The organism is Pseudomonas syringae group sp. 243L2, assembly GCF_032587875.1.
Lineage (GTDB): Bacteria > Pseudomonadota > Gammaproteobacteria > Pseudomonadales > Pseudomonadaceae > Aquipseudomonas > Aquipseudomonas amygdali.
Genome location: NZ_JAWHPL010000002.1, coordinates 172,629 through 226,633, shown reverse-complemented (window position 1 = coordinate 226,633; position 54,005 = coordinate 172,629). Strand labels below are relative to the sequence as shown.

The following is a 54,005-nucleotide window of genomic DNA, read 5'->3' as shown; positions in this document are numbered from 1 at the left end:
TTGCAGGGCGACTGGTTGCAGCGGTTCCAGGGCCCGTCTCGGGCTGCGTTCGCCGGCCTGCCATGCGGCTTCCAGCGTTGCGGCGTGAGCGATGGGGATCATACATAAAAGCGGCTGCCAGTGCTGGCCTTCACGCACCATTATTGGTCGCTCCGGGCATTCAACAGCCTTTTCGCGTAACGCTTGCAGCAACGGTTCATCGACCAAAGGTACGTCGCAGGGCAGAACCAGCAACCACTGATGCCGGGCGAGTGGCAGGGCGGCGCGAATTCCGGCCAGAGGACCGTTGAAATCGGCATCGTCGTCCTGCACCAGTTGATCGGCGTACTGCGCATAGCGCTCGATGTTGCGGTTGCAGGAAATGATCAGGTCGTCGGTCAGCGGCCGGGTCAGCCGGTGCAGGTGCTCGATCAGCGCCTTGCCCTGCCACTCGATCAGGCCCTTGTCACGCCCGCCCATGCGCTGCCCGCGACCTCCGGCCAGCAGCAGAATAGAGCAGGGAGGCAGTGCGGCAGGGACATTCATCAAACACTCGGCGGGCAGTCAAAAGGAGTGCTGTGATATAACACCGGCCTGTTTCCTTAACAACTGGATGAGGCCATGAAAGCCAAGGCTGACACACCTTTCGTACCCCTGAATATCGCCGTGCTGACCGTCAGCGATACCCGCACCCGTGAAACCGATACCTCGGGCCAAATGTTCGTCGACCGCCTGACCGATGCCGGTCATGGCCTGATCGAGCGCGTGCTGCTCAAGGATGACCTGTACAAAATCCGCGCTCAGGTAGCGACCTGGATTGCCGACGATCAGGTGCAGGTCGTGCTGATCACCGGCGGCACCGGCTTTACCGGTCGCGACAGCACGCCTGAAGCCGTGGCGTGTTTGCTCGACAAGCAGGTCGATGGTTTCGGTGAACTGTTCCGGCAGATTTCGGTGCCGGATATCGGCACCTCGACCATTCAGTCCCGTGCGTTGGCGGGCCTGTCCAATGGCACCCTGGTGTGCTGCCTGCCGGGCTCCACCAATGCGGTACGCACGGCGTGGGACGGGATTCTCGCCCAGCAACTGGATTCGCGCTTCCGGCCCTGCAACTTCGTGCCGCACCTCAAGCAGGCCGAGCCCTGTGCGACTCGTGGTTGAGTGCTGATGAACAACGAGCCGAAAACCTTGCTGCCTGTCGAAGAGGCTATCGCACGGCTGCTGGCGATGGCCGAGGCCACGCCGATCACTGATCGCCAGCGTGTTCCGCTGGCCGATGCCGAAGGCCGTGTGCTGGCGGTAGATCTGATCTCCACTCTGGATCTGCCGCCCTGGCCGAACAGCGCCATGGACGGTTATGCCCTGCGCGTAGCGGACTGGAGCGGCGAGCCGTTGACGGTCAGCCAGCGCATCTTTGCCGGTCAGGCACCCGAGCCGCTGGCACCTGGCACCTGTGCACGAATCTTCACCGGTGCGCCGATGCCTGAAGGTGCCGATTGCGTCGAGATGCAGGAAAACGCCGAGGTGCTGGCGGATCAGCGCGTGTGCTTCAGCGAGCCGCTGAGCGTTGGGCAGAACATTCGCCCACAGGGGCAGGAAACCCGCGTCGGCGACACCGTACTGGCGGCCGGGACGCGGCTTGGTCCTATTGAATTGGGCCTGGCCGCTTCGTTGGGCCTCGCCGAGCTTGAGGTGATCCGACGGGTGCGTGTCGCGGTGCTGTCCACCGGCGACGAGTTGATTGAACCAGGTCAGCCATTGGGGCCGGGGCAGATCTACAACAGCAACCGGGTGTTGCTGTGCAGTTGGCTGAAGCGACTCGAATGCGAGGTCGTGGATGCAGGCATCCTGCCGGACGATCTGGCGAAGACTCGTGCTGCGCTGGCGAATCTGCACGATGTCGACCTGATCCTCTCCACGGGCGGCGTCTCGGTAGGCGAAGCGGATTTCCTTGGTCACGCATTGCGTGAGGAAGGCGAACTGACGCTCTGGAAGCTGGCCATCAAGCCCGGAAAACCGCTGACTTTCGGGCATTTTCGTGGCGTACCGGTGATTGGCCTGCCCGGCAATCCCGCCTCCACGCTCGTCACCTTCGCTTTGCTGGCGCGTGCTTACCTGCTGCGTCGCCAAGGTGTGATTGACGTAGCGCCGTTGCAGTTTCCGGTGCCTGCAGGGTTCGTCTGGACGCGCCCGGGCAATCGTCGCGAATACCTGCGCGGGCGTCTGGAACAGGGCAGGGCCGTGGCCTATCGCAACCAGAGCTCGGGTGTATTGCGCAGCGCTGCCTGGGCTGACGGCCTGATTGAAGTGCGTGAAGGCTCAACCGTGGCCGAAGGGGACTGGGTCAACTTCATCCCGTTGAGTGAAGTGCTGGGCTGAGTGGATTAATGGTTGGGCGGGCACGCATGAGCTACTCTCAACATCGCTGACAAGTTGGGCAACCGGACTTCGCCCTGGAGTATTGTTATGGCGCCATTGAGAGTGGCTTGTGTGATCCCGACCTACAACGGACGCAAGGATCTGGAACGTCTACTGGACTCGCTGGCTACGCAGACTGCGAGCTTCGATACACTGATCGTCGACTCCAGTTCTTCAGATGGCACGCTGGAGCTGGCGCAAGCCCGTTGTGCCAACGTATTGCGCATCGACAGCAAGGACTTCAACCACGGTGGCACCCGGCAGATGATGGTCGATTTGCATCCCGACTACGACGTCTATGTCTATCTGACCCAAGACGCCTACGTTGAAGATATCAATGCCATTGCCAACATTCTGCTGCCTTTCGCCGACCCCAAGGTCGGCGCGGTCTGCGGGCGTCAATTGCCGCACAAGAACGCCAACCTGCTGGCCCAGCATGCACGGTTGTTCAATTACCCTCCGACGTCGCAGATCAAGACTCTGGCCGATGCACGCACGCTGGGCATCAAGACGCCATTCATGTCCAACTCGTTCGCGGCCTATCGCGGTGAAGCGTTGCGGGCGATTGGCGGCTTTCCCCGGCATGTGATTCTTTCCGAAGACATGTACGTCACCGCCAAAATGCTGATCGATGGCTGGAAAGCAGCCTATGAAGGTTCGGCTGTATGCCGTCATTCGCATAACTACAGCCTGCGTGAGGAGTTTTGCCGTTACTTTGATATCGGTGTGTTCCAGTCCCGTGAAGCGTGGATCTACGAAACCTTTGGTGGCATCGGCGGCGAGGGCATGCGTTACGTCAAGTCCGAGCTTAAATTCCTCGGCCCCCGGCGAATTCTCTGGTGGCCCATGTCGTTCGTACGTAATGCGCTGAAGCTGCTGGCCTACAAGCTGAGCAAGCAGGAGAAGCGCCTGCCCCGTGGCGTAAAGAAAAAACTCGGGATGTACAAGCGCTATTGGGACAGTCCTTACGCCTGACCGAACCCTGCGCCGGACGCTGAGCGCCCGGCGTCTGGCACATCAGCTTTTCGCGGCTTCTTCGTCCAGACGGTCGGCCTCGAACAGTTGCGCGAGGTCGGCCCTGGCTTCACGGGCGGTCTGCAGAACTTTGGCGTCGTCGTCATACACTTCATGTTGTGCGGCCAGCACCTGTTCGTCGTGGCGCTTGAAGCGGCTGATGCGCGCATCGGCCTGTGCCTCGGTCAGGCCCAGCCCCATCAGGGTCTGACGGCTCATCTCCAGGCTTGAATAGAACGTCTCACGCACGGCATGAGCGCCAATGTCCATCAACCGGTGGACGTGCTGGCGGTTACGTGCACGGGCAATGATCTTCATGTGTGGATACAGCTTGCGGATCAACTCGGCGGTCTTGATGTTGGTATCCGGATCATCCGTCGCAATGACGAAGTATTCCGCTTCATCAACCTTGGCTGCACGCAGTATTTCCGGGCGCAGCGGGTCGCCATAAAACACCGGCACATTGCCGAAGCTGCGCGAAAACTCGATCGATTCCACAGCGGTATCCAGAGCGATGAAAGGGATTTTCTGCGCCCGCAGAATCCGCGCTACGATTTGCCCCATACGGCCCATGCCAGCGATGACCACGCGTGGTTTGTCGGTCTGGATATCGCGGTACTCGTCCGGCACCTCGACAGGCTTGATCCTGGGTTTGATCCAGCGCGCCAGGGCAATGAACAGCAACGGCGTGATCGCCATCGACAAGGTGATGGTCAGCACCAGCATGTCGTACAGCCCGGCCTCGAACAGCCCTTGAGCGCTGCCGATCTTGAACACCACGAAGGCAAATTCGCCACCGGCTGCCAACACCAGGCCCAATTGCAGCGCGCTGCGGTTATTGAGACCGCCAGCGGTACGACCGATCAGGAACAGCATCGGCAGCTTGATTCCGATCAACAGCAGCGTCAGGCCCAGCACCGCGAGGGGCGAGCTGAGCAGCAAGCCGACGTTGGCACCCATGCCGACACTGATGAAGAACAGCCCCAGCAACAACCCTTTGAACGGTTCGATCTGTGCTTCCAGTTCGTGACGGTATTCGGAGTCTGCCAATAGCAGACCGGCGAGAAATGCGCCCAGCGCCATGGACACGCCCACCAGTTCCATCAGCCACGCCGTACCAATCACTACCAGCAAGGCAGTGGCGGTCGAGACTTCCTGGATTTTGGTCTTGGCAACGATGCGAAATACCGGACGCAGCAAATAGCGGCCGCCGATCACCACAATGGCAATGCTGCCCAGCACGCGCAGGCCGTGGTTAATGCTTTCGCCGGTGTCCATTGCGTGATCGGCCCCGGCCAGGAATGGCACCATGGCAATCAAGGGAATTGCTGCAATGTCCTGAAACAGCAGGATAGCGAACGCCATCCGGCCATGCGGGCTATTCAACTGCTTGCGCTCGGCCAGACTCTGCAGGCCGAAGGCTGTGGATGACAGCGCCAGGCCAAGACCCAGAATGACCGCAGTGTTCAGCGACTGGCCGAAGGCAAACAACGCGATCCCGCCAATGACCAGGCCCGTCAGCAACACCTGCGCCATGCCTACGCCGAACACCGATTTGCGCATGACCCATAAACGCTTTGGCGACAGCTCAAGACCAATGATGAACAGCAACAAGACCACGCCCAGCTCTGAAATGTGGCTGACGCTCTCCGTGTCGCCTATCAAGGCCAGCACCGAAGGGCCGATGATCACTCCCGCGAACAAATAGCCGATCACCGCGCCCAGCTTCAGGCGCTTGGCCAGCGGTACTGTCAGCACGGCGGCGAGTAGAAACACTACTGCGGCCTGCAACAGGCTGCCTTCATGGGGCATGTAAAACTCCTTGGTAATAATTGAACACACTGTTTGAGCAGGGCGGTATTAAAGCATGGGAGTTTTACACGGCAACGTTCATCGCGGCATGACAATAATCAACGCGGTTGATAGAGGGCGCGTGAAGGATGCGAAGGAGGGGAGCAGGGCAGGCTGACGATGCCATTCGTCGCGCATCGGCGTAAGCTATGCGCGCAAACAGGCAGTGCCAACTGCCCGCTCACGAGCATTCAGGAAACCGTTATGACCAACAAGCAGCGTTTGATTTACTCGATTCTGATCGCCCTCGGCGTTCTGGCGATCATGCTGGGCTTGTCGCACCTGCAAAACAGCGGTGTCATCACCGAAAAAACCTTTCAGTACATCGCAATCAGCGTGGCCGTACTGGTCGTGATTCTTAACGGGATCATGCGCCGCAAGGTCAAGCGGTAAGCGCGGCAAGTGGCAAGGATGACGAGGCCCGTTTTACTGGGCACCATCCTTGCTCGCATCACCCAGCCATTGTCGGGCACGAGGGTGCAGGCTGTAGGTCTTGTCGTCATTGAGGTGAATCACGCCTTCATCGCACAGGCGCTTGAGCACTTCGCGCACACTTAGAAACGACAGCGGTACATCAAGCCTGAGCAGCTGGCTGTGCACGCCCCGTACTCCCAATGGCTGGCCTTCCTCGCTCGATACCAGAAGCGCATCGAGCACCTTGAGCCTGACCAGGCTGGTACGCAGACCAAAGCTTTTCAGGAGCAGTCGGATGTGCTCGTTTCCGGGCCGCTCTGTCTCCAGAGCGGGCGACTGTGCCTGCGCAGCCAGTGCTGTTTGGCGCAGCAGGTTGCGAGTCGTGATTCCTTGGCGATTGAACATCCACAAACTCCTTTTCAGGCTTTTTAAAACAATCTCAGTTACTAAGACGAACGAGCGCAGCAAAACCTCAGTTATCAATGGAAAAAAATAAAAACGCCAACACGCATGGGGTGGCCGCAGCGCTGTGCGTTTCAGGGTAGATGAAGATCGGGCAGTCGCGAGGGGACGGTTGATCCGGCTATCGGCGGATACAAAATCGCTCTGCGTCAGTCAGGTGCGCGAGAGCGCTCAGCCTTTCGGAGCGTCGGGTATCCGGCGGTTGAGCACCGGGTTGCCGTTCTGGTTCTGCGTGACGTAAACCGGCAGCACCTTGGGCAGAGAGGCCAGCAGGCTGGACAGGTCGCGCGTGTTGAAACTGCCGCCAAGGCGCATGGCACCGGTTGCGGTATCGGCCAGCAGAATAGGCGTTTGCAGGTAGCGATTGATCAGTGGCAAGGCCTGGCTGAGAGGCAGATCATTGAAGATCAGCTTGCCATTACGCCACGCCAGGCTCGAATCCTTTGTGTCGGTCTGGCTGATCAGGGGCGCGTCGTCGCCTGCCTTGTAGCTGGCCTGCATGCCAGGGTCAAGATGATGGCTTGACGACGGATGTGCGCGATCACTGCTGACCTGAACCGAGCCCTCGACCAGCGTTACACGTACCTGGTCCTGATACATCCACACATTGAAGCGTGTGCCCGTGACCTTGATGCTGCCCTTGCCGGCATCGACTACAAAAGGGTGTGTGTTGTCGTGGCTGACCTCAAAGAACGCCTCACCCTTTTTCAGCGTGACGCTGCGTCGATCCTTGTAGTTCGCGTAGGTCAGCTCGGTGCCGAGGTTCAGTTCGGCACGGCTGCCATCTGCCAGTACCACAAGACGCGTCGCGGTATCGGCGTTGTAGGACTCATAGGCGTCAGGCAGCCAGCCTTGATTCCAGCCCACATAGCCGGTGACCGGCACAGCCAGAGCAATGACCGCCGCGGCAGCCGCGAGTGGTGCCAGGCGGCGCTTGCGACGAAGTACGGGCTGGTTGTTCTGTGTAGCCTGAATCGGGAGTGCCGGGGCCGGATTGAGCGGTTCGATTTGTCCGGTAATGTCCCAGACTTCCCGCATCGCCTCATACTCCACCGCATGCAAAGGATGGGCTTTCAGCCATTGCTCGAACGCTTTTCGTTCTGCGGCGGTGCAGTCTTCGGCGTGCAGGCGCATGCACCAATGCGCAGCGGCATCGGTGATCGCGTCGTGTTCTGCCTTGCTGAAAAGAGGGTCGCTCATGGGCGCTCCGGCCTATACCGTCGGCGCATTCTACCCTTGGATGTCAGGGAGAGAGAACATTTGCAGGATATTACCCGTCAACGCACAGCGTAATTCCTTGTGAATGCAAGCAGCTCTCATTGAAACCTTTCCGCGACAATCGAGTACGTGCAGTGCGCAGGGAGTTTTTTTGCAGGGCCTGCAGCGCTACTCTCGGTGCTGTTATTTCGTGTGGTTGTTCCCGGTACCTTGCCATGACATGAACAGGAGTCTCAGATGTCCGCCATCCCTAACGATCAGCCGGTCCGGAGCGTTTCATATCAGCAACTGACAGATCTGTTGCGGCGGATCTTCCTTGCACACGGCACCTCCCCGGAGGTTGCCGATGTGCTTGCCGAGAACTGCGCCAGCGCTCAGCGCGACGGCTCGCACAGTCATGGCATCTTTCGCATGCCTGGCTACATCTCATCGCTGAACAGCGGCTGGGTGGATGGCAAGGCAGTGCCGTTGATCGAGGATGTCGGTGCTGCATTTGTCAGGGTCGACGCCGGCAACGGCTTTGCCCAGCCTGCGCTGGCGGCGGCCAGTTCATTGCTGATCGACAAAGTGCGCAGTGCCGGGATTGCGGTTCTGGCGATACGCAATTCTCATCACTTTGCCGCGCTGTGGCCGGATGTCGAACCTTTCGCCGAACAGGGGCTGGTCGCCCTGAGCATGGTCAACAGTATGACCTGCGTTGTGCCACACGGTGCGCGTCAGCCCCTGTTCGGCACCAACCCTATTGCCTTCGCTGCACCGCGTGCGGGGGGCGAGCCTGTTGTTTTCGACCTGGCAACCAGCGCCATTGCCCATGGTGATGTTCAGATCGCAGCGCGGGAAGGGCGATTGCTACCAGCGGGTATGGGCGTGGACCGCGAGGGCCGGCCTACTGAAGATCCTCGCGCCATTCTCGATGGCGGGGCACTACTGCCCTTTGGCGGTCATAAGGGGTCCGCATTGTCGATGATGGTCGAACTGCTGGCGGCAGGGCTGACAGGCGGTAACTTCTCCTTTGAGTTCGACTGGTCGAAGCATCCCGGCGCGCGGACACCCTGGACAGGTCAGTTGCTGATCGTCATCGATCCGGACAAAGGCAGCGGTCAGCATTTTGCACTACGTAGCGAGGAACTGGTAAGGCAGCTCCACGGGGCAGGGCAGGAGCGACTGCCGGGGGACCGACGCTACAGCGAGCGTGCGCGGTCGATGGCGCACGGTATCGACATCGCTGAGGCTGATCTGGAGCGCTTGCAGGGTCTGGCGGGCGGTTGAGCCGTTTACAAATTCGCTGACCATTCGTCGCAGTCAGTCTTGTGTCGGCGCTCGGTTCTAAATACTGTATGCATGAACAGTAAAGAACGAATGAGGTCTGTCATGTCCCTTAAGTCAGTGCAAACGTCAGTACAAAGCCCGGTTGCCCAGCAGCATCGTACCCTCTCTACCGTCAATGAAATGCAGCGTGAGGATTTCCTCCGGCTGGCGGCAGGTCTGCGTCAGTTCAATGGCTACGAGCAGGATGTATCGATAGCCATTGCGGCAGCCCGCGCGAGTGGCGAATTCCGTCAGGCCAGCGCGATGGAATAGTGCTGCTGGTAGCGGCCATGATGCGTCTCGGGTTGATTGTGAGTATATGTAACGTATATGCTTCATATATTCAATTTGAGGTGAATCATGGGTCTGGTAAAGATTTCCGAAAACATGCACGCCAACCTGCGCTCTGCCAGCGTTGCGCTCAGTCGCTCCATCAATGCGCAGGCTGAGCACTGGATGCGCATCGGCATGCTTGCCGAATTGCACCCGGCACTGGATTACAGCGAGATCTGCCAGATGTTGATCCGTATCGAGAACGCAGGCGGCACGGTGCTGACTGCTTCGAACTTCAACGTTGCAGAGCTTTCTGCGTCCAGCCTTTCCAAGGCGGCCTCATGAGCAGCGCCATCGGTATCAAGACCGAACAGGACCTTGTGCAGTTGCGCATAGCCGGCAGGCTGGCTGCCGATGTACTCGCAATGATCACGCCTTACGTCAAGGCTGGCGTGAGCACCGAAGCGCTGGACGATATCTGCAACGAGTACATCGTCAAGGAGTTGAAAGTGATTCCCGCGAATGTGGGCTATCACGGTTTTACCAAGACCACCTGCATCTCTCCCAATGCAGTGGTCTGTCATGGCATACCTTCTGCCACCGATATTCTGAAAGATGGCGATATCGTCAATATCGATGTCGCGGTCATCAAGGATGGCTGGTACGGCGATACCAGCCGTATGTATCTGGTCGGTGAGGTCAGCCCCTTGGCAAAACGTCTTGTCGAGACGACCTACGAAGCAACCCGCGCCGGTATTCATGCAGTGCGTCCGGGGGCGACGCTGGGTGATATCGGTTATGCCATTCAGAGCATCGCTCATCGTGAAGGCTTCAGTGTGGTGCGTGAATATTGCGGGCACGGCATTGGCCGTAAGTACCATGAAGAGCCCCAGGTTCTGCACTACGGCGCTCAGGGCAAGGGCCTCAGGCTAAAACCGGGCATGGTGTTCACCATCGAACCGATGATCAATGCCGGCAGGGCCGGTACTCGTACCTTGCCGGATGGCTGGACGGTTCTGACCAGCGATCTTTCATTGTCTGCGCAATGGGAGCATATGGTTGCAGTCACTTCGACCGGTTTTGAACTGCTGACGCCCTGGCCTGAGGGGACAGGCGATTATCCTGCCATTTAAACGTCAGTGGTCTGGCGATTTATGTACACAAAAAATGGCCTTGTCGAAAGGCCATTTTTTTGATCAGGGGTGATGTTTCAGTACTGCGGCGAAGATCTTTTCCAGCTTACTTCTGTTACGCCAAAACGCTCGGCTTGCAAGGTCGCCATTCCTATCGGCCCAGCAGACATATTGCCACTCACTGTGCCGACGCCGGCGTGTAGCGTTGCGCAGTGCAATGCGTCGCACTGGCACATTTGCCTGGTCTGGTGCAGAAAGCAACGAGGTTCGCCATTGAACTGATAGTGAATTTCAAATTCCGTTTGATGATTCATCTTTCCTGCTCGTAAGCCTGACGGCATGCCATCAAAATAGTGTGATTTTTCCAGTGGGGCATGCGCGAGAAGCCTTCTCCGGTCACGTTGCTGTCTTCAGAGCGTAGAACGAAAATCGCGTTGTTTCGAGATGTCGTTGCCAGTTGTCCGATGAGTGGTTTTGGATTCACTCATACGCATGAATGGATGACCCAATGGTCATCCAAACGAAGATCTTCTGTTTTGAAACAAGCCTCATTTACATGCCTTGAGGTCTACCGGGCCGACAAAATCATTACCCCGACCCATAACGCAGGCGACCTGCTGGTTGCGCTGGCGCTCCCAGGCCTGGGGCGGATAAGTCTTGTCCCAGGCTTGATAAAGCTGTTGGTCCTGACGCGACAGGCGCAAGTTGTATTGCTTGCTCATGTAGAAGTAGGTGCGGGCGATCATGCCGCGAATGGAAGGGCGAGGCATGACCTTTTTCGCCTTGAAATCCACTTGCGTCAGGCAAGAACCGTACTGGCCTTTTTGCTCGGGTACCCAGCCAAAGCTGAAGTTGCTGCGGTCGCCATTCACTTCGCCGATGCTGGGTACCAGGTTATGCAGGTCTGCCTCGGCGCGTTTATAAACGGCATCGGTCTTTGTGCAGTTTTTGCGCCCGCCGTTCTGCCAGCATTGGCGCAGATGGCCGATCTGCCAGGCTGGAACAATGTGCTCCCATTCAATGCGACTGGCGCGCTTGGCGCTCTTGCGCGGGACATAGCCGCAGCCAGCAATATCGACCCGGTTGCCGGTGTATTTGCAGCCGCAGTAAAATTCGGTCGATTGTGGTGCGTATAACCCCCAGGCGACTTTCTTGGCTTCGCTGAAAGTACGCGGAGCTTGGGCCTGAGCGCTGAATGAAGCGGTGATGAGCAGGGTGGTGCAAAGCAGTGTCGAGAATCGAAACATCATGCCGTCAGTCTTCCTTCGGCAACGTCCAGAATATTTGCACACCACCATCGTCGCGCCAGGCGAGGGTGACGTTGTCGTTCTCGGCTATTTCTTCAAGAAGCTGCGCCCAGTCGTCCTCTGACTCATCCGGTTGACGAAAAAGCAGGGCAGCCCTGGATTTCTGCGCGGTAGGCGAGTTGATGATCTTCTGTACCCGCATGCCCATGCGCTCGTAAGGGCCGGGAGTGGAGGCGGTCGCTGCGGTTTGTTTGGCCACGGATAGGGTTCCTGATTTTAGCTGTACGGGCATACAGTATTTCAGTGTCGGATCTTTCGCAACATCTATGTAAGATAAAGCGCTTGAAATGGCACACTATTGTCTTGAAAAACCAACGCTCCCGGAGTCGCGCATGAATATCAAGTCACTGACGTTTCCGTTACTGGCCGCAACTGCTGTACTGCTGGCAGGCTGTTCCACGCCTTCGGTCGTCACGCTTCAGAACGGCACACAATACATCACCAAGGACATGCCCAAGACCAAGAGTCGTGATGGTTTCTACGAGTTTGAAGACATCTCCGGCAAGAGAGTCCGAATCAAGGCCGACGAAGTGGCTACGGTCAGACCGGAGGAGTGAAATCCGACTGAACGCTAATGCTCGTTCCCTGTGCGTTGGGGGCGAGCAGTACAAACAGATTTCATTTCCGACGGATTGACAAACCCTGCGGGTTTTTTCATAGTTCATCCCTCGCAAACGTTTGCGTGTTGATGCATTGCATCGACCCTGCGTCGTTCGCCCGAACAATAATCACAAGATCGGAGATGAACTCATGAAGCTGCCATTTGCTGGACGCCTTCTCGCTGTCGCCATGTTCGCTGCTGTCACGGCAGTCATGCCCCTCTCTGCTGCATACGCTCAGACGCCTGAAAAACCTAAGGTCGCATTGGTGATGAAGTCGCTCGCCAATGAATTTTTCCTGACCATGGAAGACGGTGCCAAGGCTTATCAGAAAGAGCACGCCACCGACTTCGACCTTATTTCCAACGGGATCAAGGACGAGTCAGACACCTCTGCGCAGATTCGTATCGTTGAGCAGATGATTGTCTCCAAAGTCGACGCCCTGGTGATCGCGCCTGCCGACTCCAAGGCGTTGGTGCCGGTGCTCAAGAAAGCTACAGACGCCGGTATCAAAGTCGTCAATATCGACAACCAGCTTGATCCCGACGTGCTCAAAAGCAAAAGCCTGATGATCCCGTTCGTGGGTCCGGACAACCGCAAAGGTGCCGAGCTGGTAGGCGACTACCTGGCCAAGCAGCTCAAGAGCGGTGACGAAGTCGGCATTATCGAAGGCGTGCCGACCACCACTAACGCTCAGCAACGCACCGCCGGTTTCAAGGATGCCATGGACAAAGCGCAGATGAAGGTTGTGTCTGTACAGTCCGGCAACTGGGAAATCGACAAGGGCAACGCCGTTGCTTCGGCGATGCTCAATGAATACCCGAACCTGAAGGCCCTGCTGGCCGGTAACGACAGCATGGCGCTGGGGGCGGTTTCTGCGGTGCGTGCAGCAGGCAAGGCTGGCAAGGTCATGGTGGTGGGTTACGACAACATCAACGCGATCAAACCGATGCTCAAGGACGGCCGAGTGTTGGCCACTGCTGACCAGTTTGCAGCCAAACAAGCGGTCTTTGGTATTGAAGCTGCGTTGAAGCTGGTCAAAGGCGAGAAGGTCGACACCAACGAAAAAGGCGTCATCGAAACGCCAGTAGAACTCGTTACCAAACCTTGATCCACACCGCGTAAAGGTGCCCGTCCTTGAAGGACGGGTGCTGGGAGAAATGTATGTCAGCGTCTGTTCAGACAGCTGTTCTTTCGGTCAGTGGCATCGGTAAAACCTACGCTCAACCCGTGCTCGGTGACGTCGATCTGACGTTGATGCGTGGCGAAGTGCTGGCCCTGACCGGGGAAAACGGTGCCGGTAAAAGCACCTTGTCGAAAATCATTGGCGGCCTGGTGACGCCCACTACCGGGCGCATGGAGTTTCAAGGGCAGCCTTATGAACCTGCGAGTCGTACCCAGGCCGAAAAGCTCGGGGTTCGCATGGTCATGCAGGAACTGAACCTGCTGCCGACCCTGACCGTTGCCGAAAACCTGTTCCTTGACGACCTGCCGCGTCGTGCTGGCTGGATCGACCGCAAGCGCCTGCGTGAAAATGCGATCAAGGCTATGGCTCAAGTGGGTCTGGACGCTATTGATCCCGATACGCTGGTCGGCGATTTGGGGATCGGTCATCAGCAGATGGTCGAGATCGCTCGCAACCTGGTTGGCGACTGCCATGTGCTGATCCTCGATGAGCCTACTGCCATGCTCACCTCACGCGAGGTGGAAATGCTGTTCGAGCAGATCACGCGGCTGCAGGCTCGTGGCGTCTCGATCATCTACATCTCCCACCGGCTTGAGGAGCTTGCCAGGGTGTCTCAGCGCATAGCCGTACTGCGCGATGGCAAGCTGGTGTGCGTCGAGCCGATTGCCCGCTACAACAGCGAGCAACTGGTCACGTTGATGGTCGGCCGTGAACTTGGCGAACACATGGACATGGGCGCCCGGCAGATTGGCGAAGTAGCGCTGTCAGTCAAGGGGCTCAGTCGTGCAGGCAAGGTTCAGGATGTTTCGTTCGATGTGCGACGAGGTGAAATCTTCGGTATTTCCGGGCTGATCGGTGCCGGGCGCACCGAGTTGCTGCGCCTGATCTACGGTGCAGATGTTGCCGACAGTGGTGCGATTGAAGTTGGGCAGCCACTGCAAGCCGTCACCATCCGTTCACCCTCGGACGCCGTGGAGCACGGTATTGCCCTGATCACGGAAGACCGCAAGAGCGAAGGACTGCTGATGTCGCAGTCAATCAGCGCCAACATTGCGCTGGGTAATATGCATTCGATCTCCAGAGCAGGCCTGGTCAACACCGATGACGAGCTGAAGCTGGCGCAGCGCCAGGTGGCTGCCATGCGTATTCGCAGTTCCAGTCCGGACCAGCTGGTCTCCGAGCTGTCAGGCGGTAATCAGCAGAAGGTCGTGATCGGTCGCTGGCTGGAACGTGATTGCCCGGTGATGCTGTTCGACGAGCCGACGCGAGGCATCGACGTCGGTGCCAAATTCGATATCTACGCGCTGCTGGCCGAATTGACCCGTCAGGGCAGGGCGCTGGTGGTGGTTTCCAGTGATCTGCGCGAGCTGATGTTGATCTGCGATCGTATCGGTGTGCTGTCTGCCGGTCGCCTGATCGACACGTTCGAGCGCGACAGCTGGACCCAGGACCAATTGCTTGCCGCTGCCTTTGCCGGTTATCAGAAACGTGACGCGCTGCTCAATGACGCCGCGCCCAGGAACGACTCATGAAAAATACTCCTTCTCCGACGCTGACCGTGCCGGCCCGTCGCGGCGGCAATTACTTTGGTCTTGGCACCTACATCGGGCTGGCGGGTGCGCTGCTGGTGATGATCGTGCTGTTTTCCCTGCTCAGCGATCACTTTCTGTCCTATCAGACATTCAGCATGCTGGCCAACCAGATCCCTGACCTGATGGTGCTGTCGGTCGGCATGACGCTGATCCTCATCATCGGCGGTATCGACCTGTCCGTTGGGTCGGTGCTGGCGCTGGCTGCTTCGGCTGTGAGTGTGGCCATCCTGGGCTGGGGCTGGAGTGTGTTCCCGGCCGCCTTGCTAGGCATCGCCTGCGCGACCCTGGCCGGTACGATTACCGGCTCCATTACTGTTGCCTGGCGCATCCCTTCGTTCATCGTCTCCCTCGGTGTGCTGGAGATGGCCCGTGGCGCGGCCTACCAGATGACCAATTCGCGCACCGCTTATATCGGTGATTCGTTCGCCTGGCTGTCCGACCCGATCGCGTTCGGTATCGCGCCGTCCTTCATCATCGCACTGCTGGTTATTTTCATTGCTCAGGCGGTGCTGACCCGTACCGTTTTTGGTCGCTACCTGATCGGCATCGGCACCAATGAAGAAGCGGTGCGTCTGGCCGGTATCAATCCCAAACCCTACAAGATTCTGGTGTTCTCGCTGATGGGCCTGTTGGCCGGTGTGGCGGCGCTGTTTCAGATATCGCGACTGGAAGCGGCTGATCCGAATGCCGGTGCCGGGCTTGAGCTGCAAGTGATTGCCGCCGTCGTGATCGGTGGCACCAGCCTGATGGGCGGGCGCGGTTCGATCATCAGTACTTTTTTCGGCGTGCTGATCATTTCGGTACTGGCCGCAGGCCTGGCGCAGATCGGTGCGACCGAGCCGACCAAACGCATCATCACTGGTGCGGTGATTGTGATCGCAGTAGTGCTGGACACCTACCGCAGTCACCGGGCACGGCGCCAGGGCTGATATGGCGACTATCAAGGATGTCGCGGCGCTGGCGGGAATCTCGTACACCACGGTCTCCCATGTGCTAAACAAGACCCGGCCGGTGAGCGAGCCGGTCAGGCTCAAGGTCGAGGCGGCCATCGCGCAGCTCGATTATGTGCCCAGCGCCGTGGCGCGTTCGCTGAAGGCCAGGAGCACATCGACCATCGGCCTGTTGATTCCCAACGGTATGAATCCGTATTTCGCCGAGCTGGCGAGGGGCATCGAGGACTACTGTGAGCGCAACGGTTTTTGCGTGATCCTCTGTAATTCCGACGACAACCCGGAAAAACAGCGCAGTTACCTGCGTGTTTTGCTGGAAAAGCGCGTTGACGGGTTGATTGTCTCGTCTGTGGCGGGTGATGCCAGCGTCGCCTGTGGCCTCACCGAGGTGCGCACGCCGCTGGTAATCGTCGACCGCGAGCTGCAAGGCATCGAAGCTGACATGGTGCGCATCGATCACGAGCAGGGTGCCTGGCTGGCAACCCGACATCTGCTTGATCTGGGGCATCGTCACATTGCCTGCATTGGCGGGCCGCGTGACAGCATGGTTGCCGAGATGCGCCTGGCGGGTTATCGGCGGGCCATGCAGCAGGCATCTGTCGAGGTCGGCCCGGATTGGGCGGTGCACAGCGAATTTACCAGTTCGGCTGGCCATGCGGCTGCGAAGCTGCTGCTGGCCGGTCATGCGCCAACAGCGATCTTTGCCGGCAACGACGTCATCGCTATCGGTGTGCTGCGCGCCGCCGCCGAGCGTTCTATTCGCGTGCCTCAGGATCTGTCGGTCATCGGTTTTGATGACATTCAGATGAGCCGCTACGTCTATCCGGCCCTCACCACCGTGGGGCAATCGATCATGCAACTGGGCGAAACCGCCGCCGAAATGTTGTTAAACCGAATCGCCGCACCGCATACAGTTCCTGTCGAAAAAAGACTCGTGACGCCTTGCGTCGTGGTGCGCGAGTCCACGGCAGCGCCGAACACTTTGTCCAATGAATGACGCGCACGCACAGCAACGGATTAATGAGCCATGCAAGCAAAAATAGTGATAGTGGGCAGTCTGAACATGGATCTGGTCATCCGCGCACAGCGTCTGCCGCGCCCCGGCGAGACGCTGAGCGGGGAAACGTTCGACACCGTGCCTGGCGGTAAAGGCGCCAATCAGGCAGTTGCCGCAGCGCGCCTGGGTGGCAGTGTGGCGATGATCGGCTGTGTGGGTGCCGATGCCTACGGGGAACAACTGCGTGCAGCATTGCTGGCCGAGCATATCGACTGTCAGGCCGTGACGGTCGTTGAAGGCGTATCAACCGGGATCGCTTCGATTGTGGTCGACGCCAGCAGTCAGAATGCAATTGTCATTGTTGCCGGCGGCAATGGTCGGCTCACTCCGGCATTGATCGAGCGTTTCGACGCATTGCTGGCGGGTTCCGGGATCATCATCTGCCAGCTTGAAGTGCCGACTGAAACAGTTTTCCACACTCTGACCCGCGCCCGCGCGCTGGGCAAGACCGTCATTCTCAATCCTGCCCCGGCCAGCGAGCCTTTGCCGGCAAACTGGTATGGCCTGATCGACTATCTGATCCCCAATGAAAGCGAGGCGCAGACCCTGACAGGTGTGACTGTCGACTCCTCGGCGGCGGCTGAAGAGGCGGCAGCGGCCATGCTGGCGGCCGGGGCGCGCAACGTAATCATTACCCTGGGTGAGCGTGGAACCCTGTTCGCCAGTGCTGCGGGCGTGGAACATATCCCTGCGCGTCGTGTACAGGCCGTGGACACCACCGCTGCAGGTGATACCTTTGTTGGTGGTTTTGCCGCAGCACTGGCGGCGGGTCAGAGTGAATCGCAGGCCATTCGCTTCGGTCAGGCCGCGGCAGCCATATCCGTGACCCGCGCGGGTGCCCAGCCGTCCATCCCGACGTTCGAGGAAGTAAAGGAATTCGATTCACTATGAAAAAGACCCCGCTACTCAACATTGCCCTGTCTCGCGTCATTGCGTCGCTGGGGCATGGCGACATCCTGATGATCGTCGACGCTGGAATGCCAGTACCGGCAGGCGTCGAGCTGATCGACCTGGCGCTGACTCGCGGCGTACCTGATTTCGTCAGTGTGCTGGACGTGGTGCTGAGTGAGATGCAGGTCGAAAGCCATGTGCTGGCCAACGAAATGGCCGAGGTCAAGCCGCCCGCATTGCAGGTCATCGAAAGCCTGAACCTCGATGATCAATTGGGTCAGCAGCGCTGGATAAGCCATGAGGACCTGAAAGTATTGAGCCGCAAGGCCAGGGCAATCATCCGTACCGGAGAATGCCAGCCGTACAGTAATGTGGCGCTGGTTTCCGGAGTTGTGTTCTAGCTATCAAGAAAGGGAGTTTCATATGACGTTGATGCAGTTTTCCAGACAGTTCATTCGTGGAGCATTGCTCTTGTCCATACTGAGTAGCGCTGCCGTTCAGGCGGCAGAAAAGCGTGATCTGATCATCGATACCGACCCTGGCGCGGACGACGTCGTTGCGCTGCTGCTGGCGCTGGCGTCACCCGAAGAATTGAACGTGATGGCGATCACCACCGTCGCCGGCAATGTCCGTCTGGACAAGACCTCGCGCAATGCCAGGCTGGCGCGTGAATGGGCCGGGCGTGAAGAAGTGCCGGTGTATGCCGGTGCGCCCAAACCGTTGGTGCGCACACCTATCTACGCAGAAAACGTTCACGGTCAGGAAGGGTTGCCCGGCGTGCCCGTGCATGAGCCAGCCAAGGGGTTGGCCGACGGTAATGCAGTCGATTACCTGATCCGCACCTTGAGCAAGGCCAAGCCGCACAGCATCACTATCGCCATGCTCGGTCCGCAGACCAACCTGGCGCTGGCGCTCGTGCAGGCACCGGAAATCACCCAGGGCATCAAGGAAGTGGTGGTCATGGGGGGCGCGCATTTCAACGGCGGTAACATTACGCCGGTCGCCGAATTCAACCTGTTTGCCGACCCGCATGCTGCGCAGATCGTTCTGGCCAGTGGTGTGAAGCTTACTTACGTACCGTTGGACGTGACCCACAAGATCCTGACCAGCGAACAACGCCTCAAGCAGATTGCCGCATTGGGCAATAACGCCGGCAAGCTGGTCGACGGCATTCTCAATGAATACGTCAAACTGGACATGGAGCATTACGGCTTGCCCGGTGGGCCGGTTCACGACGCCAGTGTCATTGCCTGGTTGCTCAAGCCCGAGTTGTTTTCCGGGCGGCAGATCAACGTTACGGTCGACACCCGCGAGGGCATTGGTTTCGGCCAGACGGTGGCTGACTGGTACGGCACGCTCAAGCAGCCGCAGAATGTATTCTGGGTCGAGAATGGCAACGCTAAGGGTTTCTTCGATCTGCTGACCGAGCGTCTGGCGCGACTGAAGTAACCCATCACGCGGGCTGCAACAGGTGCATCAGACCGGCAGTCCTGCCGTGGCATAACGGCTCAGTACCTGGCTGATGAAGGCGCGGGCGCCCTCGGTGCCCAGTTCCTTGATCAGCAGGTCGACGGCAATGATCATCAGCTCTTCCGGGTTTCCGGGGCTGTGCGAGCAGTGGCCCTGAGGCCATCTGGCCTTGATGTCTGCATCCAGAGTTATGGCTGTCATGTCTGTTGATCTCCAGTAAAGGGTCACGCACTACGCTGTTCGCTTCCCGGCGCTTGCGTCTCTTGCAGTAAACCATCCCGCGCACATTTTGACACTTCTACTTACATCTCATCCCGATAGTCCGAGTCTATGGCAATAGGTTGTAAACGTTTTGTGACGATTTCACCGCGCGCCTTGTGTGATCCCAAGGCAGACTCTCGGCCCAGGCAGATCAACAGGTTACCGATGGCTTCTCAACTGAGGTGTGCAACCAACGCGCCTGAGTGCGGTCGGACAGGTCTGGAATGTTTTATTGGCAGAGGAGGGTGTATGCCCCGGAAGTTCGCAACATTGGGTTTTGTGGTCGTGGCGTCGTTGCTGGCGGGATGCAGCAGCACGTCCTCTGATAAGGGCGCTGAAGCGTCCGTCAAGGCAGACGCTCCCGCATCCGCCAGTAACGCCAACGCCATACCCGGCCGTTGTGACGCAGGGCTTGGCCAGTTCGCAATCGGCAAGCCAGCGTCCATCGACCTTCTGTCACAAGTGCGCGCCCGTACCGGTTCTCAGGATGCCCGCATTCTCGGGCCTGACGATATGGTTACGTTGGAATACCGATCCGAGCGGGTAAACGTTAATACCGACGCTTCGGGAAAGGTGACACGCATCAACTGCGGTTGAGTCGGCACTTTTCTGTGGCGCATAAAAAACCCCGTCAGCGACGGGGTTTTTTTGCGCCGAATGAATCAGTCAACGCGGACTTGTTCTGCCTGCATGCCTTTCTGGCCTTTAGCAGCAACAAAAGAAACGGTCTGGCCTTCTTTCAGGCTTTTGAAACCGTCGCTTTCGATCGCTTTGAAGTGTACGAACAGGTCGTCACCGCCACCCTGTGGAGTGATAAAGCCGAAGCCTTTTTCATCGTTGAACCATTTTACGGTGCCGGTTTGGCGATTAGACATGGTGTATCTCCAGAAACATAATTTTCAATAACGTGCTGCTCAGGCCAACTGGGCACACGAGCCTATCATAGTCGAAATGCGCAAAAAGACAGCTACTAAGGTGATCTCTTTAGTCTGGGTCGCTGCATATGCAAAGCGTCATACACATAAAGTGGCTAAATGATGTCTCTGCCAGCCTTGCATCAAGACTGTTCGGGATATGCTGAAAGCCCCGCTCTGCAAGGCTTTCAGGTTGGCGGCGGGGCGCAGCTCTCGGCATTTCAGGCAGCTGCTTTACTGCGTTAAAAAAAATGATTTATTTTGATTTGGTGCAGTTTTCGGCAACCAGTTTCTGCAGTTTTTGCGTCAATGCAGGGGCAGGAGCGCTATCGGTACTGCTCAATGCTTCGATTTCCTGCTGAGAAAACTCCTTGTTCACTACCCGGGCGCTGCAATCGCAATGAGCCTGCGCGGCCTTGGCATCTTGCTTGTGCTGATTCGCCGCAGCGATGCATTCCTGGGTGAACGTGTCTTGCACGGTTTTTTCCATGGCAGCCTGAGCGCCCCAAGGGGCCATGACGGCGGCGCAGGCGAGGAGTGCGGACAGACGGGAAAGCTTCATGGTGTTCTCCTTTTGCTGACTTTAGTGAACAAGGAAACGTACAGGATCCTGACTGGTTAAGACGCCCATCACGCCTGCCAGTTCAGGTGACGTGTTATTTGGCGTGATTTACGCATATGAACGTCCGGTGTCGGCCGAGCTGTGCTAGGATGCGCGTCCTGTTATTTTCAAGTGTCCCCATGGCTGATGGCTTTGGACGCGACGCAGGCAGGTTTTTCGTACATTCCAGTCATCTGGTCCGGTTCAAGGTTGGCCCCAAGGCTCCTGCCACTGTGAGGCAGGCATACCACCGGATCACGTACTGGCTCATCCCAACCCACGTGACCTTTGGTAGGGGTCACCACTAGGAGAGGAGGCGCCATGCCAACTATTACTCTTCCCGACGGCAGTCAACGTTCATTCGATCATGCGGTTTCCGTAGCCGATGTCGCGCTTTCAATCGGTGCCGGGCTGGCCAAGGCCACCGTGGCCGGCAAGGTTGACGGCAAGCTCGTCGACGCCTGCGACCTGATCGAAAACGATGTCAGCCTGCAGATCATCACCCCCAAGGATCAGGAAGGGCTGGAAATAATCCGTCACTCTTGCGCTCACCTGGTCGGGCATGCGGTCAAGCAGTTGTATCCGACTGCAAAAATGGTCATCGGCCCGGTGATCGACGACGGCTTCTATTACGATATCGCCTACGAGCGCCCCTTCACGCCTGACGACATGGCGGCGATCGAGCAGCGCATGCAGCAGCTGATCGAAAAAGATTACGACGTCATCAAAAAAGTCACCCCGCGCGCTGAAGTGATCGAGGTGTTCACCGCCCGTCATGAAGACTACAAGCTGCGCCTGGTCGAAGACATGCCAAACGAGCAGGCCATGGGCCTGTATTACCACGAAGAATACGTCGACATGTGCCGTGGCCCACACGTGCCGAATACTCGTTTCCTGAAATCGTTCAAGCTGACCAAGCTGTCCGGTGCCTACTGGCGCGGTGACGCCAAGAACGAGCAGTTGCAGCGCGTCTACGGCACTGCGTGGGCTGACAAGAAGCAGTTGGCTGCCTACATTCAGCGCATCGAAGAAGCCGAAAAGCGCGATCATCGCAAGATCGGCAAGCGCCTAGGCCTGTTCCATACCCAGGAAGAAGCGCCGGGTATGGTGTTCTGGCATCCGCAGGGCTGGACCCTGTATCAGGTGCTCGAGCAATACATGCGCAAAGTGCAGCGCGAGAATGGCTACCTTGAGATCAAGACCCCGCAAGTGGTTGATCGCTCGCTCTGGGAGAAATCCGGGCACTGGGCCAACTACGCTGACAACATGTTCACCACCGAGTCCGAGAGCCGCGACTACGCGATCAAGCCGATGAACTGCCCTTGCCACGTGCAGGTGTTCAATCAGGGCCTGAAGAGCTACCGCGAGCTGCCGATGCGTCTGGCCGAGTTCGGTGCCTGCCACCGTAACGAACCGTCGGGGGCCTTGCATGGCATCATGCGTGTGCGTGGCTTCACTCAGGACGATGCTCATATCTTCTGTACCGAAGATCAGATGCAGGCCGAATCTGCCGCATTCATCAAGCTGACGCTGGATGTCTACGCCGATTTCGGTTTCAAGGACATCGAACTCAAATTGTCCACTCGCCCTGAAAAGCGTGTAGGCTCCGACGAGCTTTGGGACCGTGCCGAGACGGCGCTGGCCTCTGCGCTCGACAGTGCTGGTCTGCCCTATGACCTGCAGCCGGGCGAAGGTGCGTTCTACGGTCCGAAAATCGAGTTTTCCCTCAAGGACTGCCTCGGCCGGGTCTGGCAGTGCGGCACCTTGCAGCTGGACTTCAACTTGCCGATCCGTTTGAGCGCCGAGTACGTTTCGGAAGACAACAGTCGCAAGAATCCGGTCATGTTGCACCGTGCGATCCTTGGGTCTTTCGAGCGCTTCATCGGAATTCTGATCGAGCATTACGAGGGCGCGTTTCCAGCCTGGCTGGCGCCTACTCAGGCAGTGATCATGAATATCACTGACAAACAGGCCGATTTTGCCCTTGAAGTGGAAAAAACTCTGGCTGAAAGCGGGTTTCGTGCCAAGTCCGACTTGAGAAATGAAAAGATCGGCTTTAAAATCCGCGAGCATACTTTGCTCAAGGTTCCTTATCTCCTCGTGATTGGAGATCGGGAGGTTGAAATGCAAACTGTCGCTGTGCGTACACGTGAAGGCGCTGACCTTGGCTCGATGCCGGTTGCCCAATTCGCTGAATTCCTCGCACAAGCGGTTTCCCGGCGTGGTCGCCAAGATACGGAGTAATTATTATTAAGCGTGAAATGAGACAAGATAAACGAGCTGCACCCAAGGCCCCGATCAATGAAAATATCTCGGCCCGCGAGGTTCGTTTAATTGGCGCTGACGGCGAGCAGATTGGCATCGTCTCGATTGATGAAGCGCTTCGTATTGCCGAAGAGGCTAAGCTGGATCTGGTAGAGATTTCTGCCGACGCACTTCCTCCGGTCTGCCGTGTGATGGATTACGGCAAATCGATCTTCGAGAAGAAGAAGCAGGTTGCTGCAGCGAAGAAAAACCAGAAGCAGATCCAGGTTAAAGAAATCAAGTTTCGTCCAGGGACGGAGGAAGGGGATTACCAGGTAAAACTACGCAACCTGGTACGTTTCCTGAGTGACGGGGACAGGGCCAAGGTATCGTTGAGATTCCGCGGTCGTGAGATGGCCCACCAGGAGCTGGGTATGGAGCTGTTGAAGCGGGTTGAAGGTGACCTGCTCGAATACGGTTCCGTCGAACAGCATCCTAAGATGGAAGGACGCCAGCTGATCATGGTCATCGCCCCGAAAAAGAAGAAATAACCACCAGGGCACGGCAGGCCTTGCGGTTATATTTATCAACTGAATGCGGAGTATCCGAACATGCCAAAGATGAAGACTAAAAGTGGTGCAGCTAAGCGGTTTTTGAAAACCGCCAACGGCATCAAGCACAAACACGCTTTCAAGAGCCACATCCTGACCAAAATGTCGACAAAGCGTAAGCGTCAACTGCGCGGTAGCAGCTTGCTGCATCCGTCTGACGTGGCAAAAGTCGAGCGCATGCTGCGCCTTCGTTAATTTTGATCAAGATATAGAGGAAGTAACTCATGGCTCGTGTAAAGCGTGGCGTCATTGCCCGTAAGCGTCACAAAAAAATTCTGAAACTTGCAAAAGGCTACTACGGCGCGCGTTCACGCGTATTCCGTGTTGCCAAGCAAGCGGTAATCAAGGCAGGCCAATACGCCTACCGTGACCGTCGTCAGAAAAAACGTCAGTTCCGCGCTCTGTGGATCGCTCGTATCAACGCTGGTGCTCGTGTTAACGGTCTGTCCTACAGCCGTTTCATTGCCGGCCTGAAAAAAGCGTCCATCGAGATCGACCGTAAGGTTCTGGCTGATCTGGCAGTGAACGAAAAAGCGGCGTTTGCTGCGATTGTCGAGAAAGCTAAAGCCACCTTGGCCTAAGTCCCCGACAATCACTGGCCCCGGTTCTCCGGCGTCGGTGTTAAACGTCATAAATAGGGGAAGAGCCTTCAGCTCTTCCCCTATTTTGTATCTGGAGTCTGTACATGGAAAACCTGGACGCGCTGGTCTCTCAAGCTCTTGAGGCTGTGCAAAGCGCCGAAGATATCAATGCCCTGGAGCAAATTCGGGTTCACTACCTTGGCAAGAAAGGCGAGTTGACTCAGGTGATGAAGACCCTGGGGAACCTGCCAGCTGAAGAGCGTCCGCAAGTCGGCGCGCTGATCAACCTTGCCAAGGAGCGTGTCACAGAGGTTCTCAATGCACGCAAGGCATCGTTCGAGCAGGCAGAACTGACTGCCAAACTCGCCGCCGAATGCATCGACGTGACCCTGCCGGGCCGCGGCCAGACCTCAGGTGGTCTGCACCCGATTACCCGTACTCTGGAACGTATCGAACAATTCTTCACGCACATTGGCTACGGCATCGCCGAAGGCCCTGAAGTGGAAGACGATTACCACAACTTCGAGGCGCTCAACATCCCAGGCCATCACCCGGCCCGGTCGATGCATGACACCTTCTATTTCAATGCGAACATGCTGCTGCGCACCCATACCTCACCGGTACAGGTCCGCACCATGGAATCGCAACAGCCGCCGATCCGCATTGTCTGCCCAGGCCGTGTGTACCGTAGCGACTCCGATATTACCCACTCGCCGATGTTCCACCAGATCGAAGGTCTGCTGGTTGATCGCGACATCAATTTTGCCGACCTGAAAGGCACCATCGAAGAATTTCTGCGGGTGTTCTTCGAGAAAGAGCTGGCCGTGCGCTTCCGTCCTTCGTATTTCCCGTTCACCGAGCCGTCGGCAGAAGTGGATATGGAATGCGTGATGTGCAGCGGCAAGGGCTGCCGTGTCTGCAAGCAGACTGGCTGGCTTGAAGTCATGGGCTGCGGCATGGTCCACCCGAACGTGCTGCGCATGTCGGGCATCGACCCTGAAGAGTTTCAGGGCTTCGCGTTCGGCATGGGCGTAGAGCGTCTGGCCATGCTGCGTTACGGCGTCAATGATTTGCGCCTGTTCTTCGACAACGATTTGCGGTTCCTCGCGCAATTTCGCTAAGTCGTAACGAACCTTTCAGGAGAGCAGGATGAAATTCAGTGAACAATGGCTGCGTGGCTGGGTAAGCCCGCAGGTTTCCCGCGACGAGCTGGTTGCTCGTCTGTCGATGGCCGGTCTTGAGGTTGACAGCGTCACGCTGGCCGCCGGTGTTTTCAGTGGGGTGGTCGTAGGCGAGGTGCTGAGCACCGAACAGCACCCCGATGCCGACAAGCTGCGCGTGTGCCAGGTCAGCAATGGCAGCGAAACCTTTCAGGTAGTGTGTGGCGCGCCGAACGTGCGACCCGGTCTGAAAATTCCGTTCGCCATGATCGGTGCCGAGCTGCCGGGCGATTTCAAGATCAAGAAAGCCAAGCTGCGTGGCGTCGAGTCCAACGGCATGCTGTGTTCAGCTGCCGAGTTGCAGGCCGGCGAGGGCAATGATGGCCTGATGGAGCTGGCCGCCGATGCGCCGGTCGGTGAAGACATTCGTGTCTACCTGAACCTGGATGACGCCAGCATTGAGGTCGACCTGACCCCGAACCGTGGCGACTGTTTGTCAGTAGCAGGTCTGGCGCGTGAAGTCGGTGCGCTGTACGCCACTGACGTCACCCGTCCGCAGATCGCTGCTGTCAGCGCTGTGCACGATGAAGTGCGCCCGGTCGAAGTATTGGCTCCGGCTGCATGCCCGCGTTACCTGGGCCGCGTCATCCGCAACGTTGATCTGTCGCGTCCTACTCCGCTGTGGATGGTCGAGCGTCTGCGTCGTTCCGACGTGCGCAGCATCGATGCCGCTGTCGATATCACCAACTACGTGATGCTCGAGCTGGGTCAGCCTCTGCATGCTTTCGATCTAGCCGAAATCAACGGCGGCATTCGTGTGCGCATGGCGGAGGAGGGCGAGAAGCTCGTTCTGCTCGACGGTCAGGAAGTCAGCCTGCGTGCCGACACCCTGGTCATTGCCGACCACCAGCGTGCTCTGGCAATCGCCGGGGTCATGGGTGGCGAGCACAGCGGCGTGACTGCCGGCACTCGCGATATCTTCCTGGAAAGTGCTTTCTTCGACACCATCTCGGTGGCTGGCAAGGCGCGTTCCTACGGTCTGCACACCGATGCCTCGCACCGTTACGAGCGTGGTGTTGACTGGCAACTGGCCCGTGAAGCCATGGAGCGGGCTACTGGCCTGCTGCTGGAAATCACCGGTGGTGAGGCTGGCCCGATAACAGAAGTGGTCAGCGAACAGCATTTGCCATCGATTGCTCCGGTTACGTTGCGCGCCAGCCGCGTCGAGCAGATGCTCGGTCTGGTCATTGAAAACGCCGAAATCGAGCGTCTGCTGACAGGTCTCGGCCTTGCTGTGACTGCCGAAGCCGACGGGCAGTGGCGTGTCGAAGTGCCAAGTCATCGTTTCGACATCAGCCTTGAGGTCGATCTGATCGAAGAACTGGCTCGTCTGTACGGCTACAACCGTCTGCCGGTTCGTTATCCGCAAGCCCGTCTTGCTCCTCAGGCCAAGGCCGAAGCCAAAGGCGATCTGCCCGAGCTGCGTCGCCTGCTGGTTGCCCGCGGTTATCAGGAAGCGATTACCTACAGCTTCATCGACCCGAAATGGTTCGAACTGTTCTCGCCGGGTGCCAAGCCACTGTTGCTGGCCAACCCGATTTCCAATGACATGGCCGCCATGCGCGCCTCGCTATGGCCGGGTCTGGTCAAAGCGCTGCAGCACAACCTTAACCGCCAACAGGACCGCGTACGCATGTTCGAAAGCGGCCTGCGCTTCGTTGGTCAGCTCGATGGCTTGAAGCAAGAGCCGATGCTGGCGGGTGTGGTATGCGGCAGCCGTCTGCCGGAAGGTTGGGCGCAAGGCCGTGATGCGGTCGACTTCTTCGACGTTAAGGCTGACGTCGAAGCGGTTCTGGGTTTTGCCGGTGCGCTGGGTGAGTTCACCTTCACTCCGGGCCAGCATCCCGCCTTGCACCCAGGTCAGACAGCTCGCATCGAGCGTGATGGTCGCGAAGTCGGCTTCCTGGGCGCCATTCACCCGGAACTGTCGAAAACCCTGGGCCTGGATCGTCCGGTATTTGTTTTCGAGCTGGTTCTGGCTGAAGTATCGACAGGCCGTCTGCCGAAATTCCACGAGCTGTCGCGCTTCCCGGAAGTGCGTCGCGACCTGGCATTGCTGGCTGATCGCGACGTTTCGGCCAGTGCGGTTCTGGACGTTATTCGTGAAAATGCAGGCGAGTGGCTCACAGACCTCAGGTTATTTGATGTTTACCAGGGTAAAGGCATTGATCCACATAGAAAAAGCCTTGCAGTCGGCTTGACCTGGCAGCATCCATCGCGCACTCTTAATGACGATGAGGTAAACGCAACGACACTTGCTATCCTCACCTCGCTTGAGGAGAGGTTAAACGCCACGTTAAGGAAGTAGCGTATGGGGGCTCTGACGAAAGCTGAGATGGCCGAACGTCTGTACGAAGAGCTGGGCCTGAATAAACGGGAAGCCAAGGAACTGGTTGAACTGTTTTTTGAAGAAATCAGGCACGCTCTGGAAGATAACGAGCAGGTGAAGTTGTCAGGTTTCGGCAACTTCGACCTTCGAGACAAGCGCCAGCGGCCTGGGAGAAATCCCAAGACCGGTGAAGAAATTCCGATTACGGCGCGCCGTGTGGTCACCTTTCGTCCAGGGCAGAAGCTGAAGGCCCGAGTTGAGGCATATGCTGGAACCAAGTCATAACGATGAGCTACCGCCGATCCCCGGCAAACGCTACTTCACCATCGGTGAGGTCAGCGAGCTCTGCGCGGTAAAACCGCACGTTTTGCGTTATTGGGAGCAGGAGTTTCCTCAACTCAACCCCGTCAAGCGACGCGGAAACCGCCGGTATTATCAGCGCCAGGACGTGCTGATGATCCGTCAGATCCGCGGCTTGCTCTACGATCAGGGCTTCACCATTGGTGGTGCCCGACTTCGTCTTACCACCGGGGAACCGAAGGACGATACCCAGCAGTACAAGCAGATGATCCGGCAGATGATTGCCGAGCTGGAAGACGTACTGGTTATGCTCAAAGCGTAATTGAGCAGCCAGGATACTTCCAAAATTCAAATGCTTAGGGTATATTTCTCAACGTTTTCGCAGGTTGCAAAACAGATACACGCCTAGTCGGGGCGTAGCGCAGTCCGGTAGCGCACTAGCATGGGGTGCTAGGGGTCGAGTGTTCGAATCACTCCGTCCCGACCATATTTTGTTAAGGGGATCAGTCACTTACGGTGCTGATCCCCTTTTTAATTTCCGGCTTGCGCAAAACCCGCGCAAAACTTGCGCAAAACTAATTCGAAAACTGGCTGATATCGAGGTCGGGAACTGCCTCTGACCAGACAATTTCGGCGGGGTCTTTCTGGTAGTTTTTCGTCATATCCTCGCTCGCATGCCCGGCGATCTTTTGGCCGTCCTTTCCGGCTTTCTTGTATAAGTGCAGTGACAGCGCCCGCACTTCGTGGAAGCCCGGCATTTCCTCGTCACTCCGATCCGTGTAGCACCCAGCATCCTCTCGCGCTGCCTTGAACGCGCGTGTCAAATATCGCTCTTCGATCTTCGTCCAGTGGTCCTTGGTCTGGGCCTGCTTTTGCTTCAGGCGCTCCGGGCGCCGGTGAACGAGATAGGGCGAAGCCACGTTGTCCCTGCACCGACTGATGACAGCCTGCAACTCTGGCGTCACTCGGAATCGAATCCAGGCTGCGTCACTGGCCTTGGCCGTCTTCTGCTGGATGACATACAGATAGCCTTCCCGCACGTCCTCAAACTTCATGTCCAAAATGTCGGTTCGGCGCTGGGCTGTGATCAGTGCCAGATCGATCGAGTTCCGTAGCCAGGCCGGCGACTTCTCGCGTATTAGTTTCAGGCCCTCGACGGTATGGCGCTTGCGCTGTTTCTTTTCGATTAGGTTGATGGTGCTGGCCGCAGGATTGTCCGGGCACAAGCCTTTAGCGGCGGCGTGGTTGAATATGTCGATGAGCAGGGCTCTGCACTGATTGGCGGTACGCGGCGTCAATTCGTCGAGCATCACAGCAACCATGCGGATGCTGATCTGATCCACAGCCTTGCCTTCAAACGCTCTACGGAATCGCCGAAAGTGAACCGCGTACAGCTGAAGTGTTCCTTTCGCCAGTTCCCTCGGCGGCAGTACGGTTGCTTCATAGTGATCAAGGAAGCCTGCAAACGATTCAGAGGTCACGCCCAGCACCGTTTCGACCAGATCTGCCCCCTGCATGAATGCCAGATTCAGTTGCTTGGCCGCGTCGACCGCTTTGATTCGGTCGGTCCCAAACTGAAACCACTTGCCGTCAGTAGGCCTGCGATATCGATAGGTGCCGCGCCGGTCGTCCATGTACAGATTCTGGGGCAGGCCCTTGTTTGATTTGTTGCGCGGTCGGGGGACCATCATGCAGCTCCTTTCAATACCATCGCGATCAGGTCATTACCTGCTGCTTTGTTGTAGGCGGCCCAGTCGATATACCAGAGCTTTCCAATTTGCTCACCTGGGAGCTGGCCGTTGCGGATGTAATTTCGGATCGCCTGGGGGCACGGCGGCGTGCCGTTCTCGCCCCAGCGCCGACGCTGAAACTCACTGATCTTGATCAGTTCTTTTCTCATATTCTTGGCTCCGGGCCGCGCTGGCGGCGGAAGTGGTTAATTGACAGGCCAGCCAAGCGGCATTCCGTCGGCGCGCATCAAGTGAGGCGGGAGGTCTTCGCGCAAACACATCGGCATTGTCCCAGGCACGCCACAGGCGTGGCATCCGCTCGGCATGCCACGACATATCGAATGCAGCAAAGGGAAGCCGCTTTTGCAGCGATCGTTCGTTGCGTCGTACTCCGAGCAAGGAATTCTTTCGGGCATGACTTCGTCCTTGCCGCACACGCGGCTGACATTGAATTGATTGAGAGGGGGTGGTTACTGCGGGGTGTTCAGCTTGGCGACTTCATCAAGGCAGGCGTTCCAGGTCTTGGCCTCGCCAACCGCCGCTGCATGCTGGTCGGCACTTTCAAACTCATCACGATGCGGCAGGTCCAGTCGCTCAGGCAGCACCACCTTCGCCGTGGCGGGTTGGGCGGAAGAGTTCTCAGCGTTAACGCGATCTATGTAAGCTGGCAGCAGTGTTGGTGGAAAAGTGTCTTCCCAAGGTTTTACATTGCGCTTTGCTGAATCTTGTAGCTGGCTCACGTGTCCGACAAGCTCGCGTACAAGATCTGGATAACCTTCCACCTCGTAGAATTTGCAAAGCGTCGAGTCTGGCTGGTGCGTCGCAACGGCGAGGAGCATGTCCCATGCCGTTTGCTCATCGTCAAAGCCTCCATCAGCTATCTGGCCTATCAGCTGTTCAATTTCGGCCGTGATGGCAGACGGCACCAGCTTGAATTCGTTGCTCATGATTTCGATTCCTTCGCGCTCTGCGCATAACGGGCCTGACGCGCTTTGGAGCAGGCCTTGTGGTTTACCCTAGCGCGGTAGCAATTGCAGATATCGCAGAGACCATCGCGGGCCAGCCAGGGCGTGAGCAGGGTTTTGGGTTTGGAGGGGTGGCGGAGGGCGGTCGTATATGCAGCCTGATTCTATTTGTGGGCACAGGGGCACCTCGCCGGTATATTGCGTGCGAAATTTATTTGGGTGATTTGGTAAATGTCTTATTTCGAGCCGGAAGGGAAAGACGCAGCAACGACCAAAGAAGTATGGAATCGACTGACTTGCGCTGGCTTTCTTATGATGCTGGCTGTGATTGTTCCGATCATTTCCCACTACGGGTTCTGGAAGTTACCGGACGAAACGATCCCTGCTTGGGTTATGAGGTCGGGAGCGCTTGTGACGATGTTGGCTCTACTTGCTGAGCATGTTCTTTCAGAAGGTGTGCCCCGCCTCACAAATCCGCTAATTAGCAGATTCCAGTCGGCATTCAGCATCATGCGGAAAATAGCCTTTTTAGAAATGGTGATTGGCACGGCTATTTGGGGTTATGCCGACAGGATTTTTTACTAAGCTGCCGGTACTGAGTCGCGAAATACGTCCATCTGCGCAGCGCCATCCAGCCACGCCGAGTCAATACGAGCGCGAGCCAGGGCCGCATACCCTGGGTTCAGTTCGCAGATGATCGACCGGCGACCTTCCTGCATCGAAACCAGCGACGTTGTACCGGCACCGCCGAATGGGTCCAGCACCACGCCGCCGCGCGGTGCGCTGGCCAGAATGCATGGCCTTATCAGGTCGGGCGGGAAGGTTGCGAAGTGGGCTCCCTTATAACCCACCGTTGGCACTGACCAGACGGAGCGCTTATTTCGCACGTCCAATGGGTAATCGCTGTCATCCCGATCAGGTCGATGAGTTCCGAATGCTTGGCCTGGAATTGCCTGCTCCCGCTTCGAATCTTCCCGCTTGAAGCTGTCCCGCCTGCTGCGCACTGCTTTCATCGGCCCATTTGTTTTGCCTGGCACTCGATCACTTCCCGCTTGATCGTCAACGTTCTGAGATAGGCGCGCGATAGAGCTGGCTGCCACCGGTTCCTTTATGGCGTCCTGGTCGTAGAAGTACCGCCGCGACTTGCTGAGCAGGAACAGATATTCGTGAGCTTTAGTGCAGCGGTCGCGCGTAGACTCAGGCATGGGGTTTGGCTTGTGCCAGATGATGTCCTGCCGGAGATACCAGCCGTCGTCCTGCAGCGCGAAGGCCAGGCGCCAGGGCATGCCCATCAAGTCCTTGTGTTTAAAGCCAGCGGGTGCTGATCGCCAGCCCGTTGCGCTACCTTTTCCCTTCCATGCTGCGTCACCACGCTCTGCCATGTAGCTTCCGCCCCCGCCACGCCCGCCAGTGGCATAGCTGTCGCCCATGTTCACCCAGATCGTGCCGTCAGCGCGGAGCACCCGTCGCACCTCGCGGAACACGTCGACCAGGCGGGCTATGAACTCGGCAGGTGTTTCTTCAAGGCCGATCTGGCCTTCCACGCCATAGTCACGCAGACCGTAGTAGGGCGGGCTGGTCACGCACGTATGCACGCTTTCATCTGGCAGCGTGCGCATCACGTCGATGCAGTCGCCTAACAGTATCTGGTGTAGCTGGCTCATAATCGATTCCGAAGGGTGGCGTGAGTCGTTGAGGTGGGGGAGCAGTGAGAGGTTATCCACAAAAGCCGAATTGCGGATCTAGCCGCAAACGCATTACCTTGTAGCTCGATGCGCCTATGTTTCTCTAGCTTGAGGTCTTCATTAAAAGAGGATCCTCAAATGGAACATCTATCTTTGGCATTTGAAATCGCTGATTCCATATCAAACTTGATTGAAAGCTTATTGCGGGTCTGGATATTGATCATGGTGATCAATCGTTCAGCGCAATAGGTGAGGGAGGGTGTTAAGGGTGGTTGTCCGCACCGCAATTTTGGCAATCGGACAAGTAGCATTCACTGACTGCAATGAAGCGTCCGCAGCCCTGACAGTTGAATACCTGTTTGCTGATGCGTCGCGGCTTCGGTGGCGCGATGCCGGTGCCGCGCAGAGCTTGTTTCAGGTCCACATCTTGCCGATGCACCAAACGCCTGGCGCGCGTGACGATGTAATCCAGCGGCCAGATGATCAGCTCGTCGTCGCCGATAGCGGTGACCGCTTCGAGGGTCAGCCTGTGCGCGCGCTTAAGTCGGTCAGTGCCGCCGATGGGCCACTTGGCAAAGAAAATGTCGTTGCCGTTCCATTGCTGCTGGATCTGCAAAACGCACTGGCATCCCTCAGTCGGCTGTGCTGCCGGGTCGGTCTTGCTGATGTACTGATGATCGACGCCGAGATGCGTGCGCTCGTCAATATAGGCTTTCGGCCACGGGATATCTGTGTCTCTATTCCCTTTGGCCTGTTCCAGTGTGAATAGCTCGGCTTTATCCAGGTTGGTCGTGTAACCGCCGCCCAGCGCCCAGAACGTCAATCCGTCGCCAACATGGCTTCGGCTGTACTGCAGGTAAAACTGGCTCATGGCGTTCCTCCATGCATGCGCCGCCCTCCGTGTCCGGTGGTGGCAAATAGGTTGGGGGTGAGCTATAGATCATGACCGGCATGGAGCCGGATCGAGGAGTGAATATGGCTAATCAGGCGCAAATAGATGCTGTCTTCCTGATTTTCATGAATAGGGTCACTACTGGAGAAGTGAAATACATAATGCCGCCAGATGTTCTTCTAAAGACGTTCGCGCTTTTTATCTTGGTGGCTGCAATATTTATCATGGGCATGGAAAAGATAATTGCTGAGTCGACTGTAAGTGCGTTACTAGGGGCAATCGCAACGGGGGTGCTTGGAATATCCCTAAAGAAGACCGAATAAACCCAGTGCCTTCTCCGCAGAGATGACTATCTGTTCAGCGCAATAGGTGAGGGTGGGGCGATTCGAAAACCTTCGTCGTACTCTCGTCGGCGTCGGCGAGGGGCCGCCTTAAGTGCGGCCTTGTAACTGGCTTTCGCTTCCTTCTTGTCCAGGCACCACTCACCGGCTACCTCGACTGGTTCGCAAAGCAGCAAGTACTCGGCGCTATGAAACCGGTTTATGTTGCGACTGTAGCGAACCATGCGGTATTCGCGGTTGCTGCGTTCGCCGCGCTCTTGATATCGAGGCATCCTTATGCCCAAGAAGTGGGCAAAGCTGTCATAGCACTCGCTCTCATCCAGGTAGGCGTCAAAATTCGTGCGCTTAGGTGCAGGTGGCGCAGGCGGCATTTCGGCAATAGCGAATCGCTCGCCCTCTTTGGTCGCGAAATAGAGAATTTCGCTCTGATCGCAAAACGCCGGGGGCTTGCGACTTCCCATCAGCCCCAGGGTCTCCAGGGCCTCCAAATCCGGCATGTCGTCGTGGTCAGGACCGGCAAGGAAACGGTTTCGATATGGTTGTCGGCTGTCGCGACAATCAGGGCGCAGACCAAGCGTGTGCCAGAGCAGGCCTACTTGCGCCTCGGTGGGCTTGTTTTCCATGGCGTTTCTCCAGGCATGCGCCGCCCTCCGTGTCCGGTGGTGGCAAATTGGTTAGGGATGCGGTATTACGGGTGACCGGCATGGAGCCGGATCAAGGAGTGAATATGGATAATCAGGCGCAGATAGATGCTGTCGAACAACTGTTGATGGCGTTTCTAAAGGGGCACCCTTTCAGAGTCGATGTGGAAGCCGCTTTTATAAAGGCTGATGCGGCGCTGATGGGGTCTGACGGACCTCCAGGTACGAAGGAAAAAACACAAGCTGCGAATTACCTTGCGCACCTAAAGCTCCAGCTAAAGGCCTAGTCATCTCGGCCTATCCGCAAAGCCTTACGCTGAGCGGCGTTGTGGGCTGAATTTTTTCGGAACCGAATGCCTTGCAAGGCCCACACATGCCGAGAGGAATGCAAAACCGCTATGGACGCCCTCAACCCTTCTGTACGGCAAACACTTAAGCGCCGTTCACAACCGATAAGGTGCCCAAGATGAAAAAAATCAAACTGCTCGATCGCGCTATCTGCATTGCCTTTTTTCCGCTGGCAGCCTTGGCTGGCAACGCATTCGCGGACTCGGAATCGGGCTCGACCTCGGCCTCAGCAGAAGCTGGTAGTTCACAGAGTGCAGCTGATCAGCGTGCAGCCATGGAGGCTGCTGCAGAGGCCGCTGAGCGATGCGGATTCGTATTCGGAAGAGGTCATGTCTGCGATTGAATCAGCTGACTGGCCCGTCATAAAGGCCTGATGCATCACTTCCCTGCCTGATGATCAAATGGATTGCGTTGCGATAGGTCTACACCTATCGCAACGCTAACGAACGGTCATCAAAGCGTAAGTAATACGCAGCTCACATTCAAACAGCAATATTTCTATTTCAATGACTTAGAGTTTTATGGTCCTCAGCATGGGGTGCTAGGGGGCGAGTGTTCGAATCACTCCGTCCCGACCATATTTTTCAGTGATTTAGCCCAATCTGAGAAGGTTGGGCTTTTTCATGTGCGTGACTTTTGCGTGACTCTTTTTTCATGCCTGCCTCCTCTTCAAAATCGTCAGAACCGGTCCGCGTGAGTCGGTGGCTGACACCATGTTCGCGGCTTCAATCAGATGCCCTAGTTCAGCGCCCGATTAAGGGCTGGTGATGCTGTCGTTCTTGTGCCCCAGCAATGCCTTTCGATCTTCCTCCGTGACGCCCGCGACTACCGAAGGTGCCTCAAGTCGTGAATCCTGATGGACAGATAGCCTGGGAGAGCGGGGCGAAAGTTTTCCTCCTGCCAAAGTTTCGCCGCGCGCACCGTTGCCTTTTTCCAAGCAAAGTCGTTCATCCGGTGCATGCACGCTTTCATCTGGCAGCGTACGCATTATATCGATGCAGTCGCCTACCAATATCTGGTGGCGCTGACTCATATCGAATTCCGAAGGGTGGCGTGAGTTGATTAAGTGGTCTATTAACTTGATGAGGGTCTTAACGAGGAGCGCAATCTTGGTCGGTAGAATTTCTGATTCAGAACTCCATGAAATGCGGATTCGCAAGCTACAGAACGATATCTCTGATTCAGAGCGTCTCCGCATACCCGTGAAATTCATGCACCTGTCGGCTCTGACACCCACCAGCAGAGAACATCATGTTGAAAGGCATGGTGAGCTCTTCACCGGGCAGGAGATGCTTGATTGGTGGGCAGAGGGGGATAACCGTGTGCGCTGTCGCTGTGCATGCACCCCAGTGCTTTTAGATAATCAGGGGAGGCCTATGACTCCAGACCTCATGGTTAAAGCCAAGATGGATCTGAAGGCTTTCAAAGCGTCCTGACCTCACGGTTCGTAGCATTCAGCGTAATAGGCGAGGCTGGGGTTAGGCCGTGATGCGCTCGCCTACCACCTTTTCGTATCTTGCAATCAGGCGATGTGGCTGACACCCATACACCCATGACCCTGACTACTTGCCTGCGCCAGATCCCTCATCTCGAAATTGATTGATGTGACACATGTTGCGCGCATCGGCTACCGGATCTATCGCTGACCGCTTTAGATTTGGCCGGGGTCGTATTGCATGAACTCAATGCCATGCTTTTTATTTAGTCGATTCGGTAGGTAGCGGCTGCCGCTCGACGTCTGAACGAGCATTTCTTCTGAAACGGCAGGCGAATGGTCAGTCTGTTTCACTAATGCGGACATGGTTGCCCCCGCGCCATGCCGTCACCGGGGCCCTGCGATTAAAAAGGAAAGGGGTTACTGCGTGATTTGCGATGCATAGGCGCCGGCCTCCATGCGGTGGTTCCGACCAGAGAGCAAAAAGTGATCTGCGCCAGATGATGTCGCGGCGTGCGCGTTGGTATCCGTGGTTTCTCAGGGACAGATGCGATCTGTCTCGGACGATATTGACAAAGCCTATTACCATTAGTACTGTGTTTATATACAGTATTCGGGTGGCTCCGATCTGAATCAGCTGACGAAATGGCACTTTGGCAATAATGATTGCCCGTGTGCTGCCGGTGAGGAGCTCATCTGTCGGCCAGCTTATTTCACGCCATTCAACTCCCCGAGAAACCGAGCGGAGATATGAGCGTTGCATCCACTTAAAATCTAACTTGAGGAACTAATCTATGCCTGATACCAATGCGTACTACCTGGAAAATCTGACAGACCTGCGAGCCGTAAGCGGAGGCGCAAGTTACGCGTTTACTCATGCAGGGGGCGGATTTTGGAGGCGAGACCCCCTGGACACAATTTCTCCCGAAAATCTCGATGCGGGTGTATTGGTCGCAGCTGACGGTAGCCGCTGGAAACTGGACAAAACGTCCGGGCCCACTCGAGCTGAAGTTGGAAAACCGGGAACGTCGTTTAACGATAACGGCTGGATAGTGGGGTGGTATACCCCTGGAGAAAATATCAACGGCAATGGAAATAAGTTTAACTACGCCTCGTTGTACATTCCCAACGACCGCGTCGTGCAACAAAATGGTCTGAACGGTGCCACCGGTTCGAAAGTGGACGGCCTGAACGTGACAATGGGTTTTGGTGGTCCTTCGACGCGCGGGGGGCGACATGCTATTGACGGGGTGTTGCTACAAGGATTCGGTACTGAGGGGGCCACAGATCAAAACAACGGAGACCGAAATTATGTTGGCGTACAAGGTCAAGTGCTGACTAACTCGGGAGATGGCGGGACGAGTCCCTCTGATCTGCGTGGTGCGTATTTCGGCGGATCTGATTATGTAGGGCTGTACGGCACGGCTAAATACGTAAATAACATTACCGGTCGGGAGGTCAACACTGACATCCAGGCGAGCGACGGCACTCGTGTTGATTATCACACGGGTATCCAGATCGCTTCCAATATCGGTGAGCGCGGCTTTACTTTGGATACTGCTATTTCTGTATCGAACCTGGGTGGATCTCCTCGAGGCTGGGGAAATGGTATCAGCTTCAGCGGAAAGAACGGGGGGGCTGCGTTCGAGGCCGATAGTACTGCTATCAGGGTTTTCCCTTCCGGAGCTGCAGGCGGGGCGCTTGGTACTCTACTCGATACTCGAGGTGTGACGGTAGGTCAGCTCATAGCCGCTGATGGAGTGTCTTTGCGCAGAGGCATCCTTGATCTGGCGACCTCTGGAGCACTAGTGAACCTTGGGTCTTCCACCGCCGCAGGTGTCGTGCAGTTTCAGGGCCGCTCATCCGGTCTCTCTTCTGCGTGGGATGCACGCTTGGCTTTTATCGGTGGTACATCAACTACGGGTCAAGGGGTTGCCCAGATTGATGCCGGTCTAGTTGCCACCAGTGCGGCAGTCGTTCGGAGTACCGCAGCCAACTACACCGCCTTAGGCACTACCGCTTATCCGTTCAGCCAGGTTGTCATTCAGACGAGCCCAATCGTAACGTCTGACGTGCGTCAGAAAACGGAAATTGAAAAGCTCACATTGGGGCTGGACTTCGTCCGTAGCTTTGCTGCTGCGGAGCAAGGATTGATCCAGTACCGGATGGCCCAAACTGGTGGCAAAGTACAGAAGGTCCAGACGGGAACGCGCAAAGTCGAGCGCCAGGCCACAGAGACTGTCGAGACGGTTGTGCATTATCTGGAGATGGTTGAAGGCAAAGCGATCCAGAAGACTCGTACGGAACAGACCGAAGTCCCTATATTTGATGTCCTGCAGGTTTGGGACGAGAGTGGCAATCCGGTAATGGTTGAGGAAGAGTTTGTAGCAGGCTCTCATGAGGAACTGAACGAAAACCAGGAAGTCCGCACCGTTCTTGACTATGCCACGCGTCAAATGCAGCTTACGACCAAGGTTCCTCGTATGGAGGTTGTGGAGGAGCCTGTTTATGAACAGGCGGTGTATCAGAGGGAGGGTGGACGGGTCCATTTGGGTATTAGTGCTCAAGAGCTGCGCGCGCAATTGCTGGCGCACGGCATAGATGATTGCGCAGCATGGTGCTTGGCTGACCCGGAAGACCCGGAGTCGACGCAATCAGTAAGAGAAGCTCAGTTGATTCCGGTTTTGTTGAAAGCGGTAGCGGAACTGGCCTCCGAAGTCGAAACGCTCCGAAGCTTCGCCGCAGTGGGTAGTAACGCTAACTGACGGGCGCAAGTGCTTTGAAAGAACGGGCTAGCTATTAGGCCCGCTGAGAATAAGGCCTGCGTACTGATTATTATCCTCTGCTGTATCACTTTGAAAAACCTGAGGCTTTTCTCAAGGTGAAGCTTGGTCTTGATCGGACGTTCGGCCTGCAGTGCTTAGTCTGGGGTATTGCCAATGCTGGAGAGGAAGCTGAGAAAGTCGTCCCCTTGCTCTCTGACGATCTTGTCTCGATCAAGTCCTTGATGGGGGAGGGATTTCTGGTCCGCTGGCCAGGTATATCTATACGAGACCACCTTCCTCACATCGTTTTTTTATAACTGCTATAACTGCACCCCTTAACCGTTTCAGTGTGCCGAAATACAGGCTACCACTGTCGGCTTTACAGCACTGCTTTGCACCCAAGTCATGATGGCTTTAGACACGCCTGCAACGATCAGCGCATTTACGAAGCGCAGGCAGCAAGAAATCGGCAGCGAGCGCTTTGTCGACAGCCACCGAAAAAACTGCTCTTCAAAGCATTGTTGTACCCCTCTGAAAACAATTTGACATATGTTATTTGTGATCACATATTAGCCCCATAAGAACGCCAATATGAGTCACTCCCTATGACAGACCGTCCGATCCTCCTGCCCGCCATGCGCCAGGTTTCCCGCGATACTCTCCAGGACCAGGTTTACCGACAAATCCGTGAAGCGCTGATGAGCGGGCGCTTTCAGCCGGGTCAGAAGCTGACCATCCGTGGTCTTGCCGAGGCGCTGGGCTCCAGCCCTATGCCTGTGCGCGAGGCATTGAATCGTCTCAGTGCAGAGAACGCCTTCGAAGTCACCGAAACCGCTCGTCTGCGCGTACCCATGATGACCCCGGAGCGGCTGCGTGAAATTCGTGATGCTAGGGTCGCGCTGGAAGGTCTGTTGGCCGAGAAGGCGGTCATTCTGATCAATGACGCCGATCTTGCAGACATCAGCCAGCTCTGCGAGCAGATGCAGAAGGCAGCAGACAGTGTTGATGTGGCTCTCTACCTGTGGACCAACTTTGCCTTTCACCGCCGCATTTATGCGGTCGCCAAGGCTGAGTTGATCGTTGCGGCAGTAGAGAACTTCTGGCTGCACATAGGCCCCTGTTTCACACTTGTCGCGCCTGACAGGGCGCACCTTCAGCGTTCGATGGAAGCACACAACCGTATCGTCGAGGCACTGGCGGCGCGTGATGGGGCGGCCGCTCGTGCAGCGGTCACCGACGACATCATGCAGGCGGCTGATTCTCTGACGCGCCTGATCGCAAAGAGCGACCGCTCCAGGTCGCGTGTCTCGGGATTGAAAAAAGCATGAGTGTTCTCAATCGACTGGTTCCCTACGCAGGGCTGCGCGTGCTGATTTCCGGTGGTGCCGCCGGGATCGGTGAAGTGTTGGCGGCGGCTTATATGGAAGCCGGGGCAAAGGTGCATGTGTGTGATGTCAGCGAGGCGGCCATTGCGGCATTCCTTGATCGCCATCCAGGCTGCGTTGCCACCCGCGCAGACGTTGCTGACCCGGTGCAGATCGAAGCGGTGTTCAGGGTGCAGCGCGAACAGTTCGGCGGTCTTGATGTGCTAATCAACAACGCCGGGATCGCCGGCCCTACGGCAGGCATTGATGCGATTACCGAAGAGGAGTGGCAGCGCACCATCGACATCAATCTCACTGGGCAATACCGTTTTGCTCATCACGCGGTGCCGCTGCTCAAGGCGTCGCCCAACGCTCATCTGATCCATATCGCGTCTGTCGCCGGTCGTCTGGGATACGCCTGGCGTACACCGTACGCGGCGACCAAGTGGGCGATTGTCGGCCTGATGAAATCTCTGGCGTCCGAGTTGGGTGAGAGCGACATCCGCGTCAATGCCTTGCTGCCCGGCATCGTCGAAGGCCCGCGTATGGACGGTGTGATTCGTGCCCGTGCTCAACAGATGAATGTGCCTGAGGAGGAGATGCGCGAGGAGTACCTGAAAAAGATTTCGCTCAAGCGCATGGTCACCGCCGAGGACGTTGCCGCGATGGCGCTTTTCTTGTGCTCGCCCGCCGCACGCAATGTCACGGGTCAGGCCATCAGTGTGGATGGCAACGTCGAATACCTCTGAGTATCAGGCTCGACAGGACCGGACAGCGTCCGAGTCGTGTTCCACACCAGACTTTCTCTTTAAGAACAAGAACGGAGAATGCTCATGCCCAAGAAACGTCCGATCATTATTACCTGTGCCGTCACGGGGGCCATTCATACGCCCTCGATGTCGCCTCATTTACCGATCACACCGCAGGAAATCGCCGATGCAGCCGTGGATGCCGCCGAGGCGGGTGCCTCAATCGTCCACTTGCATGCCCGCGACCCGGTTGACGGGCGGCCCAGCCAGGATGTCGATCTGTTTCGGCAATTTCTGCCGCACATCAAGGCCAGGAGCAACGTGGTGATCAATATCACCACCGGCGGCGCGCCGACCATGGGCGTGGAAGAGCGTTTGCAGCCTGTGGCGCAACTCAAGCCGGAACTCGCCTCGTTGAACATGGGCTCAATGAACTTCGGGCTGTACGAAATGCTCGATCGCTACAGCGAATTCAAGCACGACTGGGAACGGCCGTACCTGGCCGAGAGTGATGACCGGATCTTCCGCAACACCTTCCGCGACATCGCGCACATCCTCAATACCTGTGCCGAGAACCGCACGCGCTTTGAAATCGAATGCTATGACATCGGCCACCTGTATACCGCCGCGCATTTTCTGCAGCGCGGGCTGCTCAAGGCGCCGATTTTCATTCAGTCGGTGTTTGGTTTGCGCGGAGGTATAGGCGGGCATCCCGAAGACCTGGCGCACATGCGTCGTACGGCCGACCGTCTGTTTGGCGACGCCTATCAATGGTCGATTCTGGGTGCCGGTCGCAATCAGATTCCGCTGGGCACCATGGGCCTGTCGATGGGCAGTCATGTGCGGGTCGGTCTTGAAGATTCGCTGTGGGACGGACCGGGCAAGCTGGCGGCGTCCAATGCCGATCAGGTCAAGCGTATTCGCACAGTTATCGAAGCGCTGGGCGGGCAGGTGGCGACGCCTGATGAAGCCCGCGAAATGCTCGACCTGAAGGGGCATGACAAGGTTAATTTCTAGTCTCCGCAAAATGTGTCATCTCAATAACAACAAGACAGAGGTGAAAAATGCGTATCGAAATCGTTGTCGACGTGAAGACCACGCTGGGCGAAGGCCCGGTCTGGGATGTCGAGCAACAGCGTCTGTACTGGATCGACAGTTTCGACGGTCGTGTTCTGCGCTGCACGGATGACGGGCGCGAGTTGCGAGCCTGGGATGTCGGCCAGAAAATCGGTTCCATGGCCTTGCGCAGGAGTGGCGATGCGGCGCTCGTTGCGTTGCAGACGGGTATTTACAACCTTGATCTGCCTACCGGTGATCTCGAGCTGATAGTCGACCCGGAACCGGGGCTGCCCGACAATCGGCTCAACGATGGCAAAGTGGATCGGCACGGCCGGTTCATCGTGGGTTCGATGGACACTCGGGAGGATCAGGCCAGCGCGAAGCTGTATCGCCTCGACCCGGACCTGAGCCTGCACACGCTGGATGAGGGCATTATCGTGTCCAACGGCCCTTGCTGGAGCCCGGGCGGTGAAACCTTTTATTTCGCCGATACCTGGTCCGGGGATATCTGGGCCTATGACTACGACAACACCAGCGGCGCGGTCGCCAACAGACGAACCTTTGCCAAGGTCGACACCTCAGCAGGAGGCGCGGCGGATGGCTGCACCGTCGATGCCGAAGGCTGCCTGTGGCAAGCGCTGGTCTACGCCGGAAAACTGGTGCGCTACACCCCGGACGGGCAGGTGGATCGCATCATTGACATGCCCGTGAAGAAAGTGACGAGCCTGACCTTCGGCGGACCGAATCTGGACACGCTGTATGTCACCTCCATGGCCAAGCCGCCGTTGCCACGCTTTCCGGAAGATGGCCAGCAACGCGGTGCCCTGTTTGCGATCACCGGGCTGGGCGTGCAAGGCATCGCTGAACGGCGCTTTGCCAGTTAACCCGTCAACAGACTCAACCTGAACGTTAAGGACGACTGACCCTTTCTCGCTTGGGCGTGCCTGGCACGCCTGGAGAGTTCCCATGCCAAATAACAAGAATGCATCGCTGGGCAAGATTCACCGGTTTTCGTGGGTGTCGTTGTTGGTCTGCTGGATGATCTGGATTCTGAATGCCTATGACCGCGAGATTGTATTGCGCCTGGGGCCGACGATTTCCAAACATTTCGAATTGTCTGCGGACCAGTGGGGTACGGTGGCCACCGTCGTCATGCTGGCTCTGGCCGTTCTCGATATTCCAGGCTCCATCTGGAGTGATCGTTACGGCGGTGGCTGGAAGCGGGCACGCTTTCAGGTGCCATTGGTACTGGGCTACACCGCATTGTCCTTTCTCTCAGGCTTCAAGGCGTTGAGTGGCAGCCTTGCGAGTTTTATTGCCTTGCGCGTGGGAGTGAACCTGGGGGCTGGCTGGGGCGAACCGGTCGGGGTCAGTAACACGGCTGAATGGTGGCCGGTGGAGCGCCGCGGTTTTGCTCTGGGCGCACACCACACCGGTTACCCCATCGGCGCGATGCTCAGTGGCATTGTCGCCAGTTTCGTGATCAGCACCTTCGGTGAGGAAAACTGGCGTTATGTGTTCTTCTTCGCCTTCGTGGTGGCTCTGCCGCTGATGATCTTCTGGGCGCGCTACTCGACGGCCGAGCGCATCACCCAACTGTATGTGGACATTGCCGCCAAAGGCATGACCCCGCCGGACAGCACGCCGTCGACCAACGTCAAAGGCCAGGTCTGGAAGTCAGTGAAGGCCACGCTGAGTAACCGCAACATCGCGCTGACAGCCGGTAACACCATGCTCACGCAGGTGGTGTACATGGGGGTGAATATTGTCCTGCCAGCCTATCTGTACAACATCCTCAACCTGTCGTTGGCCGAATCGGCAGGAATGAGCGTCGTATTCACGCTGACGGGTATCCTCGGGCAACTGATCTGGCCGTCGTTGTCGGACATCATTGGTCGGCGCATAACCCTGATCATTTGCGGCCTATGGATGGCGGTCAGCGTTGGTGCCTTTTACTTCGCCAACACCATCCTGATCGTCATCGCCGTGCAACTGCTTTTCGGCCTGGTCGCCAATGCCGTCTGGCCCATCTACTACGCGGTTGCGTCCGACTCTGCACAACCCTCTGCAACGTCGACCGCCAACGGCATCATCACCACGGCGATGTTCATCGGCGGCGGTATTGCACCAGTACTCATGGGCACACTGATTTCCATGGGCGGCGGCTGGACCAGCCTCAGTGGCTATACAGTGTGCTTTTTCGTGATGGCGGGCTGCGCGCTGGGCGGGGCGTTTCTACAACTGTTTTCTCATCGGCCGGAAGTGTTGGCGGTGCAGCGCGGAGTGTGAGGCTGGCGCCGACTTTTCATACAGAACCCAAGACGCAGGCCAGGGAAAAAGATGTTTAAAGGTCTGCCTATTACTGCTCCGCAGGATGTGTGTAGGGCTAACACGTGTAGCCCTACAATAATATGCAGGAGAAGGGGGGGATTTTGGCTCAACCCGCCAACCCCCGCGCAGTCACCAAATCCGTAATCAATACATCCAGATACCCCCCCAACAACGCTCCTCTGATCGCCTGCACCTTCCTCACCCCCCCAGCCAACCCCAGCACGCGATTGATCGACCGCAGCTTCGGCAAGCCCATCGACACCACAAACTCTTCATCCTCTTCCAGCACCGGTTTGCCCTGGGCATCAAAATACCGCAGGCAGATATCACCCACCGCACCCCGTTCAGCGAGCACGCGCAGCATGTCTTCGGTGTAGTAGTTGCCGCTGTTGCGCAGCAGTTGTGAGGGTTCGAGTTCGCCAATACCCACGATTGCGAGGGTGATGCTGTCGAAGCGCTGGAGGACTTCTTTGACTTCTTCCATTTCGACGATGCGCTGTTTGCTTTCTACCGATTGCTCGATGCTCTGCGACGGCAGCAAGAAGGCGGGACAGTTGAGGAGGGTGGCCAGGTGCTGGGTAAGCAGGGTGGCTTCAAAGGCACCTTTGTTGCCGACGCCACCCAGCAGTTGCACGACTTCCTGGGCACTTTGTTTGCCCGGTTGGGGGTGCATGTGGCTGACCATCGCGCGGATAGTGCTGCTCCAGGAGGAGATGCCGATGTGGTCCTGAGCGCTAAGGCTGGTTTCCAGGTAATGCGCGGCGGCCGAGCCGATGGCTTGTTTGATGCTTTCTTCGTTGTCCGGTTCGGTGGCTTCGACGACGATTACCTGACGTATGCCGTACAGGGACTGCAAGCGGCTTTCCAGCTCCAGATGCAGGCCTTGCGGGCGCATGACGGTGATTTTCACCACGCCTTCCTGCAACGCACGGCGCAGGGCGCGGCTGATGAAGGATTGGGACAGGTCGAGGCGGGTGGAAATCTCGGACTGTTTGAGTCCTTCTTCATAATAGAGGCTGGCGATCTTGCTCATCAGCCGTTGTTCTTCGATCTGGCTCATGCAGGCCCCAAAAAATGATAGCGATATCCAAAGTGGCGGCGAGGATACCAAACTGGCAGCGGGTCGTGCCTGCCACAGCGGTCAGGACATAATCAGCCCGCCGTCGATATTGATCGCCTGACCGGTCAGGTAGGCGGCGTCATCCGAGGCCAGGAATGCGACCAGCCCGGCGACGTCCGAGGGTTTGCCGGCGCGACGCATGGGGATGTTGCGGACCCACTCGGCCATCAGTTCGCCCTTGGCATAGCGCTTTTCTTCGGTGCCGAGGATTTCGCCCCACACGCGGTCGTTGTAGTCCCACATTTCGCTTTCGATGATGCCTGGGCAGAAGGCGTTCACCGTGATGTTGTGCCGCGCCAGTTCCAGCGCCAGGCTTTGGGTGATGCCGATCACGCCCATTTTGCTCGCGGCGTAATGTGGAGTGTAGATGAAGCCCTGACGGCCCTGGCCTGAGGATGTGTTGATCAACCGCCCGCTGCCTTGTCTGACCATGTAGCGGGCGGCTTCCCGGCAGCCGAGCCAGACGCCGGTTGTATTGACCTGCAGGACCTTGTCGAAGTCTGCGCGGGGCATTTTTTCGCAATGGTCGATGGTGATGATGCCGGCGTTTTGCACCGACACATCGATGCTGCCGAAGCGCTCGTGGGCGGTCTGGTAGAGGCGCTGTATGTCGGCCTCATCGGTAACGTCGATACCCAGCGCCAGGCTGTTGACCGAGTATTCGCTGGTCAGTTGTTCAGAGGTGAACGTCACTCGCTCAAGGTCGTTGGAGGCGAGCACCAGATTGGCACCTTCCTGAGCGAAGCGCTCGGCAATGCCTGCGCCGATGCCTCGGCATGCGCCGGTGATAACCACGGTTTTACCGCTAAAACGTTGATACATGAGTGTGCTCCAGTGATGGGCAGGGCGGGCTCACCAGCAGACAAAGCCGCCGTCCACCAGCAGGTCGACGCCGGTACAGAACGATGAAGCCTGACTGACCAGAAAGACCGCCGGGCCGACCATCTCGTCCACGCTGGCCATGCGTCCCATGGGCGTGGTCTGTTCGAATATCTTCACTTGCTCGGCCACTTCCGGTCTTGAATTCATGGGCGTGGCGGTGTAGCCGGGGCTGATGCAGTTGACCCGTAAACCCTTGTCTGCCCATTCCATCGCCAGGCTTTTGCTGAGGTGAATGACGCCCGCTTTCGAGGCGTTGTAGTGGGCTTGCAGCAACCCACGATTGACGATACTGCCGGACATCGAGGCGATGTTGACGATGGCGCCTTTTCCGCGTGGCAGCATGACTGCCGCCTGGGCCTGGCAACTGAGAAAGATGCCGGTGAGGTTGATGTCCAGCATGGTTTGCCAGCGTTTCAGTTCCAGGTCTTCGGCGGCCTGCGCGTTGGCGATCCCGGCACAGTTGACGGCCACGCTGAGCGCGCCCAGTTCAGTCTCAGTGCGCGCGATGGCTGCATCCAGCGTCGCGCGGTCTGTGACAGTACCTTGCAGGGCAAGCGCGCGTCGGCCCAGTGCGTTGATGCGTTCTACGGTGTCGCCGATGCCCGCGCTGCCTGGCAAGTCAAAGCACGCCACGTCAGCGCCGGCCTCGGCAAGGCCGACTGCAATGGCCTGGCCAATGCCGCTGCCGGCACCGGTCACAAAGGCCACCTGGCCATCCAGACGAAAAAGTTGCATGTCGTTCTCCACGTAATCAGGTTGTTTGCTCTCAGGCGGTGGCCATTTCCATGACTGACACCGGTGTCGCTTCGCCACGTTCAAGAATGCCCATCTGCCGGCCACGGCTCATGACCATGACCCGGTGTGACAAACCCAGCACTTCGTCGAGGTCGGAACTGACCACGATCACGGCCATGCCGGTTGCCGCCAGCTCGGCGATCACCTCGTAGATCGCCGCCCGCGCACCGACGTCGATGCCTCGGGTCGGCTCGTCGAGAATGAACACCTTGGGGTTGCGGGCCAGCCATTTGGCGATGATGACTTTCTGCTGATTGCCACCGGACAGGCTGTCGATTCGCTGCTCGGGCGCGCCTTTTACGCCGAGGCGCGAAATGGCGTTTCGGGCAAACGCGTGCAGGCTTTTGGGCGATACCCAGTTGCCGCTGTGCAACAGATCGGTGTTGCCGTAGACCAGGTTGTCTTCGATACGGTGCTCGACCACCACGCCTTGTTGCTTGCGGTCTTCAGGCACCAGCACCACGCCCGCCTGAATTGCTTGCGAGGGGGAGTGCAGTTGAACGGTTTCGCCATCCAGTTGCATGTGCCCCTGAATATCCCGGGCTGCGCCCGCAATCACCCGAATCAGTTCGGTTCTGCCCGCGCCAACCACTCCGGCGATGCCGAACACTTCACCGGCGCGTACGCTGAAGTCGATACCATGCAAGGCGAACTCCCGGCAGGCGAGGTCCTTGACCTGCAGCATCACTCTGTCCTGCGGCGCTTGCAGGACGGGGAAGATACGTTCCAGGCTGCGCCCGACCATTTGTTCGACCAGTTCGCGGACCGGCACCTGTGCGGTGGCGTGGAGCGCAATCTGGCGGCCATCGCGCAGTACCAGAATACGGTCGGCGATTCGTGCGATTTCTTCCAGACGATGGCTGATATAGATGAACGACACGCCTTCAGCCTTGAGGCGCTCGACCTGTTGAAACAGCAGCTCGGTTTCTTCACCGCCAAGAGCGGCGGTGGGCTCGTCGAGAATCAGCAGGCGTGCGTTCAGGGTCAGGGCTTTGGCGATCTCGACCAGTTGCTGTGCAGCGACGCTTAAACCCTCGACCTTGCGCGAAGCTGACACGTCGAGGCCGAGGCGTTCCAACTGCTTCTGTGCCTGCGCTTGCATGTAGTCCCGGTCGACCTTGCCGTGGCGCATGGGCAGCCGCCCGACAAAGATGTTTTCGGCAATCGACAACTGCGCCAGCAGGCGAATCTCCTGATGAATCAGGCCGATGCCAGCGCCCAGCGCCGCGCCCGGAGAGGCTGGCGCGTAATCCTCGCCGAGCCAGCTCATGGAGCCTCCCGCTTCAGGCTGCACAAGGCCCGCGATAATCGACGACAAGGTCGATTTGCCTGCGCCGTTTTCACCGAGCAGGGCGAGCACTTCACCTGGCCGCACGTCGACATTGATCTGTGAAAGGACCTGCACCGGGCCGTAAGTCTTGCCAATGTTACGCAGGCACAGCACTGCTGCAGGTGTGACCTCAGGGTTGTGGAGCGTCGGGTTATCCAGAGCAGCTTGCATGGCGGACTCCGTGGCTCAAGGGTGCTGTTGCAGGAAAGGCGCGACGTTGTCTTTGGTAGTCAGCACGGTTTCCAGCAGTTGTTCCTTGGGCACGGCTTTGCCAGCCTTGAGGTCAAGTGCGGAGGCAACGGCCATGCGCCCCATCTTTTGCGTCTGCTGGGTCATGGTCGCTTGCAGCACGCCGCTTGCCACCGCCTTGAGGCCTGCCACGTCGCCGTCAAAACCGACTATGACCACCGGTTGCCCGAGGTTGGCGACTTTTACCGCCTGTGCAGCACCGAGGGCCATCGCGTCAGCGCGACCGAAAAAGACGCTAATGTTCGGGTCACGCTGCAACAGGTCCTGAGCGACTGCAAAGCCTTTGTCCTGCGCCCATTCGGCAGGCTGCTCGGCAACGACCTTGAGGCCGGGAAAGCCTTTCAAACCTTCCTGGAAACCTTTCGCCCGGTCGTTTTCCGGGGTTGTGCCCAACTGCCCTTGAAGGATGGCGATGCGGCCTTTGCCGCCAGTCACCTTGCCTACGTATTCGGCAAGCGTGCGCGCACCGGCCACGCTGTCGCTGGCAATAAACGTGTCGCCGGGCGCGTCAGGCGCATTGCGGTCTACAGCGATTACCGGAATCCCGGCAGCCTTGGCGGCCTTGACTGGCACGCCCGCGGCAGTGGCACCTGCGGGAATGTAGATCAACGCATCAATCTGGCGGGTGATCAGGTCCTCGATCTGGCTGACCTGAGTCGATGAATTGCCCTGCGCATCGACGGTAATGATCTTCACCCCGCGGGCTTTGCCTTCGGCTTCGACCGACTGTTTGATCTGGTTGAAGAAGTCAGCCTGCAGATTGGCTACGGCCAGGCCGATGGTCAGCTCTTTGGCCCAGGTCGAGCCTGCTGTGGTGAGTGTGGCGGCGGCCAGGGCCGTGGCGAGGAGCAGTTTTTTGGTCATGAACATGGCGGTGACTCCTGATTTTATTGTTGGGGATGTCAACATCGGTCAAGCACAAAACGACAACGCTTAGTGAGCACTGTTGGAGCGACGACGCAAGGTATCGATGGTCACGGCGAGGGCAATGACCACGCCGATAACGACCTGTTGAATGAAGGGCGAAACGCCAAGCAGGTTGAGGCCGTTGCGCAGCACGCCGATGATCAATACACCGACCAGCGTGCCACCGACGCTGCCGACACCGCCGCTGAGACTGGCACCGCCGATAACCACTGCGGCAATGGCGTCCAGTTCCAGCGTAAGCCCGGCGCTGGGTTGCGAGGAGTCGAGGCGGGCGGCCATCGTCACAGCGGCGATGCCGGCAAGCGCGCCGCTGATGGCGTACACCCATAAAGTGATGGCTCGCACCTTGATCCCTGAAAGCCTCGCTACTTCAGGGCTGCCGCCAATGGCGTACAGGTTGCGCCCACCGGCCCGAAAACGCAGGAATACCCAGGCCACGCCCAGCATGACCAGAAACAGCCCGACTGTGGCCGACAGAAAGCCGAAATGGCGCACGGTGGCCAGGCTGGTGAACCACTCCGGGTAACCGACGATCTGCCGACCTTCGGTAAGAATATTTGCCAGGCCTCGGGCGACCGACATCATCGTCAGCGTGGCGATAAAGGCGGGCAGTCTGGCGTAGGTAATCAGCAAGCCGGACACCAGCCCGGCGAGCATGCCGGTCGCTATGGCTATCGGGATCGCCAGGCCCAGCGCCAGGCCCTGATCCTGGTACAGCCAGCCCAGCATCATCATCGAAAACGCCAGCACCGAACCGACAGACAGGTCGATGCCGCCGATGACGATCACCGCCGTCATGCCGATGGCGAGAATGCCCAGCACTGTCACTTGGTCAAGGATGTTCAGACCGTTGCGCAGGGTGAAGAAGAATTCTGAGCTGAAGGAAAAGACCACCAGCAGCAGGGCCAGGCCAATCAACGGCCCACCGATGTTGTCAGGCAACAGCTTGAGCAACCACGCCCGGCCTGACGGTTTTGCGGCAGCCTGATGAGCAGGGGCTTTGGCGTCCATGGGGGGTCTCCGGATTTATTGTTGTTGGAGTTTGTTCTGGCTGCCTGAATATATATGCATGCCTGACTGTTAATTCAGATTCCGTCTCCGGCTGAGCAAAGTCAAGCGGTTTAATTTTCTTCAATCCTTGCGAATACACCTCAAACGTCCCTGTGAGCCTCAAGACAGAGCCTCGCGCAGCTGATTCAGATGTCGTCGGCAAAAAATGTAATCAACGTTTTTTGATTTTTCAGGTGCGCGCCTGCTTGACCTGTTGAGGGATCAGCGTCTAAATATAAATATATTTTCAGCTGTGAATAAATATTCAAGTGCTTTTCAGAATAATGAATCACCGCGTGGCTAGCCCCGCAGGAGCCGCTCCATGAATGCCTTCCGCTACGATGCCCAGCAGATCAAAGAACAGGCACGCCTGATCAGGCGTAATGTCATCACCCTGAATGCCGGATCGCCTGCGGGAGGGCATACGGGGGCCGACCTTTCGGAAACCGACATTCTTGCAACCCTGTATTTCCGTATTCTCGATATCAGCCCCGAGCGCATCGAAGACCCGGCGCGCGATATCTACATCCAGAGCAAAGGCCATGGCGTCGGTGGTCTGTATTGCTGTCTGGCCCAGGCTGGTTATATCCCCGAAGCGTGGCTGCCCGAGTATCAGCATTTCAATTCGCGTCTGCCGGGCCACCCGGTGCGGCAGAAAACGCCGGGCATCGAGCTCAATACCGGTGCGTTGGGCCACGGTCTGCCGGTTGCGGTAGGCCTGGCGCTGGCGGCGAAAATGTCCGGGAGCACCAAACGAATCTACGTGCTGACCGGCGACGGCGAACTGGCGGAAGGCTCGAACTGGGAGGCGGCAATGGCAGCCGCCAAGTACGGCCTGGACAACCTGTTTGTGATCGTCGACAAGAACAAGCTGCAACTGGCGGGCCTCACGGCAGAGATCATGCCGCTGGACCCGCTGGATGAGAAATGGGCGGCGTTTGGCTTCACGGTCAGCGAATGCGATGGCAACGATGTCGGGCAACTGGTGACGGCTCTGGAGCAGATGCAACTTCGCAAAGGCGCGCCTCAGGTGCTGATCGCCCACACCATCAAAGGCAAGGGCGTGTCGTTTATCGAAGGGCGATCCGAATGGCACCACCGGGTGCCGAAAGGTGATGAAGTCAGCGCAGCACTGGAGGAGTTGAATCATGTCGAGTGAGCATTTTGCCAGCGTGATGGTGGACGCGTTTATCGCGGCCGTCGACGAAGGTCTGGACCTGGTGCCAGTGGTCAGCGACTCGACTTCCACCGCCAAGATCGCCCCCTTCATGCAGCGTTTTCCGGAGCGGGTAATCAATGTCGGCATCGCTGAGCAGTCGCTGGTCAGTGTGGCGGCGGGCCTGGCGCTGGGGGGCAAGATCGCTGCCACCTGCAACGCTGCGCCGTTCCTGATTTCCAGGGCCTGCGAGCAGGTCAAGGTTGATGTCTGCTACAACCAGGCCAATGTGAAAATGTTCGGGCTCAATGCGGGCACCAGCTATGGGCCGCTGGCGAGTACCCACCATTGCCTGGACGACATCTCGGTCATGCGCGGCTTTGGCAACGTACAGATTTTCGCGCCGTCCGACCCGCTGGAGTGCCGGCAGATCATTTATTACGCCCTGCGTTATCACGGCCCGGTGTACATCCGCCTCGATGGCAAGCCGCTGCGTGAACTGCATGACCCCAGCTACCGCTTCGTACCCGGAAAAGTCGATATTCTGCGCCGTGGTTCAGACCTGACCATCGTCGCACTGGGTTCGGTGGTGCATGAGGCGGTAGACGCCGCGGCGCGGCTGGCGGAGCAGGGGCTCGACGCGCAGGTCATCAACCTTTCTTCGATTCGTCCACTGCAACGTGATGTGCTGCTCAACGCCTTGAGCGGCAGTCGCGGGGTGATTACTGTCGAAGAACATAACATCAATGGCGGGCTCGGCAGCCTGGTGGCCGAATTGCTCGCCGAGAACGCGCTGGGCATCACCCTGATTCGCCTGGGCATTGGCGATGGTGATTACGCAGCAGCCGGTGCCCGTGAACCCACGCGTGCCTTGCACGGCATTGATGTGGACGGCATTGTCGCGGCCGCTGCACGTTTGCGTTAGGGGCATTTCTGCATGTCGAGTAACCAGACCATGAATGAAAACTCTCCGCTGATTCTGGCCATCGATGAAGGCACCAGCAATGCCAAGGCCGTGCTGGTCAACGAACAGGGGCAAGTCGTCGCACGTGGTTCACGGCCCTTGAGCATCAGCCACCCGCAGGCCGGTTATTCGGAGCAGGACCCATTGCTGATCTGGCAAGCCACGCTCGAGGCGATTGCAGATTGCATGACTGGTCTGCAGCGCCCGATCAGCGCACTGGCCATCAGCAACCAGCGCGAGTCGGTGGTGGCGTGGGACCGGGCCAGCGGGGCACCCTTGTCGCCTTGCATCAGTTGGCAATGCCGTCGTTCGTTGCCGCTGTGCACCGAGCTGCATGCCCAAGGCCATGAAGCCATGATTCTGAGCAAAACCGGGCTGGCCCTCGACCCGATGTTTTCCGCTGGCAAAATGCGCTGGATTCTCGATCACCTGGACAATGGTCACGCTCGCGCAGCAGCAGGGGAAATCTGCCTGGGGACCATCGACAGCTGGTTGCTCTGGAAGCTCAGCGCAGGGCAAGCTTTCGCGACCGATTGCTCCAACGCGGCACGTACCCAGCTGTTCAACCTGCATACTCGCTGCTGGGATCCGCAATTGCTCGAGCTGTTCTCAATCCCTGCTGCTGCACTGGCCAGCATTCAGCCCAGTGCCGGCCTGTTTGCTCATACCGTGGCGGTCGGCGGGCTGGACGCGGGTATTCCGATTCTGTCGATGATCGGCGATTCGCATGCTGCACTCTACGGGCAGGGCGGTTTTGCCCCCGGACTGGTCAAGGCGACCCTGGGCACCGGCTCTTCGCTGATGACGCCAATGGTCGGGCCCATCGCCTCCAGCCATGGGCTGTCGACGACAATGGCCTGGCATGATGGCGTAGCGTCGACTTATGCAATGGAGGGCAACATCGTACACACCGGCGCAGCGGTGCAATGGGCCGCGCGACTGGTGGCCGGAGAATCCATAGATGCCCTGAGCGAACAGGCCACGCAATTGGCCGACAATGGCGGTGTCTACTTTGTACCGGCGCTGTCCGGACTGGGCGCGCCA

The 54,005-nt window shown here is 57.8% G+C and carries 61 protein-coding genes, 1 tRNA gene and 1 pseudogene (2 of these 63 cut by a window edge); 40 read left to right on the top strand and 23 right to left on the bottom strand.

Going from position 1 to position 54,005, the window contains the following annotated elements; translation table 11 throughout:
- Window positions 1-525, bottom strand: partial view of a molybdenum cofactor guanylyltransferase MobA gene (gene mobA, locus RYB66_RS01150; protein ID WP_002553130.1) — the 5' portion only. Its footprint begins 81 nt before the window's first position; the window shows 525 of its 606 coding nt (coding positions 1-525); the start codon lies at window positions 523-525; its stop codon lies off the left edge, out of view.
- 75 nt (window positions 526-600) lie between these two features.
- On the opposite strand from mobA, the gene moaB reads away from it, so the two are divergent.
- The 3 genes from moaB (at window position 601) to RYB66_RS01135 (ending at window position 3,372) form a co-directional block, all read left to right on the top strand.
- Window positions 601-1,140 carry a molybdenum cofactor biosynthesis protein B gene (moaB, locus tag RYB66_RS01145; protein WP_002553131.1) on the top strand — a complete coding sequence of 180 codons (540 nt, stop codon included), beginning with the start codon at window positions 601-603 and terminating at the stop codon, window positions 1,138-1,140.
- A 6-nt stretch (window positions 1,141-1,146) separates the two neighbouring features.
- Entirely contained in the window at window positions 1,147-2,358 is a 1,212-nt protein-coding gene (gene glp, locus RYB66_RS01140) for a gephyrin-like molybdotransferase Glp (protein ID WP_005746784.1), read from the top strand.
- A gap of 87 nt (window positions 2,359-2,445) precedes the next feature.
- Entirely contained in the window at window positions 2,446-3,372 is a 927-nt protein-coding gene (locus RYB66_RS01135) for a glycosyltransferase (protein WP_002553133.1), read from the top strand.
- A gap of 42 nt (window positions 3,373-3,414) precedes the next feature.
- On the opposite strand, the gene RYB66_RS01130 is transcribed toward RYB66_RS01135, so the two are convergent.
- Window positions 3,415-5,223, bottom strand: coding sequence for a monovalent cation:proton antiporter-2 (CPA2) family protein (locus tag RYB66_RS01130; RefSeq protein ID WP_005746783.1), 1,809 nt, complete (start codon window positions 5,221-5,223; stop codon window positions 3,415-3,417).
- Between the two features lie 243 nt (window positions 5,224-5,466).
- On the opposite strand from RYB66_RS01130, the gene RYB66_RS01125 reads away from it, so the two are divergent.
- Window positions 5,467-5,655 carry a hypothetical protein gene (locus tag RYB66_RS01125; protein WP_005779813.1) on the top strand — a complete coding sequence of 63 codons (189 nt, stop codon included), beginning with the start codon at window positions 5,467-5,469 and terminating at the stop codon, window positions 5,653-5,655.
- 33 nt (window positions 5,656-5,688) lie between these two features.
- Here RYB66_RS01125 and RYB66_RS01120 read toward each other — a convergent pair whose 3' ends face one another.
- Both RYB66_RS01120 and RYB66_RS01115 read right to left on the bottom strand, forming a co-directional pair.
- Window positions 5,689-6,081: a hypothetical protein gene (locus RYB66_RS01120; RefSeq protein WP_005779811.1), complete on the bottom strand. Its 393-nt coding sequence runs from the start codon at window positions 6,079-6,081 to the stop codon at window positions 5,689-5,691.
- A gap of 228 nt (window positions 6,082-6,309) precedes the next feature.
- Window positions 6,310-7,338, bottom strand: a complete 1,029-nt coding sequence (locus tag RYB66_RS01115; protein WP_005779809.1) for a FecR family protein — start codon at window positions 7,336-7,338, stop codon at window positions 6,310-6,312.
- A gap of 255 nt (window positions 7,339-7,593) precedes the next feature.
- On the opposite strand from RYB66_RS01115, the gene RYB66_RS01110 reads away from it, so the two are divergent.
- The 4 genes from RYB66_RS01110 (at window position 7,594) to map (ending at window position 10,070) form a co-directional block, all read left to right on the top strand.
- Window positions 7,594-8,625 carry an Ldh family oxidoreductase gene (locus RYB66_RS01110; RefSeq protein WP_005779808.1) on the top strand — a complete coding sequence of 344 codons (1,032 nt, stop codon included), beginning with the start codon at window positions 7,594-7,596 and terminating at the stop codon, window positions 8,623-8,625.
- A gap of 102 nt (window positions 8,626-8,727) precedes the next feature.
- Complete coding sequence (locus tag RYB66_RS01105; protein ID WP_004662355.1) at window positions 8,728-8,937, top strand: hypothetical protein; 210 nt, start codon at window positions 8,728-8,730, stop codon at window positions 8,935-8,937.
- Window positions 8,938-9,024: 87 nt separating this feature from the next.
- Window positions 9,025-9,282, top strand: coding sequence for a ParD-like family protein (locus RYB66_RS01100; protein ID WP_002553140.1), 258 nt, complete (start codon window positions 9,025-9,027; stop codon window positions 9,280-9,282).
- Window positions 9,279-10,070 (top strand): type I methionyl aminopeptidase, encoded by a 792-nt coding sequence (map, locus tag RYB66_RS01095; protein WP_002553141.1) that lies wholly within the window; start codon window positions 9,279-9,281, stop codon window positions 10,068-10,070. The genes RYB66_RS01100 and map overlap by 4 nt, the downstream gene beginning before the upstream one ends.
- A gap of 77 nt (window positions 10,071-10,147) precedes the next feature.
- On the opposite strand, the gene RYB66_RS01090 is transcribed toward map, so the two are convergent.
- The 3 genes from RYB66_RS01090 to RYB66_RS01080 all read right to left on the bottom strand — a co-directional run bounded on the left by RYB66_RS01090 (window position 10,148) and on the right by RYB66_RS01080 (window position 11,576).
- A complete protein-coding gene (locus tag RYB66_RS01090) occupies window positions 10,148-10,384 on the bottom strand; it encodes a DUF6555 family protein (protein ID WP_039847515.1) in 237 nt (78 codons plus the stop codon).
- Between the two features lie 234 nt (window positions 10,385-10,618).
- Window positions 10,619-11,320 carry an endonuclease gene (locus RYB66_RS01085; RefSeq protein ID WP_005732586.1) on the bottom strand — a complete coding sequence of 234 codons (702 nt, stop codon included), beginning with the start codon at window positions 11,318-11,320 and terminating at the stop codon, window positions 10,619-10,621.
- 4 nt (window positions 11,321-11,324) lie between these two features.
- Entirely contained in the window at window positions 11,325-11,576 is a 252-nt protein-coding gene (locus RYB66_RS01080) for a DUF1654 domain-containing protein (protein ID WP_004662361.1), read from the bottom strand.
- Window positions 11,577-11,709: 133 nt separating this feature from the next.
- Here RYB66_RS01080 and RYB66_RS01075 point away from each other — a divergent pair, with 133 nt between their 5' ends.
- The 8 genes from RYB66_RS01075 (at window position 11,710) to RYB66_RS01040 (ending at window position 19,101) form a co-directional block, all read left to right on the top strand.
- Complete coding sequence (locus RYB66_RS01075; RefSeq protein ID WP_002553145.1) at window positions 11,710-11,934, top strand: YgdI/YgdR family lipoprotein; 225 nt, start codon at window positions 11,710-11,712, stop codon at window positions 11,932-11,934.
- Between the two features lie 232 nt (window positions 11,935-12,166).
- On the top strand, window positions 12,167-13,087 hold the full coding sequence (locus RYB66_RS01070) for a sugar ABC transporter substrate-binding protein (RefSeq protein WP_371875231.1): 921 nt from the start codon (window positions 12,167-12,169) through the stop codon (window positions 13,085-13,087).
- 53 nt (window positions 13,088-13,140) lie between these two features.
- A complete protein-coding gene (locus RYB66_RS01065; RefSeq protein ID WP_016981984.1) occupies window positions 13,141-14,694 on the top strand; it encodes a sugar ABC transporter ATP-binding protein in 1,554 nt (517 codons plus the stop codon).
- Window positions 14,691-15,683: an ABC transporter permease gene (locus RYB66_RS01060; protein ID WP_002553148.1), complete on the top strand. Its 993-nt coding sequence runs from the start codon at window positions 14,691-14,693 to the stop codon at window positions 15,681-15,683. Before RYB66_RS01065 ends, RYB66_RS01060 begins: the two co-directional genes overlap by 4 nt.
- A 1-nt stretch (window position 15,684) precedes the next feature.
- A complete protein-coding gene (locus RYB66_RS01055; RefSeq protein ID WP_002553149.1) occupies window positions 15,685-16,701 on the top strand; it encodes a LacI family DNA-binding transcriptional regulator in 1,017 nt (338 codons plus the stop codon).
- 30 nt (window positions 16,702-16,731) lie between these two features.
- The gene (rbsK, locus tag RYB66_RS01050; RefSeq protein WP_316893544.1) at window positions 16,732-17,652 is read left to right on the top strand and encodes a ribokinase; all 921 of its coding nucleotides are present in this window, start codon (window positions 16,732-16,734) and stop codon (window positions 17,650-17,652) included.
- Window positions 17,649-18,053 (top strand): D-ribose pyranase, encoded by a 405-nt coding sequence (gene rbsD / locus RYB66_RS01045; protein WP_002553152.1) that lies wholly within the window; start codon window positions 17,649-17,651, stop codon window positions 18,051-18,053. The genes rbsK and rbsD overlap by 4 nt, the downstream gene beginning before the upstream one ends.
- Before the next feature lie 22 nt (window positions 18,054-18,075).
- Window positions 18,076-19,101: a nucleoside hydrolase gene (locus RYB66_RS01040; protein WP_316893543.1), complete on the top strand. Its 1,026-nt coding sequence runs from the start codon at window positions 18,076-18,078 to the stop codon at window positions 19,099-19,101.
- Between the two features lie 27 nt (window positions 19,102-19,128).
- On the opposite strand, the gene RYB66_RS01035 is transcribed toward RYB66_RS01040, so the two are convergent.
- Entirely contained in the window at window positions 19,129-19,323 is a 195-nt protein-coding gene (locus RYB66_RS01035) for a hypothetical protein (protein WP_002553154.1), read from the bottom strand.
- A 309-nt stretch (window positions 19,324-19,632) separates the two neighbouring features.
- Here RYB66_RS01035 and RYB66_RS01030 point away from each other — a divergent pair, with 309 nt between their 5' ends.
- Entirely contained in the window at window positions 19,633-19,980 is a 348-nt protein-coding gene (locus RYB66_RS01030; protein ID WP_005779800.1) for an I78 family peptidase inhibitor, read from the top strand.
- Window positions 19,981-20,045: 65 nt separating this feature from the next.
- Here RYB66_RS01030 and RYB66_RS01025 read toward each other — a convergent pair whose 3' ends face one another.
- Both RYB66_RS01025 and RYB66_RS01020 read right to left on the bottom strand, forming a co-directional pair.
- Window positions 20,046-20,258, bottom strand: coding sequence for a cold-shock protein (locus tag RYB66_RS01025; protein ID WP_002553156.1), 213 nt, complete (start codon window positions 20,256-20,258; stop codon window positions 20,046-20,048).
- Between the two features lie 295 nt (window positions 20,259-20,553).
- Window positions 20,554-20,859: a hypothetical protein gene (locus RYB66_RS01020; protein WP_004662375.1), complete on the bottom strand. Its 306-nt coding sequence runs from the start codon at window positions 20,857-20,859 to the stop codon at window positions 20,554-20,556.
- 360 nt (window positions 20,860-21,219) lie between these two features.
- Between RYB66_RS01020 and thrS the strand changes: the two genes are divergently transcribed.
- The 9 genes from thrS (at window position 21,220) to RYB66_RS00975 (ending at window position 28,670) form a co-directional block, all read left to right on the top strand.
- Window positions 21,220-23,142 carry a threonine--tRNA ligase gene (gene thrS, locus RYB66_RS01015; protein WP_005746771.1) on the top strand — a complete coding sequence of 641 codons (1,923 nt, stop codon included), beginning with the start codon at window positions 21,220-21,222 and terminating at the stop codon, window positions 23,140-23,142.
- Window positions 23,142-23,693, top strand: coding sequence for a translation initiation factor IF-3 (gene infC / locus RYB66_RS01010; protein ID WP_170855886.1), 552 nt, complete (start codon window positions 23,142-23,144; stop codon window positions 23,691-23,693). Before thrS ends, infC begins: the two co-directional genes overlap by 1 nt.
- 60 nt (window positions 23,694-23,753) lie before the next feature.
- Window positions 23,754-23,948 carry a 50S ribosomal protein L35 gene (gene rpmI, locus RYB66_RS01005; RefSeq protein WP_002553160.1) on the top strand — a complete coding sequence of 65 codons (195 nt, stop codon included), beginning with the start codon at window positions 23,754-23,756 and terminating at the stop codon, window positions 23,946-23,948.
- Window positions 23,949-23,977: 29 nt separating this feature from the next.
- Window positions 23,978-24,334 (top strand): 50S ribosomal protein L20, encoded by a 357-nt coding sequence (rplT, locus tag RYB66_RS01000; protein ID WP_002553161.1) that lies wholly within the window; start codon window positions 23,978-23,980, stop codon window positions 24,332-24,334.
- A gap of 104 nt (window positions 24,335-24,438) precedes the next feature.
- The gene (pheS, locus tag RYB66_RS00995) at window positions 24,439-25,455 is read left to right on the top strand and encodes a phenylalanine--tRNA ligase subunit alpha (RefSeq protein ID WP_005746769.1); all 1,017 of its coding nucleotides are present in this window, start codon (window positions 24,439-24,441) and stop codon (window positions 25,453-25,455) included.
- Window positions 25,456-25,483: 28 nt separating this feature from the next.
- Window positions 25,484-27,862: a phenylalanine--tRNA ligase subunit beta gene (pheT, locus tag RYB66_RS00990; RefSeq protein WP_316893542.1), complete on the top strand. Its 2,379-nt coding sequence runs from the start codon at window positions 25,484-25,486 to the stop codon at window positions 27,860-27,862.
- Window positions 27,863-27,865: 3 nt separating this feature from the next.
- Window positions 27,866-28,168: an integration host factor subunit alpha gene (gene ihfA, locus RYB66_RS00985; RefSeq protein ID WP_002553164.1), complete on the top strand. Its 303-nt coding sequence runs from the start codon at window positions 27,866-27,868 to the stop codon at window positions 28,166-28,168.
- Window positions 28,149-28,505 carry a MerR family transcriptional regulator gene (locus RYB66_RS00980; protein WP_002553165.1) on the top strand — a complete coding sequence of 119 codons (357 nt, stop codon included), beginning with the start codon at window positions 28,149-28,151 and terminating at the stop codon, window positions 28,503-28,505. Before ihfA ends, RYB66_RS00980 begins: the two co-directional genes overlap by 20 nt.
- A gap of 88 nt (window positions 28,506-28,593) precedes the next feature.
- Window positions 28,594-28,670: transfer RNA gene (locus RYB66_RS00975), tRNA-Pro, on the top strand.
- Between the two features lie 88 nt (window positions 28,671-28,758).
- On the opposite strand, the gene RYB66_RS00970 is transcribed toward RYB66_RS00975, so the two are convergent.
- The 3 genes from RYB66_RS00970 to RYB66_RS00960 all read right to left on the bottom strand — a co-directional run bounded on the left by RYB66_RS00970 (window position 28,759) and on the right by RYB66_RS00960 (window position 30,860).
- The gene (locus tag RYB66_RS00970; RefSeq protein ID WP_005779795.1) at window positions 28,759-29,871 is read right to left on the bottom strand and encodes a tyrosine-type recombinase/integrase; all 1,113 of its coding nucleotides are present in this window, start codon (window positions 29,869-29,871) and stop codon (window positions 28,759-28,761) included.
- Window positions 29,871-30,083, bottom strand: coding sequence for a hypothetical protein (locus tag RYB66_RS00965; RefSeq protein ID WP_005753573.1), 213 nt, complete (start codon window positions 30,081-30,083; stop codon window positions 29,871-29,873). The genes RYB66_RS00970 and RYB66_RS00965 overlap by 1 nt, the downstream gene beginning before the upstream one ends.
- A gap of 300 nt (window positions 30,084-30,383) precedes the next feature.
- A complete protein-coding gene (locus RYB66_RS00960; protein WP_005779793.1) occupies window positions 30,384-30,860 on the bottom strand; it encodes a hypothetical protein in 477 nt (158 codons plus the stop codon).
- Between the two features lie 249 nt (window positions 30,861-31,109).
- Between RYB66_RS00960 and RYB66_RS00955 the strand changes: the two genes are divergently transcribed.
- Window positions 31,110-31,463, top strand: a complete 354-nt coding sequence (locus tag RYB66_RS00955) for a hypothetical protein (RefSeq protein WP_005779791.1) — start codon at window positions 31,110-31,112, stop codon at window positions 31,461-31,463.
- Here the strand turns inward: RYB66_RS00955 and RYB66_RS00950 are convergent.
- Together RYB66_RS00950 and RYB66_RS00945 are read right to left on the bottom strand one after the other, a co-directional pair.
- Entirely contained in the window at window positions 31,460-32,542 is a 1,083-nt protein-coding gene (locus tag RYB66_RS00950; protein WP_005779789.1) for a DNA-methyltransferase, read from the bottom strand. The genes RYB66_RS00955 and RYB66_RS00950 overlap by 4 nt on opposite strands.
- 283 nt (window positions 32,543-32,825) lie before the next feature.
- Window positions 32,826-33,434, bottom strand: coding sequence for a hypothetical protein (locus RYB66_RS00945; RefSeq protein ID WP_005745890.1), 609 nt, complete (start codon window positions 33,432-33,434; stop codon window positions 32,826-32,828).
- Between the two features lie 71 nt (window positions 33,435-33,505).
- Here RYB66_RS00945 and RYB66_RS00940 point away from each other — a divergent pair, with 71 nt between their 5' ends.
- The gene (locus RYB66_RS00940; RefSeq protein WP_232829586.1) at window positions 33,506-33,778 is read left to right on the top strand and encodes a hypothetical protein; all 273 of its coding nucleotides are present in this window, start codon (window positions 33,506-33,508) and stop codon (window positions 33,776-33,778) included.
- A gap of 26 nt (window positions 33,779-33,804) precedes the next feature.
- On the opposite strand, the gene RYB66_RS00935 is transcribed toward RYB66_RS00940, so the two are convergent.
- Window positions 33,805-34,419, bottom strand: coding sequence for a hypothetical protein (locus RYB66_RS00935; RefSeq protein ID WP_005779787.1), 615 nt, complete (start codon window positions 34,417-34,419; stop codon window positions 33,805-33,807).
- 104 nt (window positions 34,420-34,523) lie between these two features.
- Here RYB66_RS00935 and RYB66_RS00930 point away from each other — a divergent pair, with 104 nt between their 5' ends.
- Window positions 34,524-34,724, top strand: a complete 201-nt coding sequence (locus tag RYB66_RS00930; protein WP_016981988.1) for a hypothetical protein — start codon at window positions 34,524-34,526, stop codon at window positions 34,722-34,724.
- 179 nt (window positions 34,725-34,903) lie between these two features.
- Window positions 34,904-35,128 (top strand): hypothetical protein, encoded by a 225-nt coding sequence (locus RYB66_RS00925; protein ID WP_005779785.1) that lies wholly within the window; start codon window positions 34,904-34,906, stop codon window positions 35,126-35,128.
- 309 nt (window positions 35,129-35,437) lie between these two features.
- On the opposite strand, the pseudogene RYB66_RS00920 reads toward RYB66_RS00925, so the two are convergent.
- Window positions 35,438-35,745: pseudogene (locus RYB66_RS00920) on the bottom strand (site-specific integrase); the annotation flags it as partial.
- A gap of 185 nt (window positions 35,746-35,930) precedes the next feature.
- On the opposite strand from RYB66_RS00920, the gene RYB66_RS00915 reads away from it, so the two are divergent.
- The 7 genes from RYB66_RS00915 (at window position 35,931) to RYB66_RS00885 (ending at window position 44,446) form a co-directional block, all read left to right on the top strand.
- Window positions 35,931-36,221, top strand: a complete 291-nt coding sequence (locus RYB66_RS00915) for a hypothetical protein (RefSeq protein WP_316893549.1) — start codon at window positions 35,931-35,933, stop codon at window positions 36,219-36,221.
- Window positions 36,222-37,014: 793 nt separating this feature from the next.
- Window positions 37,015-38,985: a hypothetical protein gene (locus tag RYB66_RS00910; RefSeq protein ID WP_010200527.1), complete on the top strand. Its 1,971-nt coding sequence runs from the start codon at window positions 37,015-37,017 to the stop codon at window positions 38,983-38,985.
- Window positions 38,986-39,590: 605 nt separating this feature from the next.
- A complete protein-coding gene (locus RYB66_RS00905) occupies window positions 39,591-40,313 on the top strand; it encodes a GntR family transcriptional regulator (protein WP_016981990.1) in 723 nt (240 codons plus the stop codon).
- A complete protein-coding gene (locus tag RYB66_RS00900; RefSeq protein WP_016981991.1) occupies window positions 40,310-41,098 on the top strand; it encodes an SDR family oxidoreductase in 789 nt (262 codons plus the stop codon). Before RYB66_RS00905 ends, RYB66_RS00900 begins: the two co-directional genes overlap by 4 nt.
- A gap of 84 nt (window positions 41,099-41,182) precedes the next feature.
- Window positions 41,183-42,115, top strand: a complete 933-nt coding sequence (locus RYB66_RS00895; protein WP_029241004.1) for a 3-keto-5-aminohexanoate cleavage protein — start codon at window positions 41,183-41,185, stop codon at window positions 42,113-42,115.
- A 47-nt stretch (window positions 42,116-42,162) separates the two neighbouring features.
- Window positions 42,163-43,041, top strand: a complete 879-nt coding sequence (locus tag RYB66_RS00890; protein WP_016981993.1) for an SMP-30/gluconolactonase/LRE family protein — start codon at window positions 42,163-42,165, stop codon at window positions 43,039-43,041.
- Between the two features lie 82 nt (window positions 43,042-43,123).
- Entirely contained in the window at window positions 43,124-44,446 is a 1,323-nt protein-coding gene (locus RYB66_RS00885; RefSeq protein ID WP_016981994.1) for an MFS transporter, read from the top strand.
- 148 nt (window positions 44,447-44,594) lie between these two features.
- On the opposite strand, the gene RYB66_RS00880 is transcribed toward RYB66_RS00885, so the two are convergent.
- The 6 genes from RYB66_RS00880 to RYB66_RS00855 form a co-directional block, all read right to left on the bottom strand.
- Window positions 44,595-45,548: a sugar-binding transcriptional regulator gene (locus RYB66_RS00880; protein WP_044294616.1), complete on the bottom strand. Its 954-nt coding sequence runs from the start codon at window positions 45,546-45,548 to the stop codon at window positions 44,595-44,597.
- Between the two features lie 81 nt (window positions 45,549-45,629).
- The gene (locus RYB66_RS00875) at window positions 45,630-46,430 is read right to left on the bottom strand and encodes an SDR family oxidoreductase (protein WP_016981995.1); all 801 of its coding nucleotides are present in this window, start codon (window positions 46,428-46,430) and stop codon (window positions 45,630-45,632) included.
- A 30-nt stretch (window positions 46,431-46,460) separates the two neighbouring features.
- Window positions 46,461-47,225, bottom strand: a complete 765-nt coding sequence (locus tag RYB66_RS00870) for an SDR family oxidoreductase (RefSeq protein WP_016981996.1) — start codon at window positions 47,223-47,225, stop codon at window positions 46,461-46,463.
- A gap of 31 nt (window positions 47,226-47,256) precedes the next feature.
- A complete protein-coding gene (locus RYB66_RS00865; RefSeq protein ID WP_016981997.1) occupies window positions 47,257-48,786 on the bottom strand; it encodes a sugar ABC transporter ATP-binding protein in 1,530 nt (509 codons plus the stop codon).
- Window positions 48,787-48,801: 15 nt separating this feature from the next.
- Window positions 48,802-49,734, bottom strand: a complete 933-nt coding sequence (locus RYB66_RS00860; protein ID WP_005779773.1) for a sugar ABC transporter substrate-binding protein — start codon at window positions 49,732-49,734, stop codon at window positions 48,802-48,804.
- Between the two features lie 63 nt (window positions 49,735-49,797).
- Window positions 49,798-50,802 (bottom strand): ABC transporter permease, encoded by a 1,005-nt coding sequence (locus tag RYB66_RS00855; RefSeq protein ID WP_016981998.1) that lies wholly within the window; start codon window positions 50,800-50,802, stop codon window positions 49,798-49,800.
- A 361-nt stretch (window positions 50,803-51,163) separates the two neighbouring features.
- On the opposite strand from RYB66_RS00855, the gene RYB66_RS00850 reads away from it, so the two are divergent.
- The 3 genes in view from RYB66_RS00850 to RYB66_RS00840 are tightly spaced (at most 30 nt apart) and all read left to right on the top strand, a layout consistent with a single transcriptional unit that may run on beyond the window.
- Window positions 51,164-52,000, top strand: coding sequence for a transketolase (locus RYB66_RS00850; protein ID WP_005753658.1), 837 nt, complete (start codon window positions 51,164-51,166; stop codon window positions 51,998-52,000).
- Entirely contained in the window at window positions 51,990-52,922 is a 933-nt protein-coding gene (locus RYB66_RS00845) for a transketolase family protein (RefSeq protein ID WP_016981999.1), read from the top strand. Before RYB66_RS00850 ends, RYB66_RS00845 begins: the two co-directional genes overlap by 11 nt.
- A gap of 30 nt (window positions 52,923-52,952) precedes the next feature.
- On the top strand, window positions 52,953-54,005 hold the 5' portion of the coding sequence (locus tag RYB66_RS00840; protein WP_029241005.1) for an FGGY family carbohydrate kinase. Its footprint extends 423 nt past the window's final position; only the first 1,053 of its 1,476 coding nucleotides appear in the window; it begins with the start codon at window positions 52,953-52,955; its stop codon lies off the right edge, out of view.

Bases quoted from the DNA above. Each gene is read 5' to 3' on its own strand.
- moaB (WP_002553131.1), top strand. From the start codon at position 601: ATGAAAGCCAAGGCTGACACACCTTTCGTACCCCTGAATATCGCCGTG.
- glp (WP_005746784.1), top strand. From the start codon at position 1,147: ATGAACAACGAGCCGAAAACCTTGCTGCCTGTCGAAGAGGCTATCGCA.
- RYB66_RS01135 (WP_002553133.1), top strand. From the start codon at position 2,446: ATGGCGCCATTGAGAGTGGCTTGTGTGATCCCGACCTACAACGGACGC.
- RYB66_RS01130 (WP_005746783.1), bottom strand. From the start codon at position 5,223: ATGCCCCATGAAGGCAGCCTGTTGCAGGCCGCAGTAGTGTTTCTACTC.
- RYB66_RS01125 (WP_005779813.1), top strand. From the start codon at position 5,467: ATGACCAACAAGCAGCGTTTGATTTACTCGATTCTGATCGCCCTCGGC.
- RYB66_RS01120 (WP_005779811.1), bottom strand. From the start codon at position 6,081: ATGTTCAATCGCCAAGGAATCACGACTCGCAACCTGCTGCGCCAAACA.
- RYB66_RS01115 (WP_005779809.1), bottom strand. From the start codon at position 7,338: ATGAGCGACCCTCTTTTCAGCAAGGCAGAACACGACGCGATCACCGAT.
- RYB66_RS01110 (WP_005779808.1), top strand. From the start codon at position 7,594: ATGTCCGCCATCCCTAACGATCAGCCGGTCCGGAGCGTTTCATATCAG.
- RYB66_RS01105 (WP_004662355.1), top strand. From the start codon at position 8,728: ATGTCCCTTAAGTCAGTGCAAACGTCAGTACAAAGCCCGGTTGCCCAG.
- RYB66_RS01100 (WP_002553140.1), top strand. From the start codon at position 9,025: ATGGGTCTGGTAAAGATTTCCGAAAACATGCACGCCAACCTGCGCTCT.
- map (WP_002553141.1), top strand. From the start codon at position 9,279: ATGAGCAGCGCCATCGGTATCAAGACCGAACAGGACCTTGTGCAGTTG.
- RYB66_RS01090 (WP_039847515.1), bottom strand. From the start codon at position 10,384: ATGAATCATCAAACGGAATTTGAAATTCACTATCAGTTCAATGGCGAA.
- RYB66_RS01085 (WP_005732586.1), bottom strand. From the start codon at position 11,320: ATGATGTTTCGATTCTCGACACTGCTTTGCACCACCCTGCTCATCACC.
- RYB66_RS01075 (WP_002553145.1), top strand. From the start codon at position 11,710: ATGAATATCAAGTCACTGACGTTTCCGTTACTGGCCGCAACTGCTGTA.
- RYB66_RS01070 (WP_371875231.1), top strand. From the start codon at position 12,167: ATGTTCGCTGCTGTCACGGCAGTCATGCCCCTCTCTGCTGCATACGCT.
- RYB66_RS01065 (WP_016981984.1), top strand. From the start codon at position 13,141: ATGTCAGCGTCTGTTCAGACAGCTGTTCTTTCGGTCAGTGGCATCGGT.
- RYB66_RS01060 (WP_002553148.1), top strand. From the start codon at position 14,691: ATGAAAAATACTCCTTCTCCGACGCTGACCGTGCCGGCCCGTCGCGGC.
- RYB66_RS01055 (WP_002553149.1), top strand. From the start codon at position 15,685: ATGGCGACTATCAAGGATGTCGCGGCGCTGGCGGGAATCTCGTACACC.
- rbsK (WP_316893544.1), top strand. From the start codon at position 16,732: ATGCAAGCAAAAATAGTGATAGTGGGCAGTCTGAACATGGATCTGGTC.
- rbsD (WP_002553152.1), top strand. From the start codon at position 17,649: ATGAAAAAGACCCCGCTACTCAACATTGCCCTGTCTCGCGTCATTGCG.
- RYB66_RS01040 (WP_316893543.1), top strand. From the start codon at position 18,076: ATGACGTTGATGCAGTTTTCCAGACAGTTCATTCGTGGAGCATTGCTC.
- RYB66_RS01035 (WP_002553154.1), bottom strand. From the start codon at position 19,323: ATGACAGCCATAACTCTGGATGCAGACATCAAGGCCAGATGGCCTCAG.
- RYB66_RS01030 (WP_005779800.1), top strand. From the start codon at position 19,633: ATGCCCCGGAAGTTCGCAACATTGGGTTTTGTGGTCGTGGCGTCGTTG.
- RYB66_RS01025 (WP_002553156.1), bottom strand. From the start codon at position 20,258: ATGTCTAATCGCCAAACCGGCACCGTAAAATGGTTCAACGATGAAAAA.
- RYB66_RS01020 (WP_004662375.1), bottom strand. From the start codon at position 20,859: ATGAAGCTTTCCCGTCTGTCCGCACTCCTCGCCTGCGCCGCCGTCATG.
- thrS (WP_005746771.1), top strand. From the start codon at position 21,220: ATGCCAACTATTACTCTTCCCGACGGCAGTCAACGTTCATTCGATCAT.
- rpmI (WP_002553160.1), top strand. From the start codon at position 23,754: ATGCCAAAGATGAAGACTAAAAGTGGTGCAGCTAAGCGGTTTTTGAAA.
- rplT (WP_002553161.1), top strand. From the start codon at position 23,978: ATGGCTCGTGTAAAGCGTGGCGTCATTGCCCGTAAGCGTCACAAAAAA.
- pheS (WP_005746769.1), top strand. From the start codon at position 24,439: ATGGAAAACCTGGACGCGCTGGTCTCTCAAGCTCTTGAGGCTGTGCAA.
- pheT (WP_316893542.1), top strand. From the start codon at position 25,484: ATGAAATTCAGTGAACAATGGCTGCGTGGCTGGGTAAGCCCGCAGGTT.
- ihfA (WP_002553164.1), top strand. From the start codon at position 27,866: ATGGGGGCTCTGACGAAAGCTGAGATGGCCGAACGTCTGTACGAAGAG.
- RYB66_RS00980 (WP_002553165.1), top strand. From the start codon at position 28,149: ATGCTGGAACCAAGTCATAACGATGAGCTACCGCCGATCCCCGGCAAA.
- RYB66_RS00970 (WP_005779795.1), bottom strand. From the start codon at position 29,871: ATGGTCCCCCGACCGCGCAACAAATCAAACAAGGGCCTGCCCCAGAAT.
- RYB66_RS00965 (WP_005753573.1), bottom strand. From the start codon at position 30,083: ATGAGAAAAGAACTGATCAAGATCAGTGAGTTTCAGCGTCGGCGCTGG.
- RYB66_RS00960 (WP_005779793.1), bottom strand. From the start codon at position 30,860: ATGAGCAACGAATTCAAGCTGGTGCCGTCTGCCATCACGGCCGAAATT.
- RYB66_RS00955 (WP_005779791.1), top strand. From the start codon at position 31,110: ATGTCTTATTTCGAGCCGGAAGGGAAAGACGCAGCAACGACCAAAGAA.
- RYB66_RS00950 (WP_005779789.1), bottom strand. From the start codon at position 32,542: ATGAGCCAGCTACACCAGATACTGTTAGGCGACTGCATCGACGTGATG.
- RYB66_RS00945 (WP_005745890.1), bottom strand. From the start codon at position 33,434: ATGAGCCAGTTTTACCTGCAGTACAGCCGAAGCCATGTTGGCGACGGA.
- RYB66_RS00940 (WP_232829586.1), top strand. From the start codon at position 33,506: ATGACCGGCATGGAGCCGGATCGAGGAGTGAATATGGCTAATCAGGCG.
- RYB66_RS00935 (WP_005779787.1), bottom strand. From the start codon at position 34,419: ATGGAAAACAAGCCCACCGAGGCGCAAGTAGGCCTGCTCTGGCACACG.
- RYB66_RS00930 (WP_016981988.1), top strand. From the start codon at position 34,524: ATGGATAATCAGGCGCAGATAGATGCTGTCGAACAACTGTTGATGGCG.
- RYB66_RS00925 (WP_005779785.1), top strand. From the start codon at position 34,904: ATGAAAAAAATCAAACTGCTCGATCGCGCTATCTGCATTGCCTTTTTT.
- RYB66_RS00915 (WP_316893549.1), top strand. From the start codon at position 35,931: ATGCGGATTCGCAAGCTACAGAACGATATCTCTGATTCAGAGCGTCTC.
- RYB66_RS00910 (WP_010200527.1), top strand. From the start codon at position 37,015: ATGCCTGATACCAATGCGTACTACCTGGAAAATCTGACAGACCTGCGA.
- RYB66_RS00905 (WP_016981990.1), top strand. From the start codon at position 39,591: ATGACAGACCGTCCGATCCTCCTGCCCGCCATGCGCCAGGTTTCCCGC.
- RYB66_RS00900 (WP_016981991.1), top strand. From the start codon at position 40,310: ATGAGTGTTCTCAATCGACTGGTTCCCTACGCAGGGCTGCGCGTGCTG.
- RYB66_RS00895 (WP_029241004.1), top strand. From the start codon at position 41,183: ATGCCCAAGAAACGTCCGATCATTATTACCTGTGCCGTCACGGGGGCC.
- RYB66_RS00890 (WP_016981993.1), top strand. From the start codon at position 42,163: ATGCGTATCGAAATCGTTGTCGACGTGAAGACCACGCTGGGCGAAGGC.
- RYB66_RS00885 (WP_016981994.1), top strand. From the start codon at position 43,124: ATGCCAAATAACAAGAATGCATCGCTGGGCAAGATTCACCGGTTTTCG.
- RYB66_RS00880 (WP_044294616.1), bottom strand. From the start codon at position 45,548: ATGAGCCAGATCGAAGAACAACGGCTGATGAGCAAGATCGCCAGCCTC.
- RYB66_RS00875 (WP_016981995.1), bottom strand. From the start codon at position 46,430: ATGTATCAACGTTTTAGCGGTAAAACCGTGGTTATCACCGGCGCATGC.
- RYB66_RS00870 (WP_016981996.1), bottom strand. From the start codon at position 47,225: ATGCAACTTTTTCGTCTGGATGGCCAGGTGGCCTTTGTGACCGGTGCC.
- RYB66_RS00865 (WP_016981997.1), bottom strand. From the start codon at position 48,786: ATGCAAGCTGCTCTGGATAACCCGACGCTCCACAACCCTGAGGTCACA.
- RYB66_RS00860 (WP_005779773.1), bottom strand. From the start codon at position 49,734: ATGTTCATGACCAAAAAACTGCTCCTCGCCACGGCCCTGGCCGCCGCC.
- RYB66_RS00855 (WP_016981998.1), bottom strand. From the start codon at position 50,802: ATGGACGCCAAAGCCCCTGCTCATCAGGCTGCCGCAAAACCGTCAGGC.
- RYB66_RS00850 (WP_005753658.1), top strand. From the start codon at position 51,164: ATGAATGCCTTCCGCTACGATGCCCAGCAGATCAAAGAACAGGCACGC.
- RYB66_RS00845 (WP_016981999.1), top strand. From the start codon at position 51,990: ATGTCGAGTGAGCATTTTGCCAGCGTGATGGTGGACGCGTTTATCGCG.